The organism is Jiangella anatolica (assembly GCF_003236295.1).
Classification (GTDB): Bacteria; Actinomycetota; Actinomycetes; order Jiangellales; family Jiangellaceae; genus Jiangella; species Jiangella anatolica.
On the sequence record NZ_POTW01000012.1, the window covers coordinates 1 to 57,671 of the forward strand.

44 protein-coding genes (1 of these 44 running past the window's edge) are annotated in these 57,671 nt (G+C 72.1%); 21 read left to right on the forward strand and 23 right to left on the reverse strand.

Going from position 1 to position 57,671, the window contains the following annotated elements:
- Positions 1 to 22 precede the first annotated feature (22 nt).
- The 9 genes from C1I92_RS06960 (at position 23) to C1I92_RS07000 (ending at position 10,251) form a co-directional block, all read left to right on the forward strand.
- Positions 23 to 1,129, forward strand: coding sequence for an S-methyl thiohydantoin desulfurase family protein (locus C1I92_RS06960; RefSeq protein WP_111253937.1), 1,107 nt, complete (start codon positions 23 to 25; stop codon positions 1,127 to 1,129).
- Positions 1,126 to 2,715 (forward strand): hydantoinase/oxoprolinase N-terminal domain-containing protein, encoded by a 1,590-nt coding sequence (locus C1I92_RS06965; RefSeq protein WP_111253938.1) that lies wholly within the window; start codon positions 1,126 to 1,128, stop codon positions 2,713 to 2,715. The genes C1I92_RS06960 and C1I92_RS06965 overlap by 4 nt, the downstream gene beginning before the upstream one ends.
- 8 nt (positions 2,716 to 2,723) lie before the next feature.
- A complete protein-coding gene (locus C1I92_RS06970) occupies positions 2,724 to 4,316 on the forward strand; it encodes an ABC transporter substrate-binding protein (protein WP_111253939.1) in 1,593 nt (530 codons plus the stop codon).
- 4 nt (positions 4,317 to 4,320) lie between these two features.
- The gene (locus tag C1I92_RS06975; RefSeq protein WP_199521019.1) at positions 4,321 to 5,355 is read left to right on the forward strand and encodes an ABC transporter permease; all 1,035 of its coding nucleotides are present in this window, start codon (positions 4,321 to 4,323) and stop codon (positions 5,353 to 5,355) included.
- Positions 5,356 to 5,357: 2 nt separating this feature from the next.
- Positions 5,358 to 7,097: a dipeptide/oligopeptide/nickel ABC transporter permease/ATP-binding protein gene (locus C1I92_RS06980; RefSeq protein WP_111253940.1), complete on the forward strand. Its 1,740-nt coding sequence runs from the start codon at positions 5,358 to 5,360 to the stop codon at positions 7,095 to 7,097.
- Positions 7,094 to 7,870 (forward strand): ABC transporter ATP-binding protein, encoded by a 777-nt coding sequence (locus C1I92_RS06985; RefSeq protein ID WP_111253941.1) that lies wholly within the window; start codon positions 7,094 to 7,096, stop codon positions 7,868 to 7,870. Before C1I92_RS06980 ends, C1I92_RS06985 begins: the two co-directional genes overlap by 4 nt.
- A 14-nt stretch (positions 7,871 to 7,884) precedes the next feature.
- Positions 7,885 to 8,277: a cupin domain-containing protein gene (locus C1I92_RS06990; protein WP_111253942.1), complete on the forward strand. Its 393-nt coding sequence runs from the start codon at positions 7,885 to 7,887 to the stop codon at positions 8,275 to 8,277.
- Between the two features lie 31 nt (positions 8,278 to 8,308).
- Positions 8,309 to 9,391 (forward strand): CobW family GTP-binding protein, encoded by a 1,083-nt coding sequence (locus C1I92_RS06995; protein ID WP_111253943.1) that lies wholly within the window; start codon positions 8,309 to 8,311, stop codon positions 9,389 to 9,391.
- 104 nt (positions 9,392 to 9,495) lie between these two features.
- Entirely contained in the window at positions 9,496 to 10,251 is a 756-nt protein-coding gene (locus C1I92_RS07000) for a class I SAM-dependent methyltransferase (RefSeq protein ID WP_111253944.1), read from the forward strand.
- Positions 10,252 to 10,267: 16 nt separating this feature from the next.
- Here the strand turns inward: C1I92_RS07000 and C1I92_RS07005 are convergent, their stop codons facing one another.
- The 8 genes from C1I92_RS07005 to C1I92_RS07040 all read right to left on the reverse strand — a co-directional run bounded on the left by C1I92_RS07005 (position 10,268) and on the right by C1I92_RS07040 (position 24,035).
- Positions 10,268 to 11,287: a LacI family DNA-binding transcriptional regulator gene (locus C1I92_RS07005; RefSeq protein ID WP_199521020.1), complete on the reverse strand. Its 1,020-nt coding sequence runs from the start codon at positions 11,285 to 11,287 to the stop codon at positions 10,268 to 10,270.
- 7 nt (positions 11,288 to 11,294) lie between these two features.
- Positions 11,295 to 12,734, reverse strand: coding sequence for a GH1 family beta-glucosidase (locus C1I92_RS07010; RefSeq protein ID WP_111253946.1), 1,440 nt, complete (start codon positions 12,732 to 12,734; stop codon positions 11,295 to 11,297).
- Positions 12,731 to 13,630, reverse strand: a complete 900-nt coding sequence (locus C1I92_RS07015; protein ID WP_111253947.1) for a carbohydrate ABC transporter permease — start codon at positions 13,628 to 13,630, stop codon at positions 12,731 to 12,733. Before C1I92_RS07015 ends, C1I92_RS07010 begins: the two co-directional genes overlap by 4 nt.
- Positions 13,627 to 14,652, reverse strand: coding sequence for a carbohydrate ABC transporter permease (locus C1I92_RS07020; protein ID WP_111253948.1), 1,026 nt, complete (start codon positions 14,650 to 14,652; stop codon positions 13,627 to 13,629). The genes C1I92_RS07015 and C1I92_RS07020 overlap by 4 nt, the downstream gene beginning before the upstream one ends.
- A gap of 39 nt (positions 14,653 to 14,691) precedes the next feature.
- Complete coding sequence (locus C1I92_RS07025) at positions 14,692 to 16,005, reverse strand: ABC transporter substrate-binding protein (protein WP_199521022.1); 1,314 nt, start codon at positions 16,003 to 16,005, stop codon at positions 14,692 to 14,694.
- Between the two features lie 203 nt (positions 16,006 to 16,208).
- Positions 16,209 to 18,563: a hypothetical protein gene (locus C1I92_RS07030; RefSeq protein WP_146605047.1), complete on the reverse strand. Its 2,355-nt coding sequence runs from the start codon at positions 18,561 to 18,563 to the stop codon at positions 16,209 to 16,211.
- 261 nt (positions 18,564 to 18,824) lie between these two features.
- Positions 18,825 to 19,010, reverse strand: coding sequence for a hypothetical protein (locus tag C1I92_RS07035; protein ID WP_111253951.1), 186 nt, complete (start codon positions 19,008 to 19,010; stop codon positions 18,825 to 18,827).
- 120 nt (positions 19,011 to 19,130) lie between these two features.
- On the reverse strand, positions 19,131 to 24,035 hold the full coding sequence (locus tag C1I92_RS07040; RefSeq protein WP_111253952.1) for a glycoside hydrolase family 3 protein: 4,905 nt from the start codon (positions 24,033 to 24,035) through the stop codon (positions 19,131 to 19,133).
- A gap of 353 nt (positions 24,036 to 24,388) precedes the next feature.
- Between C1I92_RS07040 and C1I92_RS07045 the strand changes: the two genes are divergently transcribed.
- The 7 genes from C1I92_RS07045 (at position 24,389) to C1I92_RS07075 (ending at position 33,085) form a co-directional block, all read left to right on the forward strand.
- Positions 24,389 to 25,399: a LacI family DNA-binding transcriptional regulator gene (locus tag C1I92_RS07045; RefSeq protein WP_158564029.1), complete on the forward strand. Its 1,011-nt coding sequence runs from the start codon at positions 24,389 to 24,391 to the stop codon at positions 25,397 to 25,399.
- A gap of 130 nt (positions 25,400 to 25,529) precedes the next feature.
- Positions 25,530 to 26,570 carry a LacI family DNA-binding transcriptional regulator gene (locus tag C1I92_RS07050; protein ID WP_199521023.1) on the forward strand — a complete coding sequence of 347 codons (1,041 nt, stop codon included), beginning with the start codon at positions 25,530 to 25,532 and terminating at the stop codon, positions 26,568 to 26,570.
- 28 nt (positions 26,571 to 26,598) lie between these two features.
- On the forward strand, positions 26,599 to 27,912 hold the full coding sequence (locus C1I92_RS07055) for an ABC transporter substrate-binding protein (RefSeq protein ID WP_111253954.1): 1,314 nt from the start codon (positions 26,599 to 26,601) through the stop codon (positions 27,910 to 27,912).
- 15 nt (positions 27,913 to 27,927) lie between these two features.
- Entirely contained in the window at positions 27,928 to 28,887 is a 960-nt protein-coding gene (locus C1I92_RS07060; RefSeq protein WP_111253955.1) for a carbohydrate ABC transporter permease, read from the forward strand.
- On the forward strand, positions 28,887 to 29,792 hold the full coding sequence (locus C1I92_RS07065; protein WP_111253956.1) for a carbohydrate ABC transporter permease: 906 nt from the start codon (positions 28,887 to 28,889) through the stop codon (positions 29,790 to 29,792). Before C1I92_RS07060 ends, C1I92_RS07065 begins: the two co-directional genes overlap by 1 nt.
- 13 nt (positions 29,793 to 29,805) lie before the next feature.
- Entirely contained in the window at positions 29,806 to 32,079 is a 2,274-nt protein-coding gene (yicI, locus tag C1I92_RS07070; protein WP_111253957.1) for an alpha-xylosidase, read from the forward strand.
- A gap of 166 nt (positions 32,080 to 32,245) precedes the next feature.
- Positions 32,246 to 33,085, forward strand: coding sequence for an SDR family oxidoreductase (locus C1I92_RS07075; RefSeq protein ID WP_111253958.1), 840 nt, complete (start codon positions 32,246 to 32,248; stop codon positions 33,083 to 33,085).
- A gap of 65 nt (positions 33,086 to 33,150) precedes the next feature.
- On the opposite strand, the gene C1I92_RS07080 is transcribed toward C1I92_RS07075, so the two are convergent.
- From C1I92_RS07080 to C1I92_RS07105, 6 genes are all read right to left on the reverse strand, one after another.
- On the reverse strand, positions 33,151 to 34,320 hold the full coding sequence (locus C1I92_RS07080) for an alpha-L-fucosidase (protein WP_111253959.1): 1,170 nt from the start codon (positions 34,318 to 34,320) through the stop codon (positions 33,151 to 33,153).
- A gap of 1 nt (position 34,321) precedes the next feature.
- Positions 34,322 to 35,212 carry a carbohydrate ABC transporter permease gene (locus C1I92_RS07085; protein ID WP_111253960.1) on the reverse strand — a complete coding sequence of 297 codons (891 nt, stop codon included), beginning with the start codon at positions 35,210 to 35,212 and terminating at the stop codon, positions 34,322 to 34,324.
- A complete protein-coding gene (locus C1I92_RS07090) occupies positions 35,212 to 36,165 on the reverse strand; it encodes a carbohydrate ABC transporter permease (protein WP_199521024.1) in 954 nt (317 codons plus the stop codon). Before C1I92_RS07090 ends, C1I92_RS07085 begins: the two co-directional genes overlap by 1 nt.
- The gene (locus C1I92_RS07095; protein WP_111253961.1) at positions 36,162 to 37,556 is read right to left on the reverse strand and encodes an extracellular solute-binding protein; all 1,395 of its coding nucleotides are present in this window, start codon (positions 37,554 to 37,556) and stop codon (positions 36,162 to 36,164) included. The genes C1I92_RS07090 and C1I92_RS07095 overlap by 4 nt, the downstream gene beginning before the upstream one ends.
- A 13-nt stretch (positions 37,557 to 37,569) precedes the next feature.
- Positions 37,570 to 38,865, reverse strand: a complete 1,296-nt coding sequence (locus tag C1I92_RS07100) for a polysaccharide pyruvyl transferase family protein (protein ID WP_158564030.1) — start codon at positions 38,863 to 38,865, stop codon at positions 37,570 to 37,572.
- Positions 38,866 to 38,942: 77 nt separating this feature from the next.
- Complete coding sequence (locus C1I92_RS07105; protein ID WP_111253963.1) at positions 38,943 to 39,974, reverse strand: LacI family DNA-binding transcriptional regulator; 1,032 nt, start codon at positions 39,972 to 39,974, stop codon at positions 38,943 to 38,945.
- Between the two features lie 86 nt (positions 39,975 to 40,060).
- Between C1I92_RS07105 and C1I92_RS07110 the strand changes: the two genes are divergently transcribed.
- Entirely contained in the window at positions 40,061 to 42,034 is a 1,974-nt protein-coding gene (locus C1I92_RS07110) for a hypothetical protein (RefSeq protein WP_111253964.1), read from the forward strand.
- Between the two features lie 65 nt (positions 42,035 to 42,099).
- Here C1I92_RS07110 and C1I92_RS07115 read toward each other — a convergent pair whose 3' ends face one another.
- Both C1I92_RS07115 and C1I92_RS07120 read right to left on the reverse strand, forming a co-directional pair.
- On the reverse strand, positions 42,100 to 42,615 hold the full coding sequence (locus C1I92_RS07115) for an SRPBCC family protein (RefSeq protein WP_111253965.1): 516 nt from the start codon (positions 42,613 to 42,615) through the stop codon (positions 42,100 to 42,102).
- A 52-nt stretch (positions 42,616 to 42,667) separates the two neighbouring features.
- Complete coding sequence (locus C1I92_RS07120) at positions 42,668 to 43,393, reverse strand: SDR family NAD(P)-dependent oxidoreductase (protein ID WP_111253966.1); 726 nt, start codon at positions 43,391 to 43,393, stop codon at positions 42,668 to 42,670.
- 153 nt (positions 43,394 to 43,546) lie between these two features.
- Between C1I92_RS07120 and C1I92_RS07125 the strand changes: the two genes are divergently transcribed.
- Positions 43,547 to 44,542 (forward strand): sigma-70 family RNA polymerase sigma factor, encoded by a 996-nt coding sequence (locus C1I92_RS07125; RefSeq protein ID WP_111254012.1) that lies wholly within the window; start codon positions 43,547 to 43,549, stop codon positions 44,540 to 44,542.
- A gap of 8 nt (positions 44,543 to 44,550) precedes the next feature.
- On the opposite strand, the gene C1I92_RS07130 is transcribed toward C1I92_RS07125, so the two are convergent.
- Entirely contained in the window at positions 44,551 to 45,366 is an 816-nt protein-coding gene (locus C1I92_RS07130) for a helix-turn-helix domain-containing protein (RefSeq protein ID WP_146605049.1), read from the reverse strand.
- A gap of 71 nt (positions 45,367 to 45,437) precedes the next feature.
- Between C1I92_RS07130 and C1I92_RS07135 the strand changes: the two genes are divergently transcribed.
- Entirely contained in the window at positions 45,438 to 47,000 is a 1,563-nt protein-coding gene (locus C1I92_RS07135; RefSeq protein ID WP_111253968.1) for an FAD-dependent oxidoreductase, read from the forward strand.
- Between the two features lie 72 nt (positions 47,001 to 47,072).
- Here C1I92_RS07135 and C1I92_RS07140 read toward each other — a convergent pair whose 3' ends face one another.
- On the reverse strand, positions 47,073 to 50,327 hold the full coding sequence (locus C1I92_RS07140) for a sugar-binding protein (protein ID WP_146605050.1): 3,255 nt from the start codon (positions 50,325 to 50,327) through the stop codon (positions 47,073 to 47,075).
- A gap of 149 nt (positions 50,328 to 50,476) precedes the next feature.
- Here C1I92_RS07140 and C1I92_RS07145 point away from each other — a divergent pair, with 149 nt between their 5' ends.
- Positions 50,477 to 51,475 (forward strand): LacI family DNA-binding transcriptional regulator, encoded by a 999-nt coding sequence (locus tag C1I92_RS07145; protein ID WP_111253970.1) that lies wholly within the window; start codon positions 50,477 to 50,479, stop codon positions 51,473 to 51,475.
- A 19-nt stretch (positions 51,476 to 51,494) separates the two neighbouring features.
- Here the strand turns inward: C1I92_RS07145 and C1I92_RS07150 are convergent, their stop codons facing one another.
- From C1I92_RS07150 to C1I92_RS07170, 5 genes are all read right to left on the reverse strand, one after another.
- Positions 51,495 to 52,400 carry a carbohydrate ABC transporter permease gene (locus C1I92_RS07150; protein WP_199521025.1) on the reverse strand — a complete coding sequence of 302 codons (906 nt, stop codon included), beginning with the start codon at positions 52,398 to 52,400 and terminating at the stop codon, positions 51,495 to 51,497.
- A complete protein-coding gene (locus C1I92_RS07155) occupies positions 52,397 to 53,338 on the reverse strand; it encodes a carbohydrate ABC transporter permease (RefSeq protein ID WP_111253971.1) in 942 nt (313 codons plus the stop codon). The genes C1I92_RS07150 and C1I92_RS07155 overlap by 4 nt, the downstream gene beginning before the upstream one ends.
- A gap of 4 nt (positions 53,339 to 53,342) precedes the next feature.
- Positions 53,343 to 54,731: an ABC transporter substrate-binding protein gene (locus C1I92_RS07160; RefSeq protein WP_111253972.1), complete on the reverse strand. Its 1,389-nt coding sequence runs from the start codon at positions 54,729 to 54,731 to the stop codon at positions 53,343 to 53,345.
- 119 nt (positions 54,732 to 54,850) lie between these two features.
- Positions 54,851 to 56,137: an enolase C-terminal domain-like protein gene (locus C1I92_RS07165; RefSeq protein WP_111253973.1), complete on the reverse strand. Its 1,287-nt coding sequence runs from the start codon at positions 56,135 to 56,137 to the stop codon at positions 54,851 to 54,853.
- Complete coding sequence (locus C1I92_RS07170) at positions 56,134 to 57,078, reverse strand: NAD-dependent epimerase/dehydratase family protein (protein WP_111253974.1); 945 nt, start codon at positions 57,076 to 57,078, stop codon at positions 56,134 to 56,136. Before C1I92_RS07170 ends, C1I92_RS07165 begins: the two co-directional genes overlap by 4 nt.
- Positions 57,079 to 57,264: 186 nt before the next feature.
- On the opposite strand from C1I92_RS07170, the gene C1I92_RS33690 reads away from it, so the two are divergent.
- Positions 57,265 to 57,671 carry the 5' end (the start) of a glycoside hydrolase 5 family protein gene (locus C1I92_RS33690; protein WP_158564031.1) on the forward strand. The gene runs 859 nt beyond the window's last position, so 407 of the gene's 1,266 nt are visible here — the first part of the coding sequence; its start codon is at positions 57,265 to 57,267; the stop codon falls past the right edge of the window.

Consider the following 57,671-nt stretch of genomic DNA (forward strand, 5'->3'; position numbering starts at 1 on the left):
ACCCGACCCCTAGCGTCGGCACATGGTCACCCCCACGTCCGTCGCGCCGCCGCATCAGGCGCTCGCGGCGGTCTCCGCAGCCGACGTCTCCGCGCTCGCCGCCGGCGCCGCCATCTTCGGCACCGGCGGTGGCGGCGCGGTGCAGACCGCCCAGCTCGCCGCCGAGGACGCGCTGCGCCGGCACGGCCCGGTCCCGCTGCTGTCACTGGACGACCTCACCGCCGACGACGCGGTCATCATGATGTCCGGCATCGGGGCGCCCACCGTCGGCATCGAGATGCTGTCGTCGGCGACCCAGGTCGAGGCGATCATGCGCGAGGCCGAGATCGTCGCGGGCCGCCGGATCACCGCGCTGATGCCGGCCGAGATCGGCGGCAGCAACGGCGTCAGCCCGATCGGCTGGGCCGCGCGCCTCGGGCTCAAGGTGCTCGACGCCGACGGCATGGGCCGGGCGTTCCCCGAGGCGACGATGATCGCGCCGAACGTCGCCGGCGTGCCCTGCGACTTCACGGTGATGGGCGACGTCATCGGCAACATCGTCGTGCTCCGGACCGTCGACCTGCGCTGGCTCGAACGGCACGCACGGGCCATCACCGTCTCCAGCGGCGGCGTCTGCCTCGGCGCGCACTACCTGCTCACCGCCCAGACGGCGCCGGGCGCGGTCATCGCGGGCACCGTGAGCCGTGCCGTGGCCGTCGGCCGGGCACTGCTCGCCGCGACCGAGCCGGTCGCCGCCGTCGCCGCCGAGCTGGCCGCCACGGTGCTCGTCACCGGCAAGGTCGTCGACGTCGCCCGCCGCACCGAGGGCGGCTTCGTCCGCGGCTCGGTCACGATCGCCGGCACCGGGACCGACCGCGGCCGGCTGCAGCGCATCGAGCTGCAGAACGAGAACCTCGTCGTGCTCGAGGACGGCGAGGTGCTGGCCACCGTGCCCGACCTCATCTCGATCGTCGACGCCGAGACCGGCCACGCGATCTCGACCGAGCTGCTCGCGTTCGGCCAGCGGGTGGCGGTGCTCGCCTGGGCCTGCGACCCGCTCTGGCGCACACCGCGCGGCCTGGAGCTGGCCGGCCCGCGCGCGTTCGGCTACGACCTGCCGTACGTGCCGTTCGAGGGCGGTGCGCGGTGACGGCGGCCCGGGACCTGTCGGTCGGGGTCGACGTCGGCGGCACGAACACCGACGCAGTCGTCCTCGACGGCGCCGGCACGGTGCTGGCCAGCACGAAGCAGCCGACCACCCCCGACGTCACCGGCGGCATCCGGCACGCGATCGCGCACGTGCTCGACGGGCTCGGCGACGACCGCGCCCGGGTGTCGCGGGTCATGCTCGGCACGACGCACGCGACCAACGCGATCGTCAGCCGGCGTGGCCTGGAACGCGTCGCCGCCATCCGCCTCGGCGCGCCGGCCGCGACGGAGTACCCGCCGGTCACGGGCTGGCCGGAGGACCTCATCGCGGCCGGGATCGCCGGCACCGCCATGGTGAGCGGCGGTCATCTGGTCGACGGGGCGCCGATCGCGCCACTCGACCGCGACGGGATCCTCCGCTTCCTCGACGGCCTCGGGGGCCTCGACGGGTTCGACGCCGTCGCCGTCACCGGGATCTTCGCCCCGTCGTATCCGGAACAGGAGCAGGAGGTCGCCGCCCTGCTGCGCGACCGGCTCGGGCCCGACGTCCGGGTGTTCCTCAGCCAGGACATCGGCCCGTCCGGGCTGCTCGAGCGCGAGAACGCCACCGTGCTGAACGCGGCGCTGCACGGCATCGCGCGCGGGGTGACGCAGGCGCTGCGCACCGTCGTCGACGAGCAGGGCCTGGACGCGGTGACGTACTTCGCGCAGAACGACGGCACGCTGATGTCGCTGGACTACGCCGTGCAGTACCCGGTGCTGACGATCGGGTCAGGCCCGGCGAACTCCATCCGCGGCGCCGCCTTCCTGTCCGGCGCGGACGAGGCGATCGTCGTCGACGTCGGCGGCACCACGTCCGACCTCGGCGTGCTCATGAACGGGTTCCCGCGCGAGTCGACGCTGCCGCGCGAGATCGGCGGCGTCCGCACGAACTTCCGCATGCCCGACATCCTGAGCCTGGGCATCGGCGGCGGCACCGTCGTCGACCTCGCCACCGGCGCGGTCGGCCCCGGCTCGGTGGGCTACACCATCGAGCGGGAGGCGCTGCTGTTCGGCGGCGCCACGCCGACGCTGACCGACGCCGCCGCGCTGGAGGGCGCGTCGATCGACGGCCGGGCGCTGCCCGGCCTGCCCGGCGCGGAGAAGACCGCGCTGCGCCGGGCGCTGGCGCACGCCCGCGAACGCCTCGAGGTCGCGGTCGAACGGCTCTCGCTCGGCCGCGCCGACCTGCCGCTGGTCGTCGTCGGCGGCGGCGGCTTCCTGGTGCCGGACGAACTGCCCGGCGCGGGCGCGATCGTGCGACCGGACCACGGCGACGTCGCCAACGCCGTGGGCGCGGCCATCTCGCTGGCCGGCGGCCGCGCCGACCAGCTGAGCGACGTCGACGATCGCGACGCCGCCCTCGACGCGGCGTCCAAGGCGGCGATCGAACGGGCCATCCAGGCCGGCGCCGACCCGCTGCGGGTCGTCGTCGTCGACGTCGTCGAGACCCCGATCTCCTACACCACCCGGCCGACCGTGCGGGTCTCCGTGAAGGCCGCGGGGCCGCTGGCGGAGCTGCGGGCCACGGCCGGCTCACCCACCTGAGGAGAGAGATGAGACTCAGCACCGCACCGGTGGCCACGGTCACCCTCGCGATCACCCTGGCCGTCGCCCTGACCGCGTGCTCCGGCGCCGGCGACGACGGCGACCAGGCCAGCACCGACGTGGTCTCCGGCGGCACGTTCGTCAAGTCGATCGCCGGCGACCCGGGCGACCTGAACCCGATGCAGGCCGTCACGTTCGACACCTGGGAGGTCATCGGGATGTCCTACGAGGCGCTGGTGTACGTCAACCCCGACGGCGAGCTGGAGCCGTGGCTCGCCGAGGAGTGGACGGAGACCGGCACCGAGGTCGTCTTCACCCTGAAGGACGGCATCACCTGCGCCGACGGCACCCCGTTCACGGCCGAGACGGCGGCGGCGAACATCGCCTACAACACCGACCCGGCCAACGCGACGTTCTACTACGGCTCGCAGGTCACCGAGGCGGTCACGGCGACCGCCGACGGCAACACGCTGACCGTCACCAGCGCCGTCAACGACCCGTTCCTCGTCGCCAACGTCGGCACGATCCTCATGGTGTGCGACACCGGGCTGGCCGACCCGTCGGCGCTGTCCGGGACGACGGACGGCACCGGCCTGTTCCCGCTGACCGAGGTGGAGCCCGGCGCGTCGTACCGGTTCACCAAGCGCGACGACTACACGTGGGGGCCGGACGGCGTCACCAGCGACACCGAGGGCCAGCCCGACGCCGTCGAGCTGCGGGTGATCGCCGACGAGTCGACCGCGGCGAACCTGCTGCTCTCCGGCGAGATCCACGCGTCCAGCATCATCGGCGCCGAGCGCGTCCGCGTCGAGGCCGCCGGGCTGGAGTCCGCCGGCGTCCGCAACCCGGTCGGCGAGATCCTGTTCAACGAGCGCAGCGACCGCGCCGTCGCCGATCCGCTGGTCCGCGAGGCGCTGGCCACCGCGATCGACCGCGACGAGGTCGGCACCGTCATCGCCGACGGCGAGGCGATCCCGTCGGTGTCGCTGGTCGTGCGCAACCCGCTGCTCTGCGTGCCCGACGAGGCGGCCTGGACGCTGCCCGAGACCAGCCTGGAACGGGCCGGCGAGCTGCTCGACGAGGCCGGCTGGGCGCTCGCGGAGGACGGCCTGCGCTACAAGGACGGCCAGCCGCTGACGGTCAAGTTCATCTACGACGCGGCGACGCCGACCCACGCGCCGGCCGCCGAGCTGGTGAAGCAGGCCTGGGACCAGCTGGGCGTCACCACCGAGCTGTCCGCCAACGACGCCGCCGCGTGGTCGGAGCAGCTGTACCAGACCTTCGACTGGGACACCGGCTGGGTGCAGGTGGCGCCCGGCGGGCCGGTGGTGCTGTCGACGTTCTTCGCCGGCGCCACGCCGGAGGAGGGCGGCCTGAACTTCATGTTCGTCGAGAACCCCGAGTACGAGGCGCTCGTCGCGCAGGCCAAGCAGGCCGGTCCGGAGGAGACCTGCGATCTGTGGCAGCAGGCCGAGGCGGAGCTGATCGAGCGGTTCGACGTGTTCCCGGTCGCGGACAACATCCTGCCGACCTACATGAACGGCGCCACGTTCGAGATGCCGAACTTCATCATGCCGACCACCATCCGGATGCTGGGCTGACGGCGTGGCGGTCTCCCCACTCGCGCGGTCCGCGACCGGTGACGGCACCCCGTCGCCGGCGCGGCCGCGCGGCCGCGCCGCGGGGCCGGCGCTGTCGCCCCGGCTGGCGTTCCTGCTGCGCCGGCTCGGACGGCTGGCCGTGTCGCTCGCGGTCGTGGTGGTCGCGACGTTCCTCATCGTCCACCTCGTGCCGGGCGACCCGGTGCGCGCGGCGCTGGGGCCGAGCGCGACGCCGGAGCTGGTCGCCGCGACGCGCGCCGAGCTGGGGCTCGACCAGCCCGTCCTGCAGCAGTTCACCGACTACGTCGCCGGGCTGCTGCGCGGCGACTTCGGCGTCTCGATCCGCACCCAGCGCCCGGTCGGCGAGACGATCGCGCAGCGGTTCCCCAGCACGCTGACGCTCGCGGTGCTGGCGTTCGTCGTCACCGTCATCGGCGCGCTGCCGATCGGCGTGGCCGCGGCGATCTCGGCCCGGTCCGGCCGGCACGGTGTCGTCGACGGCGTCGTGTCGAGCGTGCTCGGCGTGCTGATCGCCATCCCGAGCTTCCTGCTCGCCGTCGGGCTGATCGCGGTGTTCAGCGTCTCGCTGGGGCTGCTGCCGGTCGCGGGCTGGGGGCAGCCGCAGCACCTGGTCCTGCCGGTCGTGACGCTGGCGCTCGGGCCGATGGCGTACCTGGCCCGGATCGTGCAGGTCGAGATGTTCACCGTCCTCGACTCCACCTACATGACGACGGCGCGCAGCAAGCGGCTGCCGGCCCGGCTGGTGTACCGGCGGCACGCGTTGCCGAACATCGTCACCGCCTCGCTGACCGTCGGCGGCCTCATCCTCAGCGGGCTCACGGCCGCGACCGTGCTGGTCGAGATGGTGTTCGCGATCCCGGGACTCGGTGAGGTGACCGTCGCCGCGGTCAGCGGCAAGGACTACCCGATGATCCAGGGCGTGGTGCTCGTCTACGCCCTCACGGTGCTCGGCGTGAACCTCGTCGTCGACCTCATCCTCATCACCGTCGATCCCCGTTCCTCGATCGCGGAAGGGTGACCATGGCCGCATCGAAGCGTTCCCGGCTGCGCACGCCCACGGCCGTCGTCGCACTCGTCGGAGCCGTCGCGCTCGCCGCGGTGGCCCTGCTCGGACCGGCGGTGTGGGGGTCGACGGCCGACACGACGACGGTGGCCGACCGGATGCTGGGACCGTCGGCCGCGCACCCGTTCGGCACCGACGAGCTCGGCCGCGACCTGTTCGCCCGGGTGATGGTCGCGGCGCGGCTGTCGCTCGTCCTGACCCTCGGCGCGACCGCGATCACGATGGCCGGCGGCGTCGTGCTGGGCCTGGTCGCGTCGGTGCTGCCGCGGGTGGCGCGCCGGCTGGTCACCGGCTTCATGGACATCCTGCTCGCGTTCCCGTGGCTGCTGCTGGTGCTGTTCTTCTCGGCGATCTGGGGCGCGAGCGCGGTCGGCGCGATGCTGGCGATCGGCTTCGCCGGCGTCCCGTCGATCGCCCGCCTGGTCTACACCATGTCCTCGTCGCTGTCCGGCCGCGACTTCGTCCGGGCCGCGCGCGTGGCCGGCGTCGGTCCGCTGGGTGTGCTCGGCCGGCACGTCCTGCCCAACATCCGCGGACCGCTGCTGGTCAACACCGCGGCGACGGCCAGCGTCACGCTGCTGTCGTTCGCCGGGCTGTCGTTCCTCGGCCTGGGTGTCCAGGCGCCGGACTACGACTGGGGCCGGCTGCTGCGCGAGGGCATCGCCCGCATCTACCTCAACCCGATGGCGGCGATCGGCCCGGGTCTCGCCATCGTGCTGGCCGGTCTGGTGTTCACGCTGGCCAGCGAGGCGCTGGCGAGCCGGCGCGGCCACGGGCTGCGCACCATCGGCCGGCTGGCGAAGGCCGCCGCGGGCATCCCGTCCGGCGACGTCGAGCCCTCTGCTCCGGAGCGGGCGCGGCCGGTCGCCGAGGTGCGCGGCCTGCGCGTCGCCTTCCCCGACGGCGACGGCGGCCTGGTCGAGCGGGTCCGGGGCGTCGACCTGACCGTCGCGCCGGGCGAGACCGTCGGCATCGTGGGCGAGTCGGGCTCGGGGAAGTCGCTGACGGCGATGGCGCTGGCCGGGCTGCTGGCGCCGCCGGCCGTCGTCACGGCCGCCGCGCGCACGTTCGACGGCATCGACCTCTCCCGCCCCCTGTCCCGCGCTGACGCCGCCCGGGTCGGCGCCGGGCTCGGGATGATCTTCCAGGACCCGCTGACCTCGCTGAACCCCGCGCTCACGATCGGCCGGCAGCTCACCGAGGTGCCGGAGGTGCACCTGGGGATGTCGCGGGCGCAGGCCCGCGAACGCGCCACGGAGGCGCTGCGCGTCGTCAGCATCCCCGAGCCGGAGCGCCGGCTGCGCCGTTACCCGCACGAGTTCTCCGGCGGCATGCGCCAGCGCGCGATGATCGGGATGGCCCTGACCGCCTCGCCCCGGCTGCTGATCGCCGACGAGCCGACCACCGCGCTGGACGTCACCGTCCAGCGGCAGGTCATGGCGGTGCTGCGACGGGCGCAGCGCGACTCCGGCGCGGCGATCGTGTTCATCTCGCACGACATCGCGCTGGTGTCGGCGTTCTGCGACCGCGTCGTCGTCATGAAGGACGGGCTGGTGGTCGAGGAGCTCGACGCCGGGCGCATCCGGCAGGACGCCCAGCATCCGTACACCCGGGCGCTGGTGGCCTGCCTGCCCGACATGAGCTCGGACCGCAGCCGGCCGCTGCCGGTGATCGCCGGGGACGGGAGCACGGCATGAACGCCCTCGAGATCGACGACGTCACGGTGCGGTACCGACGCGAGCTGGCCGTCGACGGCGTGTCGCTGGCCGTCCCGCAGGGCCGGACCGTGGGGCTGGTCGGGGAGTCCGGCTCGGGCAAGAGCTCGATCGCCAACGCGGTCGTCGGCCTCGTGCGCCCCGCGTCCGGTGATATCCGCGTCGGCGGCGCGAGCGTCGTCGGCCGCGGCGCCGCCGTCACCCAGGCCCGGCGGCGCACGCAGCTGATCTTCCAGGACCCGTTCTCCGCGCTCGACCCGCTGATGCCCGTCGGCGCCTCGATCGCCGAGGCCACCCGGGCGACCGGGCGGCGCTGGTCGCGCGAGGCGAAGGCGGCCCGTGTCCGGGAGCTGCTGGGCCAGGTGCACATCGACCCGGCCCGCGCCGACGAGCTGCCGGCGGCGTTCTCGGGCGGTCAGCGCCAGCGCATCACGATCGCCCGCGCGCTGGCCGGCGAGCCGTCCGTGCTCATCGCCGACGAGGTGACGTCGGCGCTGGACGTGTCGGTGCAGGGCGCGGTGCTCAACCTGCTGCGCGAGCTGCAGCGCGATCTCGGCCTGTCGATCCTGTTCATCTCGCACAACCTCGCCGTGGTGCGCTACATCAGCGACGAGATCTGTGTCATGCGGCACGGGCGGATCGTCGAGGCCGGCGAGACCGAGGCGCTGCTGCGCGACCCGGCCGACGGGTACACGCGGGAGCTGCTGAGGGCGGTGCCGGTGCTCGGCCGCCGGATGGAGTTCGAGGACGCCTGACCGGGAGGTTTCCGATGCTGCTCCAGCGTCGCGGCGACGATCACCACGACTGGTCTCTCTACCGGGGCCGGGCGCCGGTCGGCGTCGAGTGGTACTTCCGGGAGCGGACCGAGCTGCCGACATCGGTCATGCTGTACCACCTCGAGCCCGGCGCCGAGGAGGGCTCGCACCTGCATCTGACCGGCGACCCGGCCAGTTGCTCGGAGCTGAGCGAGGACGAGCTGTACCTCGTGGTGGCCGGCGAGGTCGTCATGACGGTCGACGGCGAGCAGGCCGTCCTCCGCTCCGGCGACGCCGTCTACGTCCCCCACGGCGTCGCGCACGGCGTCCGCAACGACTCCGGCGCCCCGGCCGAGCTCGTCCTCCTCTTCGGCCCGCCCGGCGGCAACCCGTTCACGACTGACTGAGAATGCTTCTCATTACTGCTAAGCTGCCGGCATGCGTACCGTACCTGTCGTCCTGCTCACCGGCGTGGACGCCGATGCGATGGCGTCGGCCACCATCGCGCTGCAGTGGGATCTGCCCAACGCCGTGGTGATGCACCACCGGATCGACCCCGGGACCAACAGGCTGCTGCGAACGGTGAGCGACGTCACCGGCGTGCTGGAACGGGTCGAGGTGGATCTCGAGCACGCCTGCGTGAGCTGCGCGGTGCGCGAGGACGTGGTGCCGGCGTTGGACCGGCTGGCCGCGGCGGGGCGCTGGGACGCGATCGTCGCGCAGCTGCCGGCGGGCGGCGACGCGAGGCAGGTGTGCCGGGTCGTCACGCACGGCGAGCGGCTTCGCCACGTGCGGGTCGCGGGCGTGCTGTGCGCGCTCCACGGCCCGCGGCTCGTCGACGACCTGCTCGGTGACGAACTGCTCCGGGAGCGTGGCGTCCGGACCGGGGACGACGGACGCGGCGTGGCCGAGGCCGGTGCGGCGCAGGTGGAGTACGCCGACGCCGTCACGGTCGTCGGCGCCGACGAGGCGACCGGCGCGACCGGCCCGGCGCTCGTGCGGGCGCTGGCCCGGCCGGGTGCGGCCGTGCTGGTCGACGGCGCGGGGTTGGCGCCCGACCGCTTGCTCGACGGCATCCACGACCACGCGGCCGCTGAGGCGTGGACGGCGCGGGTGCGCTCGGGGCCGCTTCCGCCGGTTGCCGGCGACGACGTGTGGCGGCTGGACCTGCGGTCGGACCGGCCGTTCCACCCGGACCGGCTGCGTGAGCGCATCGCGGTGATCGGCGGCGGTCCGCGCCGGTCGCGCGGCTGCTTCTGGCTGCCGACCCGGCCGGGGGTGGCGTGCGCGTGGGACGGCGCCGGCGGCCAGCTCAGCATCGGCGCCGTCGAAGACTGGGGACGGCGCCGGCCGTTCATCCGGATCGTCGTCACGGGCCTGGACGACGGCCGCGACGAGATCGCCGCGGCCTTCGAGCAGTGCCTGCTCACCGACACCGAGCTGAGGCGGCGCGGCCAATACTGGGAGGCCGCCGGCGACGGCTTCGAGGCCTGGCTCGGCGACGTCCACAGCGCGGCCTGACCACACGAAAGGGATCCCTCATGTCCGCCCGTTGCCAGGTGACCGGAGCCCAGCCGCACCGCGGTGAGCTGCCCGGCGTGACCAAGTCCAGCTGGTAGCCGTCGATGACGTGGGAGAACTACGAGCGGCTGGCGGAGTTCCACGATCTGTTCATGACCGAGGCCTGGGAGCGGTTGCGCCCGCGGGTGCGGTCCGCCCTGGCGCACCTGGGCGAGACCTCTGTCGTCGTCGAGATCGGCGCCGGATCGGGCATCGGCACTCGGACGATCGCGGCCGAGACCCGTGCCCGGATCTTCGCCGTCGAGCCCGCGCTGGTGATGCGGTCCATCCTCACCGCGAGGGTCGCCGACCACCCGCAGCTCGCGGACCGGGTCACCGTCGTGGCCGGGTCGGTCCCCGACGATCTGGGGGAGGTCCCCGCGGGCATCGACGCGTTCGTGTGCGCGCACATGCTGGGTCACCTCGACCGGGAGACGCGGCGCGGGCTGTTCGCGTGGCTCGGCTCGCACCTGCGGCCCGGCGGCGTCGGTCTCGTCACCACGCAGGAGCGGCCCGAGGCTCCGGCCGGCCGCGACGGCGACACGCTCCTCGTCGAGACGCGGACGATCGGCGACTACGAGTACCGCGCCCACCACCTCCGGACCGGCCGGCCCGGCCGGCACTCGAGCCGCTACGAGGTGTGGCGCGGGAGCACCCTGGTCCGGTCCGAGAGCTTCGAGGGACGGTGGGAGGCCGTGACGGCGGGCGACGTCGCCGCCGATCTGCCGCCGTCGCTGGCCCTCGAGGTCGTCGCAAGCGGAGTCGCGCTGATCCGCTCACGCGATGGTCGCCCCAGCCGGGACCGCCGCGCGGCCCGCTGACCGCCAGACGCGCGCGTCAGGCGGATGCGCGGCGGACCAGTTCCGTGGGCAGGATCTGCGCCGGCTCCGGCGTCCGGCCGTCGAGCATCGCCAGCAGCGTCTCCGCGATCAGGCGGCCCGCCTCACGGGTGGGCTGGCGGATCGTGGTCAGCGGCGGCGTCGCGGTCGAGGCGAACATGAGATCGTCGAAGCCCACGACCGCGATGTCGTCCGGGACCCGGATGCCGCGGCCGCTGAGCTCCTGCAGGGCGCCGGTGGCCATCAGGTCGGAGGCCACAAATACCCCCTGGAGATCGGGGTGCTCGTCGAGCAGCCGCGCCATCGCGGTCGCGCCGCTCGCCGCGGTGAAGTCGCCGCCGGCCGTCGCGTCGTCGGCCAGGTTGTGCTCGCGCATACCGGCTCGCCAGCCGTCGAGCCGGTCGATGCCGGCCGGCATGTCGAGCGGTCCGGTGATCGTGCCGAGTCGGGTCCGGCCGGTGCCCGCGAGGTGATGCGCCGCCAGCCGGCCGCCGCCGGCGTTGTCCGCGTCGACGTAAGGCATGCCGGGGAGTGTGGCGCCGACCGGCCGGCCGCCGAGCACGACGGGGACGGGGATCTTGCCGAGCGCGTCGGCGTCGAGGTCGGCGCGGTGATGGCTGATGATCATCGCGCCGTCGACGTGGCCGCCGCGCAGGTAGGAGATCATCTGGTTGCCGTCGCCGGGATGCTGGCCGATGAGCAGGATCAACTGGTTCCCGCTGGGCGCCAGGCCGGCCGTGATCCCACTGAGCACCGTCGCGAAGTACGGGTCGGAGAACAGGACGTCACCGGTCTCGGGCACCACGAGCGCGACCGAGCCGGTCCGCCGGGTCACGAGCGTGCGCGCGGCCGGGTTCGGCGAGTAGCCGAGCTCGCGGACGGCGCGCTGCACCGCCTCCACCGTCTCGGGACTGACCCGCGGCTCGCCGTTGATGGCGCGCGAGGCGGTCGACCGCGATACCCCGGCCGCCGCGGCCACCGTCTGGAGCGTCGGCGGGTCCGGACGAGTACTCTCCACCCCGACATCATCCACCGTCGGCAGGGATCGCGTTCGATGCCGCCACGGTCGCGTACCAGTGCCCGCTGTCCTTGATCGTGCGTTCCTGGGTGTCGAAGTCGACGTGCACGATGCCGAAGCGCTTGGCATACCCCCAGGCCCATTCGAAGTTGTCGAGCAGTGACCAGGCGAAGTAGCCCCGGACGTCGACACCGGCGTCGATTGCCGCGGCGAGAGCCCGGAGGTGGCCGCGGACGTAGTCGAGTCGGTCGGTGTCGTGGATGCCGTCCACGGTGACGACGTCGTCGAAGGCGGCGCCGTTCTCGGTGACGTACACCGGCGGCAGGCCCGGGTAGTCGGCATGGAGGCGGACGAGCAGGTCGCGTAGTCCATCCGGCCGGATCTCCCAGCCCTGAGTGGTGGCCGGCAGTCCGCGCGAGTGGAACCGGACGTCCTCGGCGCCGACCCACGGCGAGCCCACCACATGCCGGCCGGGCCCGCCGTCGTCGCCCTCCGTGCTCCCGGCGGGTCCGTCGCCTCGGCCCGACACGACGGACTCGTCGTAGTAGTTGATGCCGAGCAGGTCCAGTGGCGCCGCGATCACGTCGAGGTCGCCGTCGTCCACCACGTCGGCCAGGCCGAACGGCTCCAGGTGCGTGAGCATGTCGGCCGGGTAGGCCCCGCGCAGCAGCGGGTCGAGGAACATCCGGTTGCGCAGGCCGTCGACGAGGACGGCCGCGGCCCGGTCGTCGTCGTTCCCCGGATCGCGGGGAAGGATCGTCGTCGGATTGAGCGCGATGCCCACCCGCGACCCGGGGGCGACGGATCGCAGCGTCCGTGTCGACAACCCGTGCGCGAGCAGCAGGTGGTGGGCGGCGGCGACGGCGGCCTTCGGCTCGCGCCGTCCGGGAGCGTGCTCGCCGCCGGCGTATCCGATGAACGACGAGCAGAACGGCTCGTTGAGCGTGACCCAGTGGCGCACCCGGTCGCCGAGGCGCGTCGCGACGACCTCGGTCAGGTCGGCCAGCCGGTGGGCGGTGTCCCGCTCGGCCCACCCGCCCTTCGCCTCCAGCGCCTGCGGCAGGTCCCAGTGGTACAGGGTCAGCCAGGGCTCGATCCCGCGCGCCGTCAACGCGTCCACCAGCCGGTCGTAGAAGTCGAGGCCGCGTGCGTTGACCGCGTCGCCGTCACCCATGACGCGGGTCCACGACACCGAGAACCGGTACGCGGGCAACCCCAGCAAGGCGATCAGGTCGACGTCGTCGGGCATCCGGTGGTAGTGCTCGACGGCTCGTTCCCCGGTGTCGCCCCCGGCCACGGCGCCCGGGATGGCGCAGAACGCGTCCCAGATCGACGGGGTGCGGCCGTCGGCATCGACCGCACCCTCGATCTGGTAGGCCGCCGTGGCGGCACCCCAGACGAACCCGTCCGGGAACCGCTGTGCCGACGATGGAGCCATGTGTGTCATCCCTTCACCGCGCCGGACATGATGCCTGAGACGATCTGCCGGCCGAAGACGACGAACAGCACGATCAGCGGGATCGTGGCCATCGTCGTGCCGGCCATGACCAGCGGCCAGTCCTTCGCGTAGCCGGCCTGGAGCTGGTTGAGCACGGTCTGGACCGTGGGGTTGGCGGGGCTGAGCACGATCAACGGCCACATGAAGTCGTTCCAGGCCATGATGAACGTGAACAGCGCCAGCATCGCCGCGGCGGGCCGCGCCGCCGGCACCGCCGTGTGCCAGAACACCCGGATCATCGAGCAGCCGTCCATCCGCGCCGCCTCGATGAGCTCGTCCGGCAGGGCGGACGCGAGGTACTGCCGCATCCAGAACACGCCGAACGCCGTGACCAGCCCGGGCAGGATCACCGCCCAGACCGAGCCGACGAGGCCCACCTCGCGCATCACCATGAACAGCGGGATGATGCCGAGCTGGGTCGGGATCGCCATCGTCGCGACCACGAACGCCATGAGGCCGTTGCGGCCGCGGAACCGCAGCTTGGCGAACGCGAACCCGGCCAGCGTCGAGAAGGTCACGACCGACACCGTGATCACGCCGGAGATGAGGAAGCTGTTCGCCAGCGCCCGCCAGAACTCGACGGTGTCGACCACGCGGACCGCGTTCTGCCAGAAGAAGCCGCCCGGGATCAGCGGCGGGACCTGCTGGTAGAACTTGTCGACCGTGTGGCTGCCGATGAGGAACTGCCAGTACAGCGGGAACATCGAGGCGAGCAGGATCATGATCAGGCCGAGGTACGTCCAGCGGCTCGCCCGCCGCGATCCCTTTCCGCCGGCGAATCGAGGGCGGCCGCCGGCGACGGCGGCCGGCTCGGGCAGTGTGCTCGCGGGGATCGTCGCCGTCATCGGGTCGCACCGCCCTCGGCCCGGCGCCGCAGCCGGCGGCGGGACGGCGCCACCGAGTCCGACGCGATCAATCGGCTGAGCAGGAAGTTCATCAGAGCGATCACCAGGATGATGACGAGCAGCGCGACGGCGATGGTCGCGCCGTAGCCGAGCTTCATGTTGCTGAAGGACTCCTGGAACATGAGCATCACCACGGTCTGGTACTGCCGGCTCGGTCCGCCGTTGTTCCCACCCGGGCCCGGGGTGAACAGCATCGGCTCGGTGAACAGCTGCATCGCGCCGATGGACGAGGTGATCACGACGAAGATCACCGTGCCGCGCACCATCGGCAGCGTCACGTGCCGGAACCTGTTCCACGCGCCCGCGCCGTCGATCGTGGCCGACTCGTACAGGTCGCGCGGGATCGCCTGCATCGCGGCCAGGAAGATCAACGCGTTGTAGCCGGTCCACCGCCAGTTGACCATGGTCGCGACGGCGATCCAGCCCGGCAGCTGGTCCCGGTGCCAGCTGACCGGATCCAGGCCCAGTCCCTCGATCACCGCGTTGACCAGGCCGTTCTCGTCACTGAACAGGTTGCTGAAGATGACACCGACCGCCACCAGGCTCGTCACGTACGGGAGCAGCACTCCCATGCGGAACGTCGTCCGTGCCCGGATCCGGCTGTCCAGGAGCACCGCGATCCACAAGGCCGCGGCGATCTGTGTGCTGGAGGAGATGACGAAGATCGCCACCGTGTTGCCGACGGCGTTCCAGAACACCTCGTCGCCCAGCAACCGGACGTAGTTGTCGAGCCCGAGGAACTCCGGGTCGGGCCCGCCCAGCGTCCACCGGTGCAACGACACCCACACGGTGTACGCGAGCGGGACGAGCCCGACCAGCAGGAACACGAGGAAGAACGGGGTGATGTACAGGTAAGGGGAGACGGCCACGTCGAGGCGGCTCAGGCGCTGGCGGACGGTGGTCCGCGCCGGCGTCGGCGTGCTGGACCGGTCCGGTCCACGCTGGGTCGTGAGCGTCGCCACCGTCTCCTCCGTTCCTCGCGCTGATCCAGGTCGAATCGGTCACTCGACGATGCGCGCGGTCTCGTCCAGGAACTGCTGCCAGCCGTCCTCGGCGCTGGTGCCGCCCTCGACCGCCTGGAGCGCCGGGCTGGAGGCGTTCTCCTGGATCGCGCCGTCGAACGGCCCCTTGTGCTGCGCCTCGCCGTTGGCCTCCGCGCGGGCGGCGAACAGCGATCCGACCTCCTGGCCGAAGTACTCGTTGGTGCTCTCGAGCAGGTCGGGGCTGTTCAGCGCGTCCACCTGGCTGGGGAACGTGCCCGCGGAGTTGAAGGCCTTGATCTGCTGTTCCGGGGCGGTCAGCCAGGCGGCCAGCGCGACGGCCTCCTCGCGGGCGTCGGACTCGAGCGGGACGCCGAGCCACGCGCCGCCCCAGTTGCCGCCGCCGTCGGGGAAGACGTCGGCCACGGCCCACGTGCCCGCGTTGTCCGGGCCCGCGGCTCCCTCGATGACACCGAGCATCCACGACGGGCAGGCCTGCGTGGCGAAGCCGCCGTTGGCGAAGCCCTGGTTCCACTCCGGGCTCCACGCCGCGAGCTTGGCGGACTGGCCCTCCTCGATGGCCGTCGTGACCTGGTCCCAGACCTCACGGATGGCGGGGTTGGAGTCGACGATGATCTCGTTGTCCTCGTTGGTGAACCCCTCCGGGAGCTGGTTCACCATGGCGTTGAACATCTGCGTGGACGAGTCGAACCACGGCTTCCCGGTGGCGGCGACGTAGTCCCGACCGGCGGAGAAGTAGTCCTCCCAGGTGGTGAACAGCCCGGCGACCTCCTCGGGCTCGGTGGGCAGGCCGGCCGCGGCGAAGAGCTCCTTGTTGTAGCAGATCGCCAGCGGTCCGATGTCGGTGCCGTAGCCGATCAGCCTGCCGTCGGGCGTGGTGGCCCGCGACGTCTTCCAGTCCAGCCAGCGCCCGTCGGTGTCCGGCCCGTCGGCGCCGAGATCGACGAACTTGTCCGCCTGCTGGAGCACGCGGCCGATGTGCCCCTCCTCGAAGGCGACGACATCGGCCAGGCCGCCCCCGGCGGCCAGCTTGGTGAACAGGTCCTCGTGGTACGGGCCGCCGTCGAGGGGCGGGATCGCCTCGATCGTGACGTGCGGGTTGAGCTGCTCGTACTCCTCGAAGAGGCCGGCCTCCTCGTAGCCGAAGGTGCCGAAGGTCGCGACGCTGAGCGTCACCTCCTCGGGCTCGGCGGAGCCGGACGGATCGCCGTCCGCGGAGCTGCTGGAGTCGGCGTCGTCGCCACAGGCGGCGAGGACGAGGGCGAGGCCGGCGATACCGGCCACGGTGGCGAACGTTCTCGATGTCCGGTTCACGATCGTGCTCCTTCGCAATGAACGTGGCCTGCGGGCGGGTGCGGGAGCGCTCCCGCAACGATGCTGAAAGGAGGTGCGGGAGCGCTCCCGCACCTGTGGCTGGACCTTCTCGCGTGCGTCCGGTGATGTCAACCGTCCGTAACCCATTCGTTACGTGACGGGTGGTGTGCTCGGCGTGTGCCGATCACACCCCACCGAACGACTCAGCCCACCTCGTAGGCTCGGATGATCGTCTGCTCGACGGTGTTCCCGGCGGCATCGCGGATGCGGGCCCGGAGTGAGACGAAGCCGTGGCCGGGATGGTCGAGCCGAAGCGTCCTCCGGTCGCCGGCGCCGCTGACCCGCGCGGGCCGCCAGCTCGCGCCGTCGTCGTAGGAGACGTCGACCGCGACGTGGGTGAGGCGGTGCGCCGGTGCGCCGCGCTGCCGCTCGACGACGAGCGGGATGCTGACGCCGCGGCGGCCGCCGGGCGCGACGTTGCCGAGGCCGACCCGCGGGGAGTAGCGGACGGCGAGCAGCGGTGGTGCCGCCGGCGACTCGTCCAGCCGGAACGTCCAGTCCGCACTGATCCTCGTCGACGTCGGCCACCACGGCGTGAGGTCCGGGGGCCGCCGGTTCTCGACGGTGAGCCGGTACACCCCGGAACGCTCCGGGACGTCGAAGCCGCCGAGGCCGGGGAGGTCCGACGCGCCGATCAGCAGGCCGTCGCGGTACAGGCGTGTGGTGCCGTCGTCGATCCCTTCGATCGACCCTGGGGCCTGCAACCGGGCCCGTCCGTCGCCGTCGGAGTAGAGCGGTATCTCGACCTCGAGGAGGCCGTCGGCCCAGGAGACCGGTGGCCGGTCGGTGCCGTCGATCCGGCTGCCGCCGAAGCCGGGTCCGGCGACCGGGCGGTTCCAGGCGATTGGCTGCTCCGCCTGCCGCCGGCGCAGCTCGATGCGCTGCTCCGCGCCCCACCACAGCCAGTCGCGCGCATACAGCGTCCACGAGCCGGGGCTGAAGTACTCGAGCCGCTCGCTGGGCGACATGACGGGGGAGTCCCAGCCCAGCTCCATGTCGTAGCCGCCGGCGTCGAACCTGGCGTCGACGTAGTGGCGGCCCGTGTTGGCGCCGCCGTGGTACGACGCGCGCATGGCCGCGAGGTCCCGGCGTCGCTCGGCGACCTGCAGGTCCGCCGGGATGGACCGCTCGGCGGGATAGGCGAGGTCGAACCGGACGTCGCTGGCTGGCCGGCTGGTCAGCGACGCGGTGAGCGGACCGGCCTGGGCGCGGTCGGCGAAGCGCTGAGCCGGACTGCCGAAGCCGGACATCGTCGGCAGCGCGAAGGGGTTGTCGTCGAGGACAGAGTCGGCTGCGGCAGCCGAGCGGGCCGGCCCAGTCGGGGGCGCCGTCAGCAGGACCGCCCGGCCGCCGGCGTCCGCGATGCCTCTGATCCGCTCGTGGACGTCGTCCCAGGGGACCTCGCCGGGCAGCCGGAGCACCACCAGCGCGCCGGCCACCTCCACGTCGGCCAGGTCGTCGGGCCGTCCCGCTCCGGCGTAGACCACGGGCAGTTCGTGCTCGCCGTCCAACCGGAGCGGCTCGCTCTCCCAGACGGCCGGGACCTGGAGGCCCGGATCGAGCGCCGTCAGCTCGAGGAGGGGTTGTTCGAGCGTCGACCGGACGTAGAAGCCGAACGCGGCCGACTCCACCCCGGCGACCGAACCGGCGTACAGCGCGCTGAACCGCGGTTCCGCTCCGACCCAGGTGGTGACCGGCCAGTCGTCCTGCTCGATGTCGACCACGGTGGCGGCGATGATCGAGCCGTCCGTCGCCCGCCGGTCGTCGACGGTGGTCAGCACCCGGCTGGTCTCGCGGGCGTCGAGCACGACCTCGCGATCCCGGTCGAGCCGCAGTTCCGGCAGGGCGACCAGGGAGCTCGCCCACTCCGCCGTGGGGCTGCTCGGCTCCGGCACGGTGGCGGTCACGCTGTACCGCGACGGCGGCAGGCGGAGTGTGGGGTTCCCTGGGCCGATGAAGTCGACCCGGCCGGACACGAGGTCGACGACGGTGGCGCTCGCCGGCTCCGCGGCGGGCCGGCCGGCGCGGTCGCGCATGGAGACGGTGAGGTCGTACAGCTCAGGCTCCTGGTGGGCGCCGAGCGTCCGGCCCGGCGTGCCGCTGACGGCGTCACCGTCGCCCTGCTCCGCCAACTCGGACACGTTGAACAGCCGCTCGTCGACGGCGCCCGACGCGAGCAGGGCGGCGGCGTCGCTGGGGACGACGTGCCAGTCGCCGTCCTCGACGTAGCTGGTGAAGGAGACCGGCGGCCAGGCACGACGCGGCTGGATCCGCGGCGCCAGCGCCTGCCCGGCGGGCGGCAGCTGCACGCGATCGCCCGTGATCAGCGTGACGACGTCGCCGATCGCTGCTCCGGCACTCGCGGCCGCCGCTGTCGTCACGGGCTCGGCGGCGAGACCGAGCGGCGAGGTTGTCAGCCCTGCGACGAGCAGGCCGGCGGCCAGGCGTCGCGAGAGCGCCCGGCGGGTCGAGGATCTGGGTGCCGTTCGGTCTCGCATCGGTGCCGCTCCTCCGTCGGGGATCGTGTCGGCCGCACTCTTCTCGACACCGATCCGCCGCGGAAGGTTGCCGGCACACCCCCCGGTACTCGCGGGGCCGTGCCGGAGTCGCGTCGCTCAGTCGGCGAGGAACCGGCGGTGCTGCTGCCGGATCTCCTGGGCGGTGAGGTCGTCTGGCCCGTCTCGCCGACCGGGGCGCCGGCGGAGTCCTGGACGAGCACTCGTGCCCGCCCGGAACGTGCGCCCGCCGTCGAGCGAGCGTCAGATCCCGAAGCCGCTCTGCTGGCGGGCGCCGGGCTTGTTCCCGTAGACGTAGAGCGCCTTGTCGTCCTCCGCGGCGCCGACGCCGATCCCGTCCCCGTAGCGTGAGACGCTGTCGATCGAGGAGATCTGCGCGGCGGCCAGGAGGTTGGCGTCGCGCTCGGTCGATGTTCCCCCGTGATCCACATCGCTCGTTTCGGCATCGGAGTCCGCCGGCGGGCGCCGCGGTCCCTCCGGAGCCGAAACGGGGTGGACGCGCCGGCGGAGGCGGGACCCGGCAGTCCCGCCTCCGCCGGCTCGACCGGATCAGAGGTCAGCGCATTGGCCGGTGACGCGGCCGACCACCTGGTTCGGCACGTCACCGTCGACCGGTGCGGGCTCGTTGCCCGTGCAGGCCACCGGTCCGCTGATGCTGTTGCCGGACACCACGATCGGCCTGGGCAGGGTCGTGTTGTCGTGGAGGTTCACCGATCCCGTGATCCGGTTGCCGGAGATCGTCACGCTGCCGGTCGTGCCCTCGACCGTCACGCCGCCGGTGAGCCGGCTGTCGCGCACGTCGACGACGTCGGCGTCGGTCGCCGTGACCGGCCCGGAGATCGTCGACCTGGAGGCGAGCAGGCCGGCGCCGGCCGCCACCGTCACCGGGCCGATCACCCGGGCGCCGTCGGTCAGGCAGGTCACGCCCGAGTCGACCTCGAGGGGCCGGGTGTGCGATCCGGAGATGGTCCGGTCGCACTGGACGCCGCGGAACGTGAACCAGTTGATGCCGAGGTCGAGCCATCCGGCCACCTGGCCGTACGTGCTGGAGATGTCGGTGTCCGGCACCTCCGGCGCCACGTCGAACACCAGGTACACGTCGTGCACGCCAGAGAGCGGCTCGAGGTCGAGGGTCGTCTCCGCCCACGCGTAGACGGGGTTCGCGTAGTCCTCGGCGGAGGTCAGGTCGTGCTCCCCGGTCAGCGTGACCTCGCCCAGCTCGACGCCGTCGACCGGGTCGTCGGCCATGACCTTGATGGTCGCCGGCGCCGACGAGACCTTCACGTACCGCAGCGTGAGGTCGAGCAGCTCGGGATCGCCGAAGTCGACGTTGCGGTACACGGCGTAGTCGCCGTTGCGGATGCGGTTGAGCTGGAGCCCGACGTCATCGCCGTGGACGTTGTCCGCCCGGAGGTTGGCGGCGGCGCCACTGACGTTGCCCGACGCGTCGAACAGCTCGGCCTGGTAGCGGCCGTCGTACGGGTCGCGGTTCTCCTGGTTCTCGATGACGATCCGCGACGTGTAGGACAGGCCGTTCGTCGTCGTGGCGGTGACGTACACCTCGCCGTCGCCGGCGCCGGTGGCGCGCAGCGTGGCGTTGTAGGCCCGGTTGTTGTTCCCGGAGGTCTGGCCCTCCACGAACCCGGCGCTCGCGTCGCCGATGGTGGCCAGCTCGCTGGGGTTGCCGTCCTCGTCGGTGACGGTGAACGTGACCGGCCGGGCCGCGTTCGCGAACGGATAGGTCACCGCGCTGAGCAGCAGGCTGCCCTGGTACTGGTCGATCGCGCCGAACCTCGTGAACTGGTTCGGTCCCCACGAGATGTCCGGCGGGCGCGAGTCCCACCCGCTTCGGATGATGACGGCCTCCGCCTCGGTCCCGGCCGGCACGCCCTGGTTGCGCAGCTCGACGTCGATCGAGCCTGAGACCGGACCGGACGAGGTGGCGTAGGTCGCCACCGCGCGCACGGTGCCGTCGCCGGAGCCGGTCGCGGTCAGCTGGCCGGACGGGGTGATGGTGGCCAGGGGTGTGGCGCCGCCGTCCGGCGCCGTCACCGTCCACGAGACCGGGCCGTCGACGACACCCGTGCCGTCGATGCCCGCCTCCAGCAGCAGGCTGCCCTGCCGCTGCTGGACGACGGCCGGCACCTCGACGTGGAAGCGGCTCAGCGACGTGCCGACGGTGGTGTTGAAGTGGTTCGACGTCACCGACACCTTCCCGTTCTCGACGGGGTCGACGTCGCCGAGCCGCAGCCACGCCACCCGCACGCCGGCCGTCGGGAACACCAGGTACAGGTCGTCGTGGCCGCCGGGCAACCCGGACAGGGTCGCGCCGACGTTCACGAACGTCTGGCCGTGCCCGGTCGGCGGGACCGAGACGGTCCCGACCTTGACGCCGTCGGCGCCGGGGCCGCCGGTCCAGACCTCCACCGGCGCCGGCTGCGGGTTCGGGTTGGCCGCCCGCAGCACGATGCCCTCCTGGTCGTCGGACAGGTTGGCGTCGCCGTACTCGACCCAGGCGCCGGCCTTGCGCACCTCGATCCCGTACGAGTCGTCCTCGTGGACCGCCGTGGGGACCACGTCGGCGCGCAGCCCGGTCGCCGTCCGGTCGGTGAAGGAGTAGTCGTCGAAGGCGTGGGCGGGCGTCACCCTGCCGAGGTCGCGGGCCGGCAGCGGCGCACCCGTGACCTCGAGCTCGCCCGTCGCCCGCTCGTCCTGCTCGGCCGACGACGTGCCAGTGGTCAGCCGGTAGGTGCCCGGCTCGACGTGGAAGCGTCCGGCGTCGACGTCCCAGATGGCCAGCTCGGACAGGTCGACGTCGATGGCCACGGCCCGCGACTCGCCGGGCTCCAGGTGCACGCGTTCGAAGCCGACCAGGGTCTTGATCGGGTGCTGCACCCGCGAGTCGCCGCCGTCCTCGTACCTGGCGTACAGCTGCACGACCTCGTCGCTGGCGACGTCGCCGGTGTTCCGGACGGTCACCTCGGTGGTGATCGTCGCGTCGGAGCCGTTGTCCACCGTCGACGGCGACACGGACAGGCCGGTCTGCTCGAAGTCGGTGTAGGTCAGGCCGTAGCCGAACGGGTAGAGGATCTCGCCGTCGTGGTACTGGTAGGTGCGCCCGCCCTTGATGATGTCGTAGTCGGAAATGGTGGGCAGGCTGTCCAGCCCCGCGTACCAGGTCTGGGTGAGCCGGCCGGCCGGCGCATAGTCGCCGAACAGCACGTCCGCCACGGCGGTGCCGAGCTCCTGGCCGGCGTGGGTCGTGTACACGATGCCCTTGACGTTCGGGTTGGCCTGCACCGCCCGCAAGTCGAACGGGTAGCTGCCGACCACCACGACCACCGTGTTCGGGTTCGCCGCGGCGACCGCCTCGATGAGCTCCTCCTGCCGCGGGGCCAGCCCGATGCCGGGCGGGGTGCTCTGCCGGTCGAACGTCTCGCGCGACGTCATGTGCGGCTGGTCCCCGACGGCGACGACGGCGACCTCGGCGTCCTCGGCCTTGGCCACGGCGTCGGCGATGCCGTCGCGGACGGTCACCAGCTCGAACCGGCGGTTCGGGCTCGACGCGCTGCCGTTGTGCAGGACGTTCGACGACGCCGGGTCGACGAACACGTTGGGCGCCTGGTCCGGGGTGGCGATCTCGGTCCCCTTGACGAACCGGAGCGACACCAGCCCGTCGGCCTGGCCCACCAGGCCGAGGTTCTGGTCGGTGAACCACTGCTGGGTGGCGCGGTTCTTCGACTGGAAGCCGGGCGGGTCGGCGCTGGCGACCAGCGTGTTGCCCGGGCCGCGGGCGGCGACGTAGCGGTCGTGCGCGGCCGAGCGCAGCAGCAGGTTGTTGTAGCCGTAGTCGTACAGGTAGAACTGGGCGTTCGCGTCGTCGGCGGACGCGCCGGTGCCGGTCAGCGACGCACCGGGCGTGGCGCCGGTGACGACGAACCGGCCGGCCGGGGCCCCGGTCCCGTTCGCCACCTTCAGCGCGACGAGGTCGACGCCGCGGCTGAACGACAGCGCGCCGCCGTCGAGCTTCGACTCGACCTCGTCCTTGATCAGCGTCGTGTACGGGTAGGTGCCGGCGTAGAAGTCCGTCGAGTTCTCGTCGCCCAGCGGGCCGACCAGGGCCACGTCGCTGGAGGCCGGCAGCGGCAGGATGCCGTCGTCGTTCTTCAGCAGCACCACCTGCTCGCGCGCGGCCTGCGCCGCGACGGCGGCGCTGGCCTCGGTGGTCAGGGCGTTGCGCTTGTTCATCCGCTTGTACGGGTTCGTGGGGTCGACGTCGAGGTCGCCGGCGTGCAGGCGGACCAGCAGGACGCCGTAGATGACCTCGTCGATGTCCTGCTCGGTGATCATGCCACGCGCCAGCGCCTCGTAGATCCAGCGGCGCGTCGTGGGGGTGTCGGTGTCGGACGGCGTCATCGCCGCGACGCCGTTCTCGATCGAGTCGGCCATGCTGGCCGCCTGGCCCAGCGTGCTGTTCGGGTAATACGCGTTCGAGCCGCTCAGGTTGTGCGGCGACGCGGCGTCGGTGACGTTGAAGAAGCTGCCGCCGCTGTAGCCGCCCGGGACCCACTCGTCGTAGACGACCGACCTGAGCTCCGGCATCGTCATGACCGGCTTGCCGTTGACCAGGTTGTACGACGTCATGACGCCATTGACGGCGCCGGACTCGATGCCGTAGCGGAAGGCGCGGAAGTAGTACTCGTACAGGTTCCGTGGCGAGGCGTTGGCCGAGTACGACGTCCGCTCCGCCTCCTGCCCGTACGCCGCGAGGTGCTTCAGCGTCGGGATGGTCTGGTAATAGAACTCGTCCTCCTGGCCCTGCATGCCGCGCGCCATGTGGTCGGCCATCACGCCGGACAGGAAGGCGTCCTCGCCCATGCTCTCCGACGCCCGGCCGCTGCGCGGGTCGCGCGCCAGGTCGACCACCGGGCCCCAGACGTCGACGCCGTTGAACCGGGCGTCGACGCTGTTGTAGGCGCGGGTCTCGCTGCCGATCACCTCGCCGACGTCGGCCATCAGCTCCCGGTTCCACGTCGCCGCCAGGCCGGTGTTCTGCGGGAACACCGTCGCCGGGCCGAGCCAGGAGAGCCCGTGCAGGCCCTCGGTGCCGGTCCGGAACTGCGGGATGCCCAGCCGGATGATCGCGCCGCTGAACTGGTGGAGCAGGGCGACCTTCTCGTCCAGCGTGAGCCGCGAAATCACATCGCGAACGCGTTCGTCCGGGCTGAGCGACGGGTCGTGGAACGGGTACTCGTAGCCGCCGCTCCGGTCGGCCGCGGCCGTACCGTCCGCCGGCGCCGCGTCGACGGCGCCGGCCCCCGGCGCCTGGAGGATCGCGGCGGCCAGCAGCGGGACGACCAGGACGGCCAGGAGCCGTCGACCTGCGTCGACGTGGGGCCACCGGCGGCGGCCGGGCGCCTGGGACTGGCTCGATGGGCGTGGATTCGGCGCCATGAGCACGACATCCTCTCGGTCGGGACGGGCCAGCGCTCGGCGATGCCGTCCGGGAGCGGGGAAGTGGTCGGGGTCTTTGGCGAAGCGCTTCGAAACTGGCAGTAGATGTCCGCTATGTCAATAGGCCGTGTCATCCGGGTTGCGAGTTCCCCGCGCCACCGAGCACGCGGCCGCCGCCCCGGCGTTCAGCTGCCGCCGTTCGAACCTGTGCGATGATTGCGGGGCAATTCGAGGGCGCCAGATCCGCTGGTCATCGACACCATTCCGGTGCCGGGCCCGGGCCTTGAGCGCTTCCGCCAACCATGCGTCAAAGGCAGTGAGGTGAGCCGTCGGTGGCGCCACGGATGATCGACGTGGCACGTCGGGCGAACGTCGCGTTGAGCACCGTGTCGTACGCGATCAACGGCACCCGGGCCATCTCGGCGCCGACCCGGCGCCGCATCCAGAAGGCGATGGAGGAGCTCGGCTACGAGCCGAACGCCATCGCCCGTGGCCTGGTCAGCAAGCGGACCCGCATCATCGCGCTGCTCTTCCCGACCCCCGAGCGCGGCATGGGCGTCACCGAGATGGAGTTCGTCACCGGGGCCGCCGAGGCGGCGCTCGAACGCGACCACCACCTGGTGCTCTGGCCGACCGAGCTGCGCAATCTCCGCCAGCTCGACCGCCTCACCGGCCAGGGTCTCGTCGACGGCGCCGTGGTCATGGAGGTCCGGCTCGACGACGAGCGGGTCGACCTCCTTCGCCAGGCCGGCCTGCCGTTCAGCATGATCGGACGCACCAGCGAACCGGGTTCGATCAACTACGCGGACATCGACTTCGAGCAGGGCGCGCGCGACGCCGTGGCGCACCTGACGGCCCTGGGTCACCGCAGCATCGGCTTCCTCAACCACTCGCCGTCGGCGTTCACGGTCGGGTACGGCCCGACCGTCCGGGCGGCCGACGGCTTCCGGCGCGCGGCCATGGACGCCGGCGTCGAGCACTTCGAGCGGCTGTGCGGCGACAACGTGGCCGCGGGGCGTGCCGCCTTCCACGAGCTCAGAGCGATGGCGCTGAATCTCACCGCGCTGGTCGTGATGAACGACCACGCCATCGTCGGCGTCATGGACGCCCTGGACGAGATCGGCTGGCGGGTGCCGGACGACTTCTCGCTGGTGTCGATCGGCTCGTCCACCCGGGTGAGCGAGATGATGCGGCCCCGGCTCACGACCCTCGAGCCGCAGAGCTCCGAGCTCGGCCGCCTGGGCGTGCACATGCTGATCGACGAGCTGGAATTCCGCGGCGCCGAGCCGCCCGCTCCGACGCAGGTGCTTTTGCCCTGCCGCCTGGTGGAAGGGCGAAGCTCCGGTCCGGTGCGCCAGCACTGAGACCGATCTCCGTCACCAAGTTGTGACGCGACCTCTCTTGATTTGACCCGAATCGGGTGTCAACAATGTGCGTTCGAAGCGTTTCGACGAAACGCTTCGACTGTCGCAGGCGCACGAGGAGGTGCGGATCATGGCCACGATGCAGGATGTCGCCCGGCTCGCGGGTGTGTCCGTCAGCACCGTGTCCTACGTCCTCACCGGAGTCCGCCCGGTCTCCGAAGCCACCCGCCGCCGCGTGCAGACGGCGATGGAGACGCTCGGCTACCAGCGCAACGCGTTGGCCCGGGGCCTGGCCAGCCGGCGGTCGCACATGCTCGCGCTGCTGTTCCCGGCGATCGAACGGGGTCTGTCGGGCACGGCGCTGGAGTTCGTCACGTCGGCCGCCGAGACCGCTCGGCGGCACGGCAACCACCTCGTGCTCTGGCCCACCGCGGCGGACGGCGAGGCGGAGACCCGGGACCTGCTCCGGCAGGGACTCGTCGACGGCGTCGTCGTCATGGAGGTCAAGCTCCACGACGTCCGCGTCGCCGAGCTGCAGCGCGGCGACACGCCGTTCACGCTGATCGGGCGCACGGCCGACCCGGACGGCCTGCCCTACGCCGACATCGACTTCGACGCCACGGTGCGAGCCGCCCTGGACCACCTGACCGGGCTGGGGCATCGGCACATCGGCCTGCTCAGCCACTCCAGGGCGAGCCTGCGGGCCGGCTACGGGCCGACGGTCCGCGTGCTGGCGGCGTTCGAACGTGAGGCGCGGGAGCGTGGCCTGCTCACCGCCGTCCGGCACTGCGACGAGACGGCCGACGCCGGGCGGGCGGCCGTCGCCGACCTGCTCGGCGAGCGCCCGGATCTCACGGCGTTGGTCACCCTGAACGACAACGCCACCTTCGGCGCCGTGGCGCAGATCGTCGACGGCGGCCGGCGCATCCCCGGTGACGTGTCGGTGCTGTCGATCGTGTCTTCACCGCAGGTGGGTGCCCTGAGCCACCCGCGGCTGACCACCATGGCCGCGCCAGGCGACCGGCTGGGCCGTCTCGGCGTGGAGTCCCTGCTCGCCCAGATCGAGGGATCGGCGGCCGCCGTGGCCGCGGGCGCCTCCACCCTGCACGAGCTCATCCCGTGCCGGCTCGACGTCGGGGCCACGACCGGTCCGGCACCCACCACGAGCTGATCAAGACCGTCCCAGACCGAGGAGTGACATGTTCACCAGGACAAGACTCGCCGGCGCAGCCGTGCTCGCCTCCACCGCTCTCGTCCTCGCCGCGTGCGGCGGTGACGACGACAGTTCGACCGGCGGCAGCGAGGGCGACGGCCAGACGCTGCGGCTGTGGCACTACGAGGGCGCCAACAGCGCGATGGGCGTCGCCTGGGCCGAGGCGATCCGGATCTTCGAGGAGGAGACCGGCGCCACGGTCGAGTTCGAGGAGAAGGGGTTCGAGCAGATCCGCCAGACGGCGAACATGGTGCTCAACTCCGACGAGGCGCCGGACATCATGGAGTACAACAAGGGCAACGCCTCTGCCGGCCTGCTGGCCTCGCAGGGGCTGCTGACCGACATCACCGACGCCGCCGAGGAACGCGGCTGGGACCAGCAGCTGTCCGAGAGCCTGCAGACCACCGCCCGGTACGACGAGCGCGGCGTGATGGGCTCGGGCTCCTGGTACGGCGTACCGAACTACGGCGAGTTCGTGATGGTCTATTACAACGAGGATCTCTTCGCCCAGCACGGCGTCGAGGTGCCCACCACCTATGACGACCTGATCGCCGCGATGGACGCCTTCGTCGCCGCCGGCGTCACGCCGCTGGCGATGTCCGGAGCGGAGTACCCGGCCGGCCAGCTCTTCTACGAGTTGGCGCTGACCCAGGGCGACCGGCAGTTCGTCAACGACTACCAGTTGTACGAGAACCCGGTCGACTTCAGCGGCCCGGAGCTGACCTACGGCGCCGAGACGTTCGACGAGTGGGTCAAGGCCGGCTACGTCAGCGGCGAGTCGGCCAGCCTGACCGCGGAGGACATGGGCACGGCGTTCATGGCCGGCGAGTACCCGATGGTGTACTCCGGGTCCTGGTGGTACGGCCGGTTCGTCGACGAGATCGCCGACGGCTTCCAGTGGGGCGTGTTCCCCTTCCCCGAGTCCGACCTGCACCCCGGCTCCAGCGGCAACATCTGGGTCGTGCCGACCGGCTCGGACAACAAGGACCTGGCCTACGAGTTCATCGACATCACCATGCGCCCGGAGATCCAGGCGCTGCTCGGCAACAACGGCGGCGTGCCGGTGGCCGCCGACCCGGCCGACATCACCGACCCGAAGAGCCAGGAGCTCATCACCCTCTTCAACGAGGTCAACGACTCCGACGGGCTCGCCTTCTACCCGGACTGGCCGGTCGCCGGCTACTACGACGTCCTCGTCGCCGGGCTGCAGCAGCTGATCAACCAGAGCGCTTCGCCCGCGGACGTCCTGGAGGAGCTGAAGGCGCCCTACGAGGCCGGCGTCGCGGAGATCACCGGCTGATCGCCGGGGCTGACCATGGTCGCGACACCATCGACCCCGCACGCCCGGCCGCGTTCGCGCGGCCGGGTGGCCTCCGGCATCGGCGAGGGCGGCCGGGCCTACTGGCTCTACCTCCTCCCGGGCGGCCTGCTCTTCCTTGGCGTCATCGTCGTCCCGTTCGTCATGAACCTCGGCCTGAGCTTCGCCAAGTGGCCGGGCGTGGGCGAGCTCACCTGGGTCGGGCTCGACAACTACACCGAGCTGTTCGCCGACGACGCGTTCTGGGCGTCCTTCCGCAACTCGATCGCGATGATCGTCGCGATGGTGATCGCGCCGACGGTGATCGGGCTGTTGCTGGCCGCGGTCCTGTTCGACGTCATCGGCAAGCGGTTCGGCGGCCGCAGCGCCAGCGCGCTGCGGGCGATGTACTACCTGCCGCAGATCGTCCCGGTGGCCGTCGCGGGCATCGTCTGGGGCTGGATCCTGCGCCCGGAGAACGGGGCGCTGAACCGGCTGCTCGAGGCGGTCGGCCTGGGCGATCTGGCGCAGAACTGGCTCGGTGACCCCGACACGGCGTTGCCGAGCGTCATGGCGATCATGGTCTGGGTCCAGATCGGCTACCCGGTCGTGATCTTCATGGCGGCGCTGCAGCGCGTCGACCCCGAGCTGTACGAGGCGGCGGAGATCGACGGGGCCGGCTGGTTCCGGCGGTTCCGGGCCATCACCCTGCCGCAGATCCGGCCGGAGACGTTCGTCGTCACGCTCACCTGCACGATCGCCGCCCTCAAGGTCTTCGGCCCGATCTTCGTGCTGACCAGGGGCGGCCCGGGCAACGCGACCAACGTGCCGTCGTACTTCGCGTACCAGAACTTCTTCGAGAAGGCGCGCGTCGGCTACGGCGCCGCCGTCGCCACGATGCTGACGCTGATCATCGTCGTGCTGAGCATCGCCTTCATCCGTGTGCAGGCGGCGAGCGAGCGAAAGGAGCGCGGGTGATGACGGCCCTGGAGTCGACGCCGACCGTGGCGGGGCCGCCGGCGGGTGCGGCGCGGCCAGCAGGTCGTCGGCGCGATCGCCATCATCGTGGCGCGCTGCGCTGGATCGTGCTGGCGGCCGTCGTCGCCGGCGCGGTGGTGATGCTGTTCCCGTTCGGCATCCTCGTGCTGAACGCGTTCAAGTCGCCCGCGGAGTACTCCACGTCCGGGCCGCTGAGCCTGCCCACGGAGATCTACACCAGCGGCATGGTCGACTTCTGGAACCGGGTGAACTTCGGCCAGAAGCTGTGGAACTCGTTCTTCATCGCGGGCTCGGTCGCCGTCCTCGGCGTTCTCATCTCGCTGTTCAACGCCTACGCGCTCGGCATCGGCCGGGTGAAGGGCCGGCTGTCGATCGTCGTGCTGTTCCTGATGGCGAACATGCTGCCGCAGGAGACCCTGATCTACCCGCTGTACTACATCGCGAAGGAGATCGGCCTCTACAACACCCAGCTGGCCGTGATCATCATCTTCACGGTCATCCAGAGCGCGTTCGGCACCTACCTGCTGGCCTCGGTGTTCGGCACCTTCCCCAAGGAGGTGCTCGAGGCGGCCGCGCTCGACGGGGCGAGCAAGTGGCAGACGCTGTGGCGCGTCGTCTTCCCGATCAGCCGCCCGACGCTGTCGGTCCTGCTGATCTTCTTCTTCATCTGGACGTGGAACGAGTTCTTCATCCCGTTGATCTTCCTGATCTCCAACGACAACCAGACCGTGCCCGTCGCCCTCGGCGTGCTGGAGGGCGACCGGTTGATGGACGCGACCACGACCAGTGCCGCGGCGCTGCTCGGCGTCGTCCCGGCGATCGTCTTCTTCCTCATCTTCCAGCGCACGCTCGCCCGGGGCATCACCGCCGGCGCAGTCAAGTGAAAGGAACCGCAGCGTGAAGTTCACCGACGGCTACTGGGGCATCCGGTCCGGCGTCACCGCCCTGCACCCGGCCGAGGCGTACGACGTCGAGGCGACGGAGAACAGCCTCACGGTCTACGCGCCGACCCAGCGCATCCGCAAACGCGGCGACGTGCTCAACCGGCCGCTGGCGACCGTCCGGCTCTCCTCGCCCATGCCCGACGTCGTCGCGGTGCGGATCCTCCACCACGCCGGCGGGCTGCAGCGGCCGCCGTCGTTCGAGCTGCCCGGCGCCACCGCCACCCCCGTGACGACCCGCGCCGGTGACGACGTCGCCGAGCTGACGTCGGGCGGGCTGACGGCGCGCGTGGTCCGCGGTGAGGACTGGCGGCTCGACTTCGTGGCCGGCGACCGCGTCCTCACCTCGTCGAGCACCAAGGGCATGGGCCTCATGACCACGCCCGACGGCGTCCACCACGTGGTCCAGCGACTGGACCTCGGGCCCGGCGACGTCGTGTACGGCCTGGGGGAGCGGTTCGGGCCACTGGTGAAGAACGGCCAGACCGTCGACATCTGGAACAACGACGGCGGCACCGCCAGCGAGCAGGCCTACAAGAACGTCCCGTTCTACCTGACCAACGCCGGCTACGGGGTCTTCGTCAACCACCCCGGCCTGGTGTCGTTCGAGGTGGCGTCGGAGCTGGTGTCGCGCACCCAGTTCAGCGTCGCCGGCCAGGAGCTGGAGTACCTCGTCATCCACGGGCCGAGCCCGAAGGAGATCCTGCGCCGCTACACCGCGCTCACGGGCCGGCCGGCCCGGGTCCCGGCCTGGTCCTACGGCCTCTGGCTGTCGACGTCGTTCACCACCGACTACGACGAGGCGACCGTCACCTCGTTCGTCGAGGGCATGGCCGAGCACGACCTCCCACTGAGCGTGTTCCACTTCGACACGTTCTGGATGCGCGAGTTCAACTGGTGCGACTTCGAGTGGGACCCCCGGACCTTCCCCGACCCCGAGGGGATGCTCGCCCGGCTCAAGGCCCGCGGACTGCGCATCTGCCTGTGGATCAACCCGTACATCGCGCAGCGCTCGCCGCTGTTCGCGCAGGCCGCCGCGAAGGGCTACCTCGTGCGGCGGCCCGACGGGTCGGTCTGGCAATGGGACCGCTGGCAGGCCGGCATGGGGCTGGTCGACTTCACCAACCCGGAGGCACGCGACTGGTACGCCTCGCACCTGCGCCGGCTCATGGACATGGGCGTGGACGCGTTCAAGTCCGACTTCGGCGAGCGGGTGCCCACCGACGTCGTGTGGGACGACGGCGCCGACCCGCAGCGCATGCACAACTACTACACGCAGCTGTACAACCAGACGGTGTTCGACGCGCTCAGGGAGCGGCACGGCGACGGCGGCGCGGTGGTGTTCGCCCGGTCGGCGACGGCCGGCGGCCAGCGCTTCCCGGTCCACTGGGGCGGCGACAACGACTCCACGTTCCCGTCGATGGCCGAGAGCCTGCGCGGCGGGCTGTCGCTGGCGATGTCGGGGTTCGGGTACTGGAGCCACGACATCGGCGGCTTCGAGAACCTCCCGGACCCGGCGGTGTTCAAGCGCTGGATCCCGTTCGGGATGCTCTCCACCCACAGCCGGCTGCACGGCTCGACGTCGTACCGGGTGCCGTGGGACTTCGACGACGAAGCGGTCGACGTGCTGCGCAGCTTCACCCGGCTGAAGATGCGGCTGATGCCGTACCTGTCGGCCATGGCCCGGGAGGCCTACGAGGACGGCGTGCCGGTGCTGCGGCCGATGGCCCTGGAGTTCCCGGACGACCCGGCGACGACCTACCTGGAACGTCAGTACCTGCTCGGCGACCGGCTGCTGGTGGCGCCGGTGATGAGCGCGGACGGCACGGTGTCGTTCTACGTGCCGGCCGGGACGTGGACGTCGCTGCTGGACGGCACGCAGGTGACCGGGCCGGGCTGGGTGACGCAGAGGCACGGCTTCGACAGCGTGCCGGTGCTGGTGCGCCCGGACACGGTGCTGCCGTTCGGCGCCGTCGACGACCGGCCCGACTACGACTACGCCGACGGCATCACGCTGCGTCTGTACGAGCTGACCGACGGCCACGACTCCACCCTGGTCGTGCCCTTGGCGGACGGTGACGCGCGGGTCACCTACCGGGTGCGGCGGGAGGGCTCGCGGGTCGACGTCAGCACCGGCCGCGACGACGTTCCCTGGCGCGTCGAGGTCCCCGGCACCCGCGTCGTCGTGCACGCCGAACCCGGCACGACGGAGCTGTCGCTGGAGGTGTGACCAGGTTCGCGGGGCGCCGCTGTCATGTCGCGGCGCCCCGTACGACCCGCACGGAGCCGGGGGGTACTGGCAGACCCTGGGAACAACAGGGCCTGGCATGACGGGCACAGCGGCGGCTGATCGGCGGTTCTCGGAATCGGAATGCACGTCCGAGGAAGGAACCTCCATGAGCAAGGTCATCGTCGTCACCGGCGCCGGTCGCGGCCTGGGCACGGACATCGCCCGCGCGGCGCTGGCGGCCGGTCACCGGGTCGTCGCCACCGGTCGCCGGCCCGAGCAGGTCGAGAAGGCTCTGGGCGGGCCGCGGGACGACCTGCTGGTCACCACGCTGGATGTCACCAGCCTGGAGGACGCGTATGCCGCCGTTCAGGCGGCCGTGGACCGGTTCGGCCGCATCGACGTCCTGATCAACAACGCCGGGAACTTCTTCGCCGGCTTCTTCGAGGAGATCCCGCCGGACCACCTGCGCCAGCAGATCGAGACGAACCTGTTCGGGCCGATGAACGTGACCCGCGCAGTCCTGCCGGTCATGCGCCGGCAGCGGGCCGGGCATGTCATCACGATCTCCTCGCTGGCCGGGCTGGTCGGCTCGGAGTTCAACGCCGCGTACGCCGCCTCCAAGTTCGGCGTCGAGGGCTGGATGGAGTCACTGCACCACGACATCGCTCCGTACGGCATCCGCACCACGATCGTGGAGCCCGGGTTCTTCCGCACCGAACTGCTCGTGGACGCCTCCACGACCTGGCCCGAGCCGTCCATCGACGATTACGCCGAGCGCACCGCGTCGACGGTCGAGGCGTGGAAGAGCATCAACGGGCAACAGCCCGGCGACCCCGCCAAGCTCGCCCGGGCCCTGTTGGCCATCGCCGGCCAGGACGAACCGCCGCTGCGTTTCGTCGCCGGCGCGGACGCCATCGAGGGCGCGCGGGCCAAGGCGCAGGAGCTGCTCGACCAGGCCGACGCCTCCCGCGAACTCGGCGGGAACCTGGCCCACGACGACACTTGACGGTACCGGGACGCGCCGGTGCGGCGTGAGTACCGGCTCACCGAGGGTCCAGTCTGATCGCCGTCCTAGGCAGGCCGGGGCGAGCTCTCCACGCGGGGGTAGCCGTCCGGCTCGTCGGCGGCGAGGTGGGCGTAGACGTGGGTGTCGGTCGCCGTCCAGCCGAGGAGGCCGGGCCGGTCCGGGCCCGCCCAGGGGCGGGTGCCATAGACGGCCTCGCCGTGGGCGGCCAGCCACTCGCCGAGACCGCGCAACGGGGTCAGCTGCTCGTCGGGGATGGTGCCGTCGGCGCGCGGGCCGACGTTGAGCAGCAGGTTGCCGCCGCGGGTGACGATGTCGACGAGGCGGTGGGCGAGCTGCGGGCCGGTGAGGTGGTGCTCGGCGGTCTCGTTGGCGTTGTAGCCGAACGAGAGGCCGATGCCGCGGATGTGCTCCCACGGCCGACCGGTGGTCTCGCGGTCCGCGAGCGCGGAGTACTCGCTGGTCAGGAAGTCCGCCCAGCCCGCCTCCCATCGGTCGTTCACGACACCGCCGGGTACGGCGTCGTAGTAGCGGCGGAACATCTCGGGCAGGCCGGGCTTGCCGGCGTCGGGCCAGTTGATGTCGTTCCAGAGCACGTCCGGCCGGTACCGCTCGACGAGGTCCTCGAGCTGCGCGCGGGCGTAGGCCGCGTACTCGGCGTCGACCGGCCGGTGCGTCTCCAGGTGCGCGGCCCGGCTGATCGGCGGCAGGTCGGACGCGTGCCAGTCCAGCCCGCCGGAGTAGTAGGTGCCGAACCGCAGCCCCGCTCCGCGCACGGCGCCGGCCAGGTCGGCGACCAGGTCGCGGCGCGGGCCACGGGCGACGGCGTTGTAGGTCCCGCTGCCCGGCGCGTCCCACAGGCAGATGCCGTCGTGGTGCTTGGTGACGAGGACGACGTACCGGGCGCCGACGCCGGCGAACAGCGACGCCCAGCCGGACGGGTCGAACCGCTCGGCTCCCCACGCGTCGAGGAACGACTCGTACGGCGCGCCGCCGTGGACCCGAGCGTGGTGCTCGGCCGCCGGGCTGCCCGGGATCCGCGTCGTGTTCGCGTACCACTCGGCGTACGGGGAGCGGACCATGAACTCGTCGTGGTCGACGGCGCCCAGCTCACCGATCGGCGTCGCCCAGGCCGGTACTGAGTAGGCGCCCCAATGGACGAAGATGCCGAACTTGGCGTCCGGGAACCAACCGGGGATCTCGCGTTCGAGGGTCATCTCAGCCCTTCAGAGCGCCGGCGCTGCCGGCGCTGTCGAGGAACTGCCGCTGGAACACCAGGAACAGCCCCACCGGGATCACGACGGCGATGAACAGCGCCGCCATCTGGACGTCGAGCGGGAAGCTGTCGGCGACCTTGGGCAGCGCGACGGAGATCGGCTGCTTGTCCGGGTCGGGCAGGACGAGAAGCGGCCACAGGTAGTCCTTCCACGACGCGACGATCGTCAGCAGCGACACCACGCCCAGGATCGGCCGCGACATCGGCAGCACGATGCTGAACAGCACCCGCACCGGGCCGGCGCCGTCGATGCGGGCCGCCTCGTACAGCTCTGGCGGGATCTGGTCGAAGAACCGCTTGACGATCAGCACGAGGAACGCACTGGCCGCGTGCGGCAGCCACACCGCCCAGTACGTGTCCAGCAGCCGCCAGCCGGGGCCGGGCAGCTCCAGCACCGTCAGGTACAGCGGGACCAGCGACACGATGTTCGGGATGAACAGCGTCGCGAGGACGGCGGCCGACAACAGCCCGCCCCACCGCGGCCGCAGCACGCTGAGCACGTACGCGCCGGTGACGCACGTGATGAGCGTCGCCGCCCAGGAGCCGAGCACCACCCAGGCGGTGTTGAGCAGGTAGTCGCCGACCCGCACGTCGGTCCAGGCGCGGGCCAGGTTGCCGAACTCGAACTCGCCGTCGAACAGCATGCCGAACGGGTCGGCGATGATCTCCTGGCTGCTCGACAGCGCCGCCTTGAACAGCCACAGCAGCGGCCCCAGGCAGGCGACCAGCAGGCCGGCGAGGATCAGCGCCTGGGTGAGGCCGAGCCAGAACCGCACCCTCGGGCTCTTGCGGTCCGCGGGCGAGATCGCGCCGCGCTCGTAGGTCCGCGACATCAGCTCAGCCTCCGGGTGGCGGCGAAGTACACGGCCGAGACCACGCCCAGGAACAGCGCGAGCAGGACCGACAGCGCGGTGGCCGCGCCGTAGTCGCCCTCGATGAACGCGTAGTCGTAGATCATCAGCAGGATGGTCGTCGAGGCGTTGTTCGGCCCGCCGCCGGTGAACACGAACGGCTCGGTGAAGACCTGCATCGTGTTGATGATCTGCAGCAGTGCCATGACCAGCACGACGCCGCGGATCTGCGGCAGCGTGACGTGCCAGGTGCGGCGGAGGATGCCGGCGCCGTCGATCTCGGCGGCCTCGTAGAGCTCCCGCCGCACCGCCGTGAGCGCGGCGAGGTAGATGATCGTCGTGCTGCCGAAGTACGCCCAGGTGGCCTCGACGACGATCGCCGGCAGCACCGTGCCGGCCGAGTTCAGCCAGCCGAAGGGGCCGGCGCCGAACCAGCCCAGCACGGTGTTGAACAGGCCGGTCGGCTCCGGGCTGTAGAAGAACTTCCAGAGCAGGACGGCCACGACCGGTGGGATGATCACCGGCAGGTACGCCAGCACGCTGTACAGCCGCCGGGTGCCGCGCAGCTCGGCCATGAACGTCGCGAGCAGCAGCGGCGCCGGGAACCCGATCAGCAGCGCCAGCACGGCGAACAGCAGCGTGTTCCCGATCGCCTTCGGGAGCAGCGGGTCACTGAGCACGTAGCTGAAGTTGCTCCACCCGACGAACTCGGGCGGGTCGACGAGGTTGGTGCGCTGCATCGACATCGCGACGCCGTCGATGATCGGCCACCACGCGAAGTACCCGAAGACGAACACCAGCGGCAGCGCGAAGGCGATCTTCGTCAGCCCGCCGCGGGCCACCCACGTCCGCAGCGTGCCGCGCCGCGGCGGCCGCGGCCGGGCCCGGGGCGCGGCCGCCCCGGCCGGCGGCGCGGCGGACACCGTCGCCGTCACCGGCCCAGCAGCCGGTCGACCGCGGTCGCCGCCTCGTCCAGCACGGCGTCGACGTCGGCGCCCTCCTCGGTGAGCACCTGCTGCACGACGACGTCCAGCTCGCTGTAGACCTCCTGCGCCTTCACCGCCGGCTCCGGCTGCAGCGTCTGCTCGCCGAACGCCTGGATGTAGGTCTCGAAGTTGGCGACCGGGACGTTGAGGTGCGGCTCGATCCACTCGAAGTACTGGTCGTAGGCCTCCTGGCTGACCGCCGGGCGCTCCGGGACGGTGACCGCCTGGCCGGCCGCCGCGCCGGCCTGCGCCGCCGCTACCGCGACGGCTTCGTCGGTGAACTGGCCGAGGTAGAAGAAGTCGATCCACTTCACCGCCGCGACCCGCTCCTCGGGCGTGGCGTCGGGGTTGACGACCTGGATGACGCCGCCGGTGAGCGCGGTCGGGTCCGCGTCGCCGCCGACCGGCATCGGGCCCATGCCGAAGTTCTCCGCCGGCATCTCGTTGCGGATGACCGCGGGCCGGTAGAGCCCGGAGAAGCCGACGAACATCCCGACCCGGCCGGCCGAGAAGTCCTCCACCAGCCCGGCGGCGTTGTACAGGAAGTTGCTGCCCATGGTCTGGTCCTCCCAGCGCATGGCCCGCAGCAGGTCCAGGTACTGCGCCGCCGGTTCGTCGGCGAACGTCGCCTCGGTGCCGTCCTCGTTCTCGACGGTGCCGCCGAAGCTGTAGATGCCGGCGGCCAGCATCCAGCCGCCCTGGCCCTCCGTCGTCATGGTGGCGAACCCGGTGGCGCCGGTCGCCTCGGTGATCTGCCGCGCCGCCGCCCGGACGTCGTCCCACGTCCGCGGCGGGTCGTCGGGGTCGAGGCCGGCCTGGACGAACAGGTCGCGGTTGTAGATGAGGCCCAGCGCCTGGGCGGCGGTCGGGATGGCGTAGACGCCGCCGTCCTCGGAGCTGACGAGGCCGACGAGGTCCGGGTCGAGGTCGGCGGTCAGCCCGGCGAGGTCCATGGCCTGGGACAGCTCGGCGATCTGGCCGCGCTCGGCCAGCGAGCCGGCCTCGGTGAACGGCACCGCGAGCACGTCCGGCAGGTCGCCGGCCGCGATCTTGGCCTGGAACGTCTGTGGGTCCCAGAGCTCCTCGGTCGCCTCGACGGTGATGTTCGGGTTGGCCGCCATGAACGCCTCGACCTGGCCCTCGAAGAACTCCCGTTCCTCGGGCTCGGCGGCCGGCGGCAGGTCACCGACGGTGATGGTGACGTCGGCGTCGAGGTCGACCTCCTCGTCGGCGGCCGGCCGGGTCGGGTCGTCCTGGCCGTCGTCGCCGCAGGCCGCGACGCCGAGGGTCAGCGCGAGCAGGACGGCGAGTGCGGACGAGCGCTTCGTTGCGGTTCGCATGGCTCACTCCTTGTCAGGTCCCCAGCGGGGGAGCGGTACGGCGGGTCAGTGGTGCGGCGCAGGCCAGGACGTGCTCGGCCATCCCGCGCAGGCGGTCGTGCGCCCGTTCGCGGACCGCCGCGGTCTCCGCGCGAGCGGCCACCGGATCGTCGAGGATCCGCTGCAGCGCGGTGACCACCGGGACCGGGCCGTCGCCGATCTCGGTGCCGCGGTGCGCGACGCCCAGGTCGGCGAACATCCGGCCCTTGAGCGTGTCGGTCGGCTGCCGGACGTAGACGGCGGGCGTGCCCTGGCTCAACGCCATGAGCGGTGAGTGGCACTCCAGGCTGACGACGGCCTGGGCGTCGCGGTACACCGTCATCGCCTCCGGTGCGGACCAGAACCGGTCCAGCACGCGGACGTAGGGCCGGACGTCGGCCGGCAGCGCGTCGCCGAAGTGGCGCTCGGCCAGCTCGACGGCGTAGGACATCTCGGGAGCGACGAGCACCGGGTGGCCGGTCCGGCGCACGTAGGCGACCATCGCCGCCGCCAGCACGCCGAGGTCGTGGTCCGCCCACAGCTCGTTGTAGGCGGTGCGGCGGAAGTCCAGCGGGCTGGGCACCTCGCCGCGGATCCGGAAGTACGGGGTCCACCGCAACCGGGGCACAGCGCACAGGTACTCGCCGTCGACCAGGCCGTGGCGCGCCTTGGTCGCGGCCGCCGCCTCCTCGTCGAGCAGGTCGAACGCGACGGTCGCGTCCGGCCCGAACGCGACCGCCGGGCCGGTCAGGCCGAGCGAGCGCAGGAACACCTCGGTGACGGAGTCGCGGCAGTACACGAACGCCGCGCCGTCGAGCACCGCCAGCTGGTGGTCGTCGACGCCGCCGCGGCCGAGCGAGCGCACCATCGTCTCGATCTCGTCCAACGTGCCGGTGAACATCGGGTTCAGCGGGTCGACGGAGATGCCGAAGAACCCGTACGGCCGGCCCGTCGCGGCCCATACCCGCACGTCGTCGGCCGCGACCACGCTGGGACCGGACCCGTGCACCAGGACGTCCGCCGCGTCCAGCGCGGCCGCGAGCTCGGGGGTGGTGGCGGAGCCGTCCGGGCGCAGCTCACCGTCGACGACGTCGACCTGCGGGAACGCGGCCGCGAGCATGGTCCGCTCCCGCGCCCCGATGGCCACCGGCCAGAGCACCAGCCGCGCGTCCGGCGCGTACCGGGCCAGCGCTCGCAGCGCGCCGGGCGTGTGCGCGACGTCGCCGATGTTCGGCGTCTGCCAGGACGATCGCAGCAGGATCGTGGGTCCGTTCGTGGCCGGGTAGGTCACCGAGGCTCCTTCTGGTTCGCTGATGCCACGTTGCATCAAACGCCGGGAGATGCCCACCTGTCAACAGGAAGCGGCGATCAGGTGGTTTCGCGGTGCCGGAGCTCCGGCGGCGGCGAGGTCAGGACCTGCGACGAGATGCGCTCGCCCTCGATCGCCCGGGCGAGCAGCGTCGTGCCGGTGTGGCCGAGCTCGTACATCGGCATCCGTACCGCGCTGATCGTTGGTGTGACGTCGGCCAGCACGTCGATGTCGTGGATCGCGACGACGGCGAGGTCGTCCGGCAGCCGCAGGCCGGCGGCGATGGCGCCGCCGACCACGCCGACGGAGGTGGTGGCGTTGTTGACGACGAACGCCGTCGGCCGGTCGGGCAACGCCACGATGCGCTCGATGGCGGCCCGCCCGGCGCTCGCGGCGTAGTCGGACTCGATGACGTCCTCGGCGCGCGGCTCGATGCCGGCCGCGCGCAGGGCGGCGTGGTAGCCGTCGAGGCGGCGCAGGTTGATGTGGCGGAACCCCTCGCGCGGCCGGAACGTGGCGTGCGGGCGCAGCCAGCCGCCGAGGAACCCGATGCGGGTGTGGCCCCGCTCGAGCAGGTGCTCGGTGGCGACGCGGGCGGCCGCGGCGTCGTCGATGGCCAGCCAGGGCTGCGCGCGGTCGGGCACCTCGTCGAGCACGACGACCGGCGCGTCGCGCTGCAGCATCGAGCGGACGCCGGCGGAGTCGAGGTCCGCGCTGGGCCGCAGGATGGTGCCGTCGACCTGCCCGTGGCCGAGGATCCGCTCCAGCATGCGCGAGCCGTCGACCAGCCGCATGGCCTCGGCCAGCATGATCACGTAGCCGCGCTCCTCGGCGGCGTCGTGGATGCCGTCGAGCATGGGCGTGAAGACCGGGTTGCTCAGCTTCGGCGCGACGACGGCGAGGACGCCGGAGCGGGCGGTGCGCAGCGAGCGCGCCGCGAAGTTCGTGGTGTAGCCGAGCTCCTCGACCTTGGCGAGGACGAGCGCGCGGGTGGCCTCGCTCATGCGCACGTGCCGGCTGCCGTGCAGAACGGCCGACACCACCGACGGGGACACTCCGGCGGCGGCGGCGATCTCCTTCACCGTCACCATTGCGCGAATCCTATGCCTTCTTGACACGGGCGGACCCTGGTGCCAGCCTGATGCAGCGTTGCATCAGCACTCGACGAGGAGGATTGATGGACCCGGACAACACTTCGGCCGCTCCCGGCACGGGCCTGACCCGCCGGACGCTCATGGGTCTCGGCGCGTCCGCCGTGACGGGGCTGGTGCTCGGCTCGAACGCCGGCACGGCCGCCGCGAAGCCCGCCGCTTCGGCTGCCGCGGCGGGCGGCCCGCTCGCCCCGGTGGCGCCGTACGATCCCGCGACGCTGGTGCGCGGCCAGTTCGCGCCGGAGGAGCAGCGGCTGGCCCGCTTCCTGGTGACGCTGCCGGATCTGGCGAACAAGATGGACCTCGAGAACGAGGAGACCTACGGCTGGTTCAACGGCGGCTACTGGCGCACGCCGCTGGTGCCGTACAACGCGAACATCCAGCAGAGCGTCTACACGCTGTCCTGGTTCTACACCCAGCAGCGGGAGTGGAATCCGTACTATCTGGACCCCGCGCTGCGCGACCGCATCTACGCCGGCATCCGGTTCTACCTCTCGCTGCAGGGCCCGGACGGCTGGTTCCCGGCGTGGAGCTACGTCGACCGCAACCGCGACGTCACCGCCTACGCCCTGGTGTTCCTCGGCGAGACCGCGCTGCTGCTGGAGAGCGTCGGCTGGGCCGACGACATCCGGTCGGAGGTGCTGGCCGCGCTGGTGCGCGCCGCCGACTACGTCCTCGACCCGGCGAACGAGGACGTGTGGACGATCGGCCCGGAGTTCTCCAACCAGGTGATCCCGGCGCTGATGGGCGTCTGGATGGTGCGTCACCTGCTGCCGGCCCGCATCCTGCGCGCGTACGAGGACCGCATGACGTACTACGTCGAGAACGCGCAGAGCGAGGGCGCGGGCTACCTCTACGAGTCCGCCGCGTTCGACGCGCACTACGCGCTCTACGTGACCACGCGGATGTTCGCCCGGCTCTACGGGTTGAACGGCGACGAGCGGCTCAAGCAGATGCAGCTCGAGCACTTCGACTGGTGCCGCTTCAACTACCTGTGGGAGCCCGACGGCGCCGGCTTCACCGTCAACGGCATCTCGACCCGGCTGTCGATGCGCTCGCTGCCGTCCCAGCGGACCACCGACGAGAGCAGCTATCCGGACCTGCTCAACGTGTGGGCGGCGGACAGCCCGGTCGCGGTCGCGCTGAACTGGGACCGCGAGCACGTCGACGGGCTGCGCTCGGCGTGGGCGGCCGCGACGGAGCCGCTGACGCCGATGGGCAACCCCGTCGACCCGATGAACATCTGGTTCGCCGAGCAGCGGGCGCAGACGTTCGCCACCCGCGAGCAGCGCATGCAGGCGATCCGCTCGTTCCCGTACTTCGGCCGCCCGTTCGTCGAGGCCCGCAGCGACACCCGCTACGACCAGCACTACCTGTTCGTCAACCGGCAGGGCTACTACTTCGCCAGCCACCACGGCAACGTCGCCAAGGGCAGCACCGTGCCGAAGGGGCCGTCGTTCTTCTACCACCACACGACGGGCGCGTTCGTGGCGACGCAGATGGCGACCGACAGCGTGTGGTCCACCCGGCTGTCGCGCGACTTCGTCGACGCGGAGGCGCGGATGCTGAAGATCCGCGGCGACGTGCGCCAGACCCTCCCGTTCGACTACACGTACTACACGTACCGGCCCAGCGGCGGCTCGGTCGCGAAGACGTTCCACTGCCTGCCCGACAAGCTCGCCGTCGACGTCGAGACCAACGAGTCCTCGTTCGTCGAACGGCTCCCATTGGTCATCGCCCCGGACGACGACGTGCGGTGGCTGCTCGCCGGCGGCGGCACGGCGCCGGTCGAGAACGGCGCCGGCGTCCAGGCGGTGGGCATCAGGGTCGGCCGGACCGGCGGCGCGTTCGAGCTGCGGCTCGCGGCGCCGCTGCGGCTCTCGCTCACCGCGTCGACGATCACGCTGTTCAGCGGGGCGCGGCAGCGGACGATCAAGGACCTGGACATCGCCGCCACGGCGTCGACGCTGAGCTACAGCCTCCAGATCCGGCCCCGATAGAGGCGAGTCCGGGATGATGCGACCGGGCGCCGCCCGCCAGACCGTCAGCGGCGCCCGGCCTGGGATCAGGCCGAACCGGATGCTGCTTGGTGGTCGAGCGCGTCGGCGGCGGCGCGAGCCCGGGTGGCCGGCTCGGCCTGTCCGGTGTTCGATTCGGGCCGTCCCTGGCCGTGCTCGGCGAGCATTCGGAGGCTCTCTCCGACGAAGAAGTTCCACGCGTTGGAGCACACGTCGTAGCATTCCTGCTCCGGCATGAGTCCGTGCTGGGTCAGGGTGACCTTGGTGCCGTCGTGGTCCGGCTGAAGCTCGAAGACGATCCGGTCGCCCACCCATTCACTCTGATCGGTGGTGAACCCGAACTCATTGTCCACGACCAGCCACTCGACCCGCTGGTGCGCCGAGACCTCGGTGACCCGGATGCGGGTGCGGTGCAGGCCGGTCACTTCGAAGCCGAACTCGTCACCGACGTGGGTCGTCGAGCCGTCGATCGCGGTGTTCCACCATCCTCGGGTGTCAAGGATCGCGGCGAACACCGCTTCCGGCGGGCCATCGATGATGATGCTGGTGCTGAAGTCGTTCATGAATCAACCTTCTTTCGAGTGCGATGTTTCGCGTGAGGCAGGACCCGCGGCGTCAGGAGGTGACCGGCTCTCCTTGCGCGAGGGCGGCGAACTGCTGTTCGAGTGCCTTGGCCACGCCATTGCGCCAGCCCTCGGCCACGGAGGACGAGATCGGGTCGGGGAAGATGTCTTCGTCGCCGTTCTCCACGGCGTGGAGGATCGCTCGGGCGACGGACCCGGGTGAGGCCTTCGGGATGTCGATCTGTGGGCCCATGTCGGTGTCGACCGGGCCGGGCAGCACGGCGTGGACGGTCACGCCGTATCGGGCCGCGGCCACGCGAACGGCTTGGGTGAAGGAGAACGCGGCGGCCTTGGACATCGCGTAGGTCGGGTCGAGTGGCACGGCCGCCAGGGCCGCCAGCGAGACCACGTTGACGATGGCTCCCCGGGAGCGGGTCAGCAGTGGCAGTAGAGCGTGCGTGACGTCGTAGGGTCCGAACAGATTGACGGCCAGGTGACGTTCGAGGGCCGCGCGGTCGCTGAGGTCGGCATAGAGGCCCAGCCCGGCATTGTTGATGAGCACGTCGAGCGACTCGATGCTCTCGGCGGCGGCCCGGATCTGCGCCGAGTCGGTCACGTCCAGTGTGAGCGGCGTGACGCGCTCGTCGGGGTGGGTCAGGGCCTGGCGCGTCCCGGCGTACACCCGCCTGGCGCCCCTGCTCAGAGCCTCGTCGACGAGCGCGCGCCCGATGCCGCGATTGGCTCCGGTGATCAGAACCGTCTTGCTCTGGACAATCATGCCTTCCTCCTGATGGCTCGTATGACGCATTCGGAAGTACAGACGCGGCGCACGTCTGGAACTGGTCACAGCGGCTGCGACCAGTTCCGGCCTCCGGCGGTGTCAGTACCTCTGTCAGGGCGACGAGGATGATGGGGAACGGAGGTGGGCCCGATGTCGGCAGAGTTGCTCCAGCGGGCGCGCGCCGGGGACCGGGAGGCCTTCGCGGCCCTCACCGAGCCGCACCGTGGCGAGCTGCAGGTGCACTGCTACCGGATGCTGGGCTCGCTGCAGGATGCCGAGGATGCGGTGCAGGAGACGATGCTCGCTGCCTGGCTCGGACTGGACGGGTTCGAGGGCCGCGCGTCGGTGCGCACCTGGCTGTACCGCATCGCCACCAACCGGTGCCGCAACCAGCTGCGCTCGTCCGGACGGCGGCCGGTGACCGCGGCGCCGCTACCCGTGCCGACACCGGAGCCGACCCGCTTGGGTGAAGTGCCGTGGCTGCAGCCCTACCCCGACGCCCTGCTGGAAGGACTGTCCGATCAGGCGCCGGGGCCCGAGGCTCGCTACGAGTCGCACGAAGCGATCTCACTCGCGTTCGTCACCGCCGTCCAGCTGCTGCCGCCCAACCAGCGCGCCGTGCTGCTGCTACGCGACGTGCTCGGCTACCGCGCCAGCGAGGCCGCCGACGTGCTCGCACTCACCGAGGACGCGGTCACCAGCGCACTCAAACGCGCTCGCGCGACGATGGACGCCGCCCGCACGGCCGACCGGCCGCCGCCCACGCCCGGATCCGCTGAGGAGAGGGCGCTGCTCGACCGCTTTGTCGCAGCCTTCACCGAACACGACATCGACGCGCTCGTCGCGCTGATGACCGACGAGGCCTGGGTGCGGATGCCACCCCTGCCCTTCGAGTACCGCGGCACCGAGGCGGTGCGTCGCTTCTTCACCGCGGTCTACCCACACTGGAAGGAGAGCGACCGACTGGTGCCTGTCCGTGCGAATGGTCAGCCGGCCTGGGGCGCCTACGCCCACGATCCAACCACCGGCATCCTGCACATCACCGGCGTCTACGTGGTCGGCCTCGCCGGCGACCGGATCAGCGAACTGACTCGATTCGAGACCACGCTCGCGCCCTACTTCGGCCTGCCCCGAACGCTGGACTGACCCGGCTGTCACACCCGGTGGCGGCGCCGGTACTGCGACGGCGACTGGCCGAGGTGGGCGCTGAACACGCGGCTGAGGTAGTAGGCGCTTCGGTACCCGGAGCGCTCGGCGATCGCCTGGAGGGTGTCGTCGGTCTCGACGAGCAGGCGTTGCGCGTGCTGCAGCCGCACCGTGCGCAGGAACGCCACCGGTGTCGTGGCGCGGGCGGCGCGGAACCGGCGGGTGAGCTGGGCCGGGCTGAGGTGCAGGTGCTGGGCCAGCCGCCGCAGGGAGAGGTCAGGGTCCGCGAAGTGCCGGCGCAGGTGGGCGACGGCCCGCTCGATGAGGGGGTCGTCGCTCCCGGCCGCGTCGGCGCGTTCGGACAGCACGAGCAGGACGATGTCGCTGACCAGGTGCGTCGTGACGAGGCCGGCGTCGAGAGCGTGGGGGCCACGTTCCGCCGGGAGGTGGGCGGCCCGGAGCCGGCGCAGGTCGGCGGCCAGCCGGGCGACGTCGGCGACGGGGGTGCGGCCGGCGGGCAGGTCGAGGCCGGTGTGGAACCTGGCCCAGAAGAACGACGACGGCGTCAGCAGCTCGCGGCGCAGGACGGCGTGCGGCGGCGCGATGACCACGTCGCCGAACTCGCAGCGGCCGTCGCCCGCGCCCTCGATCGAGAAGCGGAACGAGCCGGTCTGAGCGGTCAGCAGGCACCAGCCCTCGTAGGCGTCGGCGGCCCGGCTGAACCGCTCGCGGCCCACGGCGAAGAGGCTGCCGTCCAGCGTCACGGCCGGGTGCGTCATCGTGGCGTCCCCGCCGGCAAGAAAGTGCATGCGCACGTCCCGCACGGCCATTCTCCCTGCCCGCGCTGCGGCCATAGCGTTCCCGCGGACCAGCCGGACCGGACGAAGGGTGCGACATGACGGCTGACGTGTGTGTCTATGGCGGGACGCCCGCCGGGTGCGTGGCGGCGGTGGCCGTTGCCCGCGAAGGAGCGTCGGTGGTGCTCGTCGAGCCCAGTCGGTGGCTCGGCGGCATGCTGGGCGCCGGCATCAAACCCCTGCAGGACTGCCCGCTCCCTGACGCGGCCGGCGGGCTCACCCGCGACGTCGTGCTCGCGATGGGCGAGGATCCCCGGGCGATCCCGAGCGCGTTCCACCGCTGGGTCCGCGACGCCGGGGTCGACGTCCGGTTCGAGCGCCGGGTGCGGACGGTCACCATGGCCGGCCAGCGCGTCGAGGCGATCCGGCTGGAGACGTCGGCGCCGGACGCCTGGGGTGTCCCGCTGCCCGCGTCCGAGGCGGTCGCGGCCGAGGACGTGCGTGCCCGGGTCTTCGTCGACGCCTCGTACGAGGGCGACCTGATGGCGGCCGCCGGCGTGCCCTACCGCACGGGACGCGAGGCGCGGACGGCGTTCGGTGAGGCGCCGGCCGGGGTCGGCGAGGTGACGAACTGGACGCCGGTCGACCCCTACGTCGTCCCCGGCGACGCGACCAGCGGCCTGCTGCCGTTCATCGACGACGACCACGGACGCGCGATCGGGGCGGCGGACGAGTTCACGCAGGCGTACAACTTCCGGTTCTACGTCACGACGGACCCGGCCAGGCGCGAGCCGCTCACGCCGCCGGAGGGCTACCGCCCGGAGCGGTTCGAACTGGTCCGCCGCTACGTGCGCCACCTCGTCGCGGCCGAGCGGGATCCGGCGGCGCTGGCCGGCCGGCTGCGCGGCATCTTCCCCGGCTGGCTGAACTCGGGGGAGTACAACTACCAGCGCGACGCCCTCGTCACCATCGCACCGCTCGGCGTCAGCCGCGAGTACCAGGACGGCAACTGGGACGTGCGCTCGGCGATCTGGCGCGAGCACATCGACTACCTGCGCGGCCTTCATCATGTCCTCTCGACCGCTCCGGAGGTCCCGGCGTGGTTCCGCGCGGAGACGGCGGCGATCGGCCTGGACCGGGACGTCTTCCCGGCGACGTCGGGGTGGCCGCACCAGCTGTACGTGCGCGTGGCGCGCCGGCTGGCCGGCGCCTACACCCTCACCCATGCCGACGTCCTCAACCGGACGTCGGTGGCCGACGCCGTCGGCCTGGCGCTGTTCGGCGTCGACACCTATCCGGCCCGCCGGATCGCCCGGCGCGGCCCGGGTGGCGAGGGGATGGGCGTCGCGACCGAGGGGAACATGTTCATCGGCGGTCACCTCGGCACCGGCGTCCCGTATCCCGTCCCGTACCGCGCCCTGACGCCGCGGCCCGGCGACTGCGCGAACCTGCTGGTGCCGGTCTGTCTCTCCGCGACGCACATCGCCTACGCCGCGACCCGGATGGAGCCGGTGTTCTGCGTGCTCGGCGAGTCCGCGGGGGTCGCGGCGGTCATGGCGCTGCGCGCCGGTGCGCCGGTGCAGGACGTCGACGTCGAGGGTCTGCGCGACCGGCTGCGCGAGCTGGGCCAGGTGCTGTCCTGGCCGCCCGCCGCGCGCTGACGAGCGGAGGATCCGGGGGCGGTTGCGGTACCCCGGATCCTCCGCGGCAGGTGGCGGCCGGTCAGCCGTCGGTCAGCCGTCCGTCAGCCGGAGCGGGCTGAACAGCGCGCCGTCCTTGGTCTCGGCGACGCCCGCGCCCCACGTGAACCAGCCACGCCGCCCGGCGCCGTCGTTCTCGTTGAGCACGGCGGTGAGCCCGAGCAGCCGGTCCTCGGGGTGCACGCCGAGCGCCGCCCAGGTGACCGACAGCTCGTAGACGGTCGTGTCGCCGGCCTCGTCGCGGACGACGGCCGACCGGACCCCGGTGGTGTCCGGCGCGAGGTCGGTCGGCAGCCAGCGGGCGACGTCCACCGCGCCGGCGTCGGTGAGCGCCGTGCCGATCTCGTGGACGACGGAGCGTTCGCCGGGCACGCCCGCGGCGGCGCCGAGCTGGATGCCGTCGCCGGCCCAGATGTCGGAGCCGCGGCCGGGCTGGGCGTGGACGTCGTCGGTGATCTCGGCGGTGAGGTACAGCGCCTCGGCGTCGTGGGTGAGCCAGAGCCGGCCGGAGAGGTCGGCGTCGCCGCCCCACCCGTCGACCACCTGCCGCGCGTCGTCGGTCAGTGAGATCGGCGGCAGCGCCGCGACCGCGGGGTCGACGGCCCCGTCGACGGACACCGAGGCGGCCGGGACGTCGTGGGCCGTCCCGACGGGGAACAGCGTGCCGTTCGCGGTGGTCGTGCTGGCCGCGACGGCGGTGGCGGTCCACGGCGTCGCCTCGGCGACGGTCACCGGGACGTCGAGGCTGACGACCGCGCCGGGCTCGACCACGGTCCCCTCCAGCCCGCTGGTGTGCTCGCCGGCCACGTCGACCTGCACGGACGTGAGCTCCACCGGCACGCCGGCGTTGTTCGCCGCCCGGACCCGCAGCACGTGCGTGCCGTCGTCGAGCTCGGCGTGGCTGCCGGTGAGGGCGATCGCCTCGACGACGTCGGCCCGGGCGGTGAGGTAGGCGACGGAGGCCGTGCCGCTGGTGACGGTGGCCGACCAGACCCGCTCGCCCGGCGTGGCCGTCGCGGGCAGCTCGACGTCGAGCGTGGCCGCGCCGTGCGGCTTCACCCGGGCCCGGGTCGTCTCGGCGCCGGTGTCCAGCTGCACGTTCAGGACCCGCCGGCCGTCGGTGTTGTCGACCGTCCAGCGGGCCGGCACCGGAGCGCCGACGGCGCCGCCGGAGGTCTCCAGGGCGTAGGTCGTCGAGACCTCCACCCCGGTGATCGGCCCGGACACGTACACCGGCTCCGGCCCGACCGCCACGTGCACCGCGCCGTCCGTGCCGGGCGAGAGGACGTGCTCGGCGCCGTAGAGGTCGGTGACGGTGACCGCGCCGGTCGTGCTGAACGCCAGCGCGCTGGTCTGCGCGCCGGACGTGGCCCACGCCGCGTGCAGCTCGTCGCCGGAGCCGGCGTCCAGGACGACGTCGTGCACGCCCGTCGCCGGCGTCTCCTCGCGCAGGAACGGCTTGCCGGCGATGGTCCTGGTCAGGATCGCGTTGGCGACGTAGGCCGGCTTGGGCGTGTAGGCGCCGCGCTCGTCGGCCTCGTTGCGGATGATCCCGAACCGGTGCTCCAGCTCGTCGGAGTCTGTGCCGTCGTCCTTGAAGTCGTACGTGGTGTAGCGCTCGACGCCGTTCGCGATCGCCAGCAGCTGCGCCCGCGTCAGGTTGCGGGCCTGGACCGTCTCGCTGACGGCGCGCGGCGACGTGCCGGTCGGCCAGCCGTGCTCGGTGATGAGGATCGGCATGTCGGCGTGCCCGGCGGCCGCGAAGATCGACCGGAGGATCTGCAGGTGGGCCAGATACGCCTCCGGCTCGCCGGGGAACACGTACGGGTGGGTCGAGAACGCGTCGACGTGGTCCAGGCCGCCGAGGTCGACGAACTCCTGCACCCAGGCCTGCCAGTCGTCCATCGGCGCGAGCGCGCCGGCCACCAGGTAGGCGTCCGGGTACTGCGCGCGTACCGCCTGGCTCGTCGTGCGGACCAGGCCGAAGTAGTTCGCCGCGGTGGCGCCGGCCGGGCCGGAGCGGTCCCGCCAGTTCCACTCGTTCCACAGCTCGTAGATGGTGTCGTCGGTGCCGAACCGTTCCATCGAGGCCAGCGCGTAGCGGGCGTAGGCGTCCCAGCCCTCCTGCGTCGCCGGCGCCTCGCCCGCGTGGTAGAGCGGGTTGCCGTAGGCGAGGATGTTGAGGAAGTCGATCCCGTTGTCCTCGAACGCGTTCGCGTAGGTCTCCACCTTCGGGGTCCAGGCGAAGACGCCCGGGGTCCGTTCCTGCTGCGCCCAGTAGGCCTCGTCGCGCGCCGAGGAGAACCCGGCTCGGGCGATCAGCGGGATGGTGACCGGATCCCAGGCCTGGCCGTAGTGCGTCGAGACACCGATCCGGCGGTCCGTCGTGGCGCCGGGGTCGAACGGCTCGAGAATGGACAGGTCGGTCCCTCCGGTCGTGACGACGCCGCCGGCGGCGGTCGCGACCAGGTCGACGGCGTACCAGCCGACCGCGGAGACCTGGAGCGGGATCTCGCCGCCCAGGCCGGCGACGGCGGCGGAGCCGGTCTCGACCCGGTTGCCGTACGCGTCGCGCACGGTCCAGGACACCCGCTCGGCGTTCGACGCGAAGCCGATCCGCACCGGCTGCCCGGCGTCGAACGCGTTCCCGACGACGACCGGCTCGATCGTGAGCGTCGGCGCCGTGCCGGGCGGGGTGACGGCCAAGACGTCGTCGACCAGCAGCGTGCCGGTCGGGCCGTCGGTCAGCCGGAAGTAGTCGACGAGCAGCGAGACCTGGGTGAGCGGGCCCTGCCAGACGCCGTCGCCGTCACCGCCCCAGGTGATGTGCTCGGTGCCGCCGCCGAGGTCGGCGACGGTGAGGTCCTGCCAGGCGCCGTTCGCGGGGTCGAGGTCGATGCGCTGCTGGTGCGCCTCGCCGCCGGCCTCGACCGCGCGGACCACGATGGCCCGGAGGTCGGTCGTGCGCAGCGAGAACCGCAGCTGGTCGGTGTCGATCGACGGCACGCCGCGGACCAGCTCGACGATGCCGCTGGGCATCTGGACGTCGAGGCGGGCCGACGCGGCGCCGGTGCGGGCGTCGTCGGTGGTCCGCGTGACCGTGCCGGTGGCGCCGCCCGCCGTGGCGACGAACCAGGGCGACGTGCCGGTCTCGAAGTCGCCGAGCGGCACGCCGGACGTGGCGGACGATTCGGCCGCGGCGCCGGGGGCGAGTCCGGCCAGGGCGGCGATGGCGGCGGCGGCCGTGACGGCGGCCATGAGTCGGGTGAGGCGGGGTGGGGGCGACATGTTCGTGCTCCTCGCTCAGTCATCGTCGACAGGTGAGCAACCGCTTGCGCAACCAGGCCCGAGTGTGGCTCAGCGGCCGCTGCCGTGTCAAGGGTGGTGTGATCGTTGCGGTCGCGCCGGCCGGCCGTTCGACGCACTAGGATGGGCGCATGGCAACGGAGGAGAACGTGACGTTGAGCGACGTTGCGGCGGTTGCGGGGGTGTCGGTCTCGACCGCCTCCAGGGCGCTCAACGGGACCGGCCGGGTCTCGGTCGAGACGCGCGAGCGCATCGAGGTCGCGGCCCGCCGGCTGAACTTCCGTCCGAACGCGCTTGCACAATCGCTTGCGCTGGGGCGGAGCCGCACGGTCGCCATCCTCACCGATCGTGCGTCGAACACCTTCTCGATGCCCGTCCTCATCGGCGCCGCGGGCCATCTCGGGGCACAGGCGCAGGCGGCGCTCGTGTGTGATGCGCGACTCAACCGCCGGAACATGGCCGAGCACATCGCCGAGCTGCGCGCGCGGCGCATCGACGGCGTGGTCGTCGTGGGCGACGGCCTACGGGGGCTCACACGTTCCGTGACGGCCGAGTTCACCGTCCCCGTCTCCTACGCGTTCACGCTGTCCGACGACGCCGACGACGCGATGTTCATCCCGGACAACGAGGCGGTGGGGCGGATCGCGGCAGAACACCTGCTGGGGCTCGGACGCACCCGGATCGCCCACGTGACCGCCGAGGACGACGATCTCGCGGTGCGCCTGCGCGCCGACGGGCTCCTGCGGACCCTCGACGACGCCGGTGTACGGCTGGCCGGCGAGGTCCTCCACGGCGCCTGGCGCGAGAACTGGGGCCGCGACGCCGCGCAGCGCCTGGTGGCCGAGGCGTGGGACGTCGACGCCGTGTTCTGCGGCAACGACCACATCGCCCGCGGCGTCGAGAGCGCGCTGGTCGCGGCCGGCCGACGGGTCCCGGACGACGTCGCACTGGTCGGGGTGGACAACTGGGAGGGGCTGATCCTCGATCAGAGCACCCGGCACCTCACCACCATCGACGTCGGGCTCGGCGCCATGGGCGCGGCGGCCGCCGCGCACGTGCTCGCGGGCGAGGAGAGCCCCGGTGTGCACCATCAGCCACCGACCCTGATCGTCGGCGACACCAGCGAGTGACCGCGCGGCGCGCATGCCGTCACTCCTTGATGGCGCCGGCGCTGCCGGCGGCGCGCAGGAACTGCCGCTGGAAGCCGAGGAACAGCAGGACGGGCAGCACCACCGAGATGAGCAGCGCCGCCATGAACACCCCCAGATCCGTCGACGACTCGATCCGCGGCAGCGCGACGGAGATGGGCTGCAGGTCCGGGTCGGGCAGCACCAGCAGCGGCCAGAGGAAGTCCTTGTACGCGCCGATGACCGTCAGCAGCGACACGACGCCGATGATCGGCCGCGACAGCGGCAGCACGAGGCTCCAGAAGATGCGCACCGCCCCCGCGCCGTCGATCCGCGCGGCATCGAACAACGCCGGCGGGATCGACTGGAGGAACCGCGAGACCAGCAGCACGTTGAACGCGTTCGTCGCCGCGGGCAGCCAGACGCCCCAGAACGTGTTGAGCAGGTTCACGTTCAGCACCGGCAGGTCGATCACCGTCAGGTACAGCGCCACCAGCGAGATGACGCCGGGGATGAACAGTGTCGCGAGGACCGCCGCCGACACCACCCGCGCGTACGCCGGCCGGAGGATCGCTATGCCGTAGCCGCCGGTCAGGGCGATGAGCAGGCCGAAGAACCAGGTGCCCGCGCACACGATCAGCGTGTTGAGCAGGTAGGTCCCGAACCGGACGGAGGTCCAGGCCTCGGTGAGGTTCTCCCAGTGGATGCCGCTCGGCCAGAACCCGAACGGGTCGGCCAGCGTCTCCGACGACGTCGACGTAGCCGCCTTGAACAGCCAGAACAGCGGCCCCGCGCACGCGACGCCCAGAGCCAGGACGATCAGGGCGCCGACGACGGTGACGGCGACCCGCACGCGGGGGACCCGGCGGTCCATCCCGGACAGGATGCTGCGCTCGGTGTCCAGCGCGCGGACGCCGGTGGTCGTCATGAGGTGCTCCAGCGCCGGGTCGCCCAGAGATAGACGGCGGAGAGTACGCCGAGCGCGAGCGCCAGCAGCAGGCTCAGCGCCGTCGCACGCCCGAAGTCGCCGGAGACGAACGCGTACCGGTAGATGAGCAGCAGCAACGTGAGGCTGCGGTTCTCCGGTCCGCCGTCGGTCATGATGTACGGCTCGGTGAACACCTGGAACGTCCCGATGAGCTGCAGCAGCAGCATGATCAGGAGGATCCCGCGCAGCTGCGGGAGCGTGACGTGCCAGAACCGCCGGACGACGCCGGCGCCGTCGATCTCGGCGGACTCGTAGAGCTCCGTGCGGATCGTCATCAGCGCGGCGAGGTAGATGATCACCGCGGTGCCGAAGCTCGCCCAGGTCGCCTGGACGACGATCGCCGGGATGACCATCGCGCCGCTGTTGAGCCACTCGTACGGGCCGAGGCCGGCCCAGCCGAGCACGGTGTTGAACAGGCCGGCCTCGTCGGGCCGGTAGAACGTCTTCCACAGCAGGACGGCGACCACCGGCGGGATCACGACGGGGAGGTAGACCAGCACCGACGCCAGGGCGCGGGTGCGGCGCAGCTCCGCGACGAACACCGCGAGCAGCAGCGGGACCGGGAAGCCGATCACCAGGGCGATCAGCGTGAAGACCGTCGTGTTCCAGACAGCCGTGCCGAGCAGGGGGTCGGCGAGGACGCGCTGGAAGTTGTCCAGGCCGACCCACTCGGTGACGATGAAGTTCGTCTGCTGCAGGCTCAGGACGAGGCTGCGCACGATCGGCCACCACGAGAACATGCCGAAGCTCAGCAGCAGCGGCAGGAAGAACAGCAGCGTGGTGAGGCCGCCGCCGCGGACCCAGGAGACCGGGGTCCGCGGACGGCGTGCCGTGCCGGGAGGAGCCGCCGTGCGCGGCTCGGTGTCGAGGACGACCATGCGATCAGCCCGCGTCGATGGCTGCCTGGTGAGTGCTCTGCGCGTCGCCGAGCAGTTGTGCGATGTCGGCGTCCTCGCGGGTGAGCACGGCCTGGACGACGGTGTCGAGCGTCGCGTACAGCTCCTGGGCCTTGACCGGCGGCTCCGGGATCAGCGGCAGCTCCTCCACGGTGGAGAGGTACAGCTCGAAGTTCTCCCGCGGGACGGTGACCTCGCCGGCGATCCAGTCGAGGTACTGGGCGTAGAGCTCGGCGTCGACGACCGGCAGCTCCGGTGCGCCGACCGCCAGCCCGTCGGCCGCGGCCGCCTCGGCGTTCGCGACCGCGACGGTCTCGTCGGTGTACTTCTGGAAGTGGTAGAAGTCGATCCACTCCAGCGCGGCCGCGATCTCCTCCGGGGTCGCCCGCGGGTTCACCACGGCGACGCTGCCGCCGCCGAGCGTGCCGATGCCGTCGTCGGTCTGCGGCAGCGGCGCCACCCCGAAGTCCTCGGCCGGCATGCCGCGGTTGACCACCATGTTCGAGTAGTTGTCCGCGCCCTGCACGAACATGCCGACCTGCCCCGACGCGAACGCGTTGACCGCGTCGTCGTAGTTGAGCAGGAAGTTCGAGCCCATCGCGTCGTCGTCCCACCGCAGCGAACGGTAGAACTCGAGGACCTCCTCGGTGGCCGGGTTGTCGACCGTCGCCGTCTCGCCGTCGTCGCTCTCCAGCGTGCTGCCGAACCCGTAGGACATGGTGGTGAGGATCCAGCCGCCGGTGTTGTCCAGCGTCATGGTCGCGAAGCCCTGTGCGTCGGTGGCGGCGTCGATCGCCGTCGCGGCGGCCCTGACGTCCTCCCAGGTCTGCGGCGGCGCGTCGGGGTCGAGACCGGCCTGCTCGAACAGCGACCGGTTGTAGAGCAGGCCCATCGTGTAGGCCGCGATCGGCACGCCCCACACCCGGTCCTCGTCGTCGGTGACGACGTCCATCACGGTGGGGCTGAGCCGGCCCAGCGCGTCGGTCCGATCGAGCTGATCGGTGACGTCGGCGACCTGCTCACGGCCGATCAGCGCGCCGATCTCGGTGAACGGCACCTGCATAACGGTCGGCATCGTGCCGCCGGCGAGCATGGCCTGGAAGGTGTCGGCCTCCCATTGGACCTCCTGCGCGTCGACGGTGATGTTGGGATGGTCGGTGGTGAACTCCTCCAGGCGGCGCTCGAACGCCTCCCGCTGCTCGGGGAACTCGGTGGTGGGCTTGTTGCTCACGCTGATGGTCACCGGCGCGTCGGTGTCGGCCGGTCCGCCGCTGGAGCTCGGCTCGGAGTCGTCGCCGCAGGCGGAGAGCGCGAGCGCGGCAGTGAGGGTGATCGCGAGGGTGAGGGGCAGTCGCCGGTGGCGTCGTCTCGTCATCGAGACTCCTTCGGGGTCGGCCCGGATCGCTTCGTCCGGGGTCGGCGGGGTCTGAGGTTCTGGCGGGGAAGAGACGCGGTCTCACCTCCCCGGTGGGTTCGGACGGTGCCTGCTGTCGTTCACGGCGCGATCAGCCCGCCGTCGAGCCCGCGCACGCCGGCCGCCCACGCGTCGTGGCCGCTGAGCCCGGCGGGGAAGCGAGCGGCGGCGGTCTCGTCGAGGTCGATGCCCCAGCCCGGCGCCTCGTTGGGGGTGAGCCAGCCGTCGCGGATGCGCAGCGTCCCGGGGAACACCTCGTGCACCGCGTCGGAGTAGACGTGGCCCTCCTGGATCCCGAACGCCGCCGACGTGACGTCCAGCGCCACGTTCGCCGCGGCGCCGACGGGCGACGTGTCGCCGGGGGAGTGCCAGGCGGTGCGGACGCCGACGAGCTCCGCGGCGGCGGCCAGTTTGCGGGCCGGCGTCAGCCCGCCGATCGCGGAGACGTGGGAGCGGATCAGGTCCACCCCGCCGCCCAGCACCAGGCGCGTCGCGTCGGTCATCGACGTGGTCAGCTCGCCGACCGCGATCGGCACCGGGGAGGCGCGGCGCACCTCGGGCAGCGCGTCCCAGTGCTCCGGCGGCAGCACGTCCTCGAGGAAGAACAGCCGGTAGGGCTCCAGCGACCGCGCCAGCAGCACCGCCTGCTTGGGCGTGAGCCGCGAGTGCACGTCGTGCAGCAGCGCGACGTCGTCGCCGAGCCGCTCACGGGCCGCGGCGAACAGGGCGGGGGTCGTGCGCAGGTAGTGCTCGACGCTCCAGCCGCGCGGGAACGGCGCGCCGGAGAGCGTGTCCCCGTCCAGCCGCGGGCTCCCGTAGGTGCCCGAGCCCGGCTGCGACACCTGGATGCGGATGTGCCGCCAGCCCTCGGCCACGTAGCGTTCGGCCTCGTCCAGCGCGCTGCCGACGTCCGCTCCGGCTGCGTGGATGTAGGTGTCGGCGGCGGCGCGCACCTTCCCGCCCAGCAGCTCGTGCACGGGACGGCCGGCCCGCTTGCCGGCGATGTCCCAGAGCGCCTGGTCCAGCCCGGAGATCGCGTTGTTGCCGACCGGGCCCTCGCGCCAGTACGAGGAGAACCGTGCCAGCCGGGTGAGGTCCTCGATGTCGCCGGGATAGCGCCCGATCACCAGACGGGCGAGGTGCTCGTCGACGTAGCTGACGACGGCCTTCCAGCGCTGGGTGAACGTCGCGCAGCCCAGCCCGTAGAGGCCGTCGTCGGAGGTGTCGACGCGCACGACCACCAGCGGGATGCCCTCCGGCGCGGTGACGATCGCGCGCACCCCGGTGATGTGCACGTCCTCGGGGGCGGCCCAGGGCGCGGCGAAGGCGGGATCGCTCGCGACGAGCTCGGAGACGGTGGCGGTCACGGTGTCACTCCTGCGGTGGTCGGGGCCGGGTCGGGATCGTCCGCCGCCACGTGGATCGAGTAGCGGGCGGTGAACCCCAGGGCGGTGCGGGCACGGGTCGTGTCGATCAGGCTGGTGCGGCCGGTGATCGCGCGGCGGCGGGGCACGCCCGGCGCGTAGGTGTCGAGCAGCTCGCCGGAGTCGGCGTCCACCAGGGTGTCGCGGGCCGACACCCCCACGACCAGCGCGCCGCTGACCGGCGCCGTGAGCGCGGCGAGGGCCACGTCCACCGCGTCGCGCAGGTCGAGGTAGGACCAGCCCTCGCGGACCAGCTGCGGGGTGCCGGGCGCACGGCCGACGCGCTCGGCGTGTGCCCGCAACTGGCGCCAGGTGTCGACGTGGGGGTAGCGCAGCGCGATGACGGGCAGCCCCCAGTGGCTGGCGACCATCCGCGCGGTCAGCTCGTCGCTGTACTTCGACAGCGAGTACCAGTCGTCGATCTCGGCCGGGACGTCCTCGTCGATCGGGTAGTAGGCGGTGGCGACGGCGTGGTGGTTCATCGGGACGCCGAAGGCGTTGATGCTGCTGGCGATGACCGCGCGGCGCACGTGCCCGGCGGTCGCCGCTTGCGCGAGGACGTTGAAGGTCGCGCCGGTGTTCGTGCGGTAGACCTCGTACGGGCGGCCCAGGTCGCGGTGCGGGATCGCGGCCAGGTGGACGACGGCGTCGGCCCCGGCCAGCGCGTCGGCCACGTCGTCCTCCGCGGTCGCGTCGCCGGTGACGATCCGGTCCGCCCGGGACGGCGACGTCCACGCCGTCGACAGCGCGGTCGTCCGCACGCCGAGATCGCTCAGCGCGTCGACGACCGCCCGGCCGATCTTGCCGTCCGCCCCGGTGACGAGGACCCGCCGGGGCAGTGGCAGCCTCGGCCCGGCGGCGGATCCGGCTGGCCCGTTCGTCACCCGGTCCTCCGATCGACGGCGTCAGTGGCTCGATGTGTGGAAGCGCTTGCGCATCGCAGTCTGGCCCGGCCGTCGTGGACCTGTCAAGGGGTGGTGAACGGCTCTTTTCTGGCGGTGGCGTGACTTGACCAAGCGTTTGCGCAGACCGGTAGGGTGCGCGACGGGAACGACATCGGAGGAGCTCACATGACCGACACCAGCGCGAGCGCGGACACGGGACCGGCGCCGGCGCGCGACGTCCGCTTCGGCGTCAACTACGTGCCGTCGGGCCAGTGGTGGTACGCGTGGGTGGACTGGGAGCCGGCGGCCATCGCCGCCGATCTCGCGGCGATCGCCGGCCTCGGCTTCGACCATGTGCGCGTGCACTGCCTGTGGCCGCTGTTCCAGCTCGATCCGGGCCGGCCGAGCGCCGCCATGCTGGGCCGGCTGTCCGAGCTGGTGGCGCTGGCCGGCGACGCGGGCCTGGACGTCTGCGTCACCGTCCTGGACGGCTGGCTCTCCGGCACCGACTTCCGGCCGCACTGGCTGCCGGCGCGGGCCAACGTCTTCACCGACCCGCTGGCGATCGCCGCCCAGCGGCAGCTGCTCGCGGC

Bases quoted from the DNA above. Each gene is read 5' to 3' on its own strand.
- C1I92_RS06970 (WP_111253939.1), top strand. From the start codon at position 2,724: ATGAGACTCAGCACCGCACCGGTGGCCACGGTCACCCTCGCGATCACC.
- C1I92_RS06990 (WP_111253942.1), top strand. From the start codon at position 7,885: ATGCTGCTCCAGCGTCGCGGCGACGATCACCACGACTGGTCTCTCTAC.
- C1I92_RS07055 (WP_111253954.1), top strand. From the start codon at position 26,599: ATGTTCACCAGGACAAGACTCGCCGGCGCAGCCGTGCTCGCCTCCACC.
- C1I92_RS07050 (WP_199521023.1), top strand. From the start codon at position 25,530: ATGGCCACGATGCAGGATGTCGCCCGGCTCGCGGGTGTGTCCGTCAGC.
- C1I92_RS06985 (WP_111253941.1), top strand. From the start codon at position 7,094: ATGAACGCCCTCGAGATCGACGACGTCACGGTGCGGTACCGACGCGAG.
- C1I92_RS07095 (WP_111253961.1), bottom strand. From the start codon at position 37,556: ATGCGAACCGCAACGAAGCGCTCGTCCGCACTCGCCGTCCTGCTCGCG.
- C1I92_RS07080 (WP_111253959.1), bottom strand. From the start codon at position 34,320: ATGACCCTCGAACGCGAGATCCCCGGTTGGTTCCCGGACGCCAAGTTC.
- C1I92_RS07085 (WP_111253960.1), bottom strand. From the start codon at position 35,212: ATGTCGCGGACCTACGAGCGCGGCGCGATCTCGCCCGCGGACCGCAAG.
- C1I92_RS07145 (WP_111253970.1), top strand. From the start codon at position 50,477: ATGGCAACGGAGGAGAACGTGACGTTGAGCGACGTTGCGGCGGTTGCG.
- C1I92_RS07160 (WP_111253972.1), bottom strand. From the start codon at position 54,731: ATGACGAGACGACGCCACCGGCGACTGCCCCTCACCCTCGCGATCACC.
- C1I92_RS07115 (WP_111253965.1), bottom strand. From the start codon at position 42,615: ATGAACGACTTCAGCACCAGCATCATCATCGATGGCCCGCCGGAAGCG.
- C1I92_RS06980 (WP_111253940.1), top strand. From the start codon at position 5,358: ATGGCCGCATCGAAGCGTTCCCGGCTGCGCACGCCCACGGCCGTCGTC.
- C1I92_RS07040 (WP_111253952.1), bottom strand. From the start codon at position 24,035: ATGGCGCCGAATCCACGCCCATCGAGCCAGTCCCAGGCGCCCGGCCGC.
- C1I92_RS07015 (WP_111253947.1), bottom strand. From the start codon at position 13,630: ATGACGGCGACGATCCCCGCGAGCACACTGCCCGAGCCGGCCGCCGTC.
- C1I92_RS07110 (WP_111253964.1), top strand. From the start codon at position 40,061: ATGGACCCGGACAACACTTCGGCCGCTCCCGGCACGGGCCTGACCCGC.
- C1I92_RS06995 (WP_111253943.1), top strand. From the start codon at position 8,309: ATGCGTACCGTACCTGTCGTCCTGCTCACCGGCGTGGACGCCGATGCG.
- C1I92_RS07000 (WP_111253944.1), top strand. From the start codon at position 9,496: ATGACGTGGGAGAACTACGAGCGGCTGGCGGAGTTCCACGATCTGTTC.
- C1I92_RS07030 (WP_146605047.1), bottom strand. From the start codon at position 18,563: ATGCGAGACCGAACGGCACCCAGATCCTCGACCCGCCGGGCGCTCTCG.
- C1I92_RS07120 (WP_111253966.1), bottom strand. From the start codon at position 43,393: ATGATTGTCCAGAGCAAGACGGTTCTGATCACCGGAGCCAATCGCGGC.
- C1I92_RS07010 (WP_111253946.1), bottom strand. From the start codon at position 12,734: ATGACACACATGGCTCCATCGTCGGCACAGCGGTTCCCGGACGGGTTC.
- C1I92_RS07135 (WP_111253968.1), top strand. From the start codon at position 45,438: ATGACGGCTGACGTGTGTGTCTATGGCGGGACGCCCGCCGGGTGCGTG.
- C1I92_RS07155 (WP_111253971.1), bottom strand. From the start codon at position 53,338: ATGGTCGTCCTCGACACCGAGCCGCGCACGGCGGCTCCTCCCGGCACG.
- C1I92_RS07125 (WP_111254012.1), top strand. From the start codon at position 43,547: ATGTCGGCAGAGTTGCTCCAGCGGGCGCGCGCCGGGGACCGGGAGGCC.
- C1I92_RS07140 (WP_146605050.1), bottom strand. From the start codon at position 50,327: ATGTCGCCCCCACCCCGCCTCACCCGACTCATGGCCGCCGTCACGGCC.
- C1I92_RS07150 (WP_199521025.1), bottom strand. From the start codon at position 52,400: ATGACGACCACCGGCGTCCGCGCGCTGGACACCGAGCGCAGCATCCTG.
- C1I92_RS07075 (WP_111253958.1), top strand. From the start codon at position 32,246: ATGAGCAAGGTCATCGTCGTCACCGGCGCCGGTCGCGGCCTGGGCACG.
- C1I92_RS07065 (WP_111253956.1), top strand. From the start codon at position 28,887: ATGACGGCCCTGGAGTCGACGCCGACCGTGGCGGGGCCGCCGGCGGGT.
- C1I92_RS07060 (WP_111253955.1), top strand. From the start codon at position 27,928: ATGGTCGCGACACCATCGACCCCGCACGCCCGGCCGCGTTCGCGCGGC.
- C1I92_RS07105 (WP_111253963.1), bottom strand. From the start codon at position 39,974: ATGGTGACGGTGAAGGAGATCGCCGCCGCCGCCGGAGTGTCCCCGTCG.
- C1I92_RS06960 (WP_111253937.1), top strand. From the start codon at position 23: ATGGTCACCCCCACGTCCGTCGCGCCGCCGCATCAGGCGCTCGCGGCG.